This window comes from Stappia sp., assembly GCF_048268045.1.
Taxonomy (GTDB): domain Bacteria; phylum Pseudomonadota; class Alphaproteobacteria; order Rhizobiales; family Stappiaceae; genus Stappia.
The window spans coordinates 280,775-326,176 of sequence record NZ_JBLWWG010000006.1; the positions used below are offsets into that span (position 1 = coordinate 280,775).

37 protein-coding genes, 1 tRNA gene and 1 pseudogene (1 of these 39 running past the window's edge) are annotated in these 45,402 nt (G+C 65.4%); 25 read left to right on the forward strand and 14 right to left on the reverse strand.

Translation table 11 applies throughout. From position 1 onward, the window contains the following. The 10 genes from acuI to ACN0WF_RS12225 all read left to right on the forward strand — a co-directional run. Positions 1 to 467 carry the final stretch of an acryloyl-CoA reductase gene (gene acuI / locus ACN0WF_RS12180; RefSeq protein WP_417773085.1) on the forward strand. The gene continues 526 nt to the left of window position 1, outside the view, so the window shows 467 of its 993 coding nt (coding positions 527-993); its start codon lies beyond the left edge, outside the window; it ends in the stop codon at positions 465 to 467. A 139-nt stretch (positions 468 to 606) separates the two neighbouring features. Beyond that, entirely contained in the window at positions 607 to 2,244 is a 1,638-nt protein-coding gene (aepX, locus tag ACN0WF_RS12185; RefSeq protein ID WP_417773086.1) for a phosphoenolpyruvate mutase, read from the forward strand. A gap of 10 nt (positions 2,245 to 2,254) precedes the next feature. Next, complete coding sequence (aepY, locus tag ACN0WF_RS12190) at positions 2,255 to 3,403, forward strand: phosphonopyruvate decarboxylase (protein WP_417773087.1); 1,149 nt, start codon at positions 2,255 to 2,257, stop codon at positions 3,401 to 3,403. Continuing rightward, positions 3,400 to 4,509: a 2-aminoethylphosphonate--pyruvate transaminase gene (locus tag ACN0WF_RS12195; RefSeq protein ID WP_417773088.1), complete on the forward strand. Its 1,110-nt coding sequence runs from the start codon at positions 3,400 to 3,402 to the stop codon at positions 4,507 to 4,509. The genes aepY and ACN0WF_RS12195 overlap by 4 nt, the downstream gene beginning before the upstream one ends. Positions 4,510 to 4,711: 202 nt before the next feature. Further along, entirely contained in the window at positions 4,712 to 4,915 is a 204-nt protein-coding gene (locus ACN0WF_RS12200; RefSeq protein WP_417773089.1) for a hypothetical protein, read from the forward strand. Next, positions 4,905 to 6,143 (forward strand): aminotransferase class I/II-fold pyridoxal phosphate-dependent enzyme, encoded by a 1,239-nt coding sequence (locus ACN0WF_RS12205; RefSeq protein WP_417773090.1) that lies wholly within the window; start codon positions 4,905 to 4,907, stop codon positions 6,141 to 6,143. Before ACN0WF_RS12200 ends, ACN0WF_RS12205 begins: the two co-directional genes overlap by 11 nt. Positions 6,144 to 6,193: 50 nt before the next feature. Continuing rightward, a complete protein-coding gene (locus ACN0WF_RS12210; RefSeq protein WP_417773091.1) occupies positions 6,194 to 6,874 on the forward strand; it encodes a DUF4833 domain-containing protein in 681 nt (226 codons plus the stop codon). 135 nt (positions 6,875 to 7,009) lie between these two features. Further along, positions 7,010 to 8,125 (forward strand): inositol-3-phosphate synthase, encoded by a 1,116-nt coding sequence (locus tag ACN0WF_RS12215; protein WP_417773092.1) that lies wholly within the window; start codon positions 7,010 to 7,012, stop codon positions 8,123 to 8,125. 2 nt (positions 8,126 to 8,127) lie between these two features. After that, positions 8,128 to 8,970, forward strand: coding sequence for an SDR family oxidoreductase (locus ACN0WF_RS12220; RefSeq protein WP_417773093.1), 843 nt, complete (start codon positions 8,128 to 8,130; stop codon positions 8,968 to 8,970). Between the two features lie 5 nt (positions 8,971 to 8,975). Beyond that, on the forward strand, positions 8,976 to 9,914 hold the full coding sequence (locus ACN0WF_RS12225) for a phosphatidate cytidylyltransferase (protein ID WP_417773094.1): 939 nt from the start codon (positions 8,976 to 8,978) through the stop codon (positions 9,912 to 9,914). Here ACN0WF_RS12225 and ACN0WF_RS12230 read toward each other — a convergent pair. Beyond that, positions 9,905 to 10,378 carry a phosphatidylglycerophosphatase A gene (locus tag ACN0WF_RS12230; protein ID WP_417773095.1) on the reverse strand — a complete coding sequence of 158 codons (474 nt, stop codon included), beginning with the start codon at positions 10,376 to 10,378 and terminating at the stop codon, positions 9,905 to 9,907. The two genes, ACN0WF_RS12225 and ACN0WF_RS12230, sit on opposite strands and share 10 nt — an antisense overlap. 147 nt (positions 10,379 to 10,525) lie before the next feature. Here ACN0WF_RS12230 and ACN0WF_RS12235 point away from each other — a divergent pair, with 147 nt between their 5' ends. Together ACN0WF_RS12235 and ACN0WF_RS12240 are read left to right on the forward strand one after the other, a co-directional pair. After that, positions 10,526 to 11,737 carry an LptF/LptG family permease gene (locus tag ACN0WF_RS12235; protein ID WP_417773096.1) on the forward strand — a complete coding sequence of 404 codons (1,212 nt, stop codon included), beginning with the start codon at positions 10,526 to 10,528 and terminating at the stop codon, positions 11,735 to 11,737. Continuing rightward, a complete protein-coding gene (locus ACN0WF_RS12240) occupies positions 11,734 to 12,966 on the forward strand; it encodes an LptF/LptG family permease (protein WP_417773097.1) in 1,233 nt (410 codons plus the stop codon). Before ACN0WF_RS12235 ends, ACN0WF_RS12240 begins: the two co-directional genes overlap by 4 nt. Before the next feature lie 20 nt (positions 12,967 to 12,986). Here the strand turns inward: ACN0WF_RS12240 and ACN0WF_RS12245 are convergent, their stop codons facing one another. Beyond that, the gene (locus ACN0WF_RS12245) at positions 12,987 to 13,751 is read right to left on the reverse strand and encodes an NTP transferase domain-containing protein (protein WP_417773098.1); all 765 of its coding nucleotides are present in this window, start codon (positions 13,749 to 13,751) and stop codon (positions 12,987 to 12,989) included. 85 nt (positions 13,752 to 13,836) lie between these two features. Here ACN0WF_RS12245 and ACN0WF_RS12250 point away from each other — a divergent pair, with 85 nt between their 5' ends. Together ACN0WF_RS12250 and ACN0WF_RS12255 are read left to right on the forward strand one after the other, a co-directional pair. Further along, the gene (locus tag ACN0WF_RS12250; RefSeq protein WP_417773099.1) at positions 13,837 to 14,580 is read left to right on the forward strand and encodes a CDP-alcohol phosphatidyltransferase family protein; all 744 of its coding nucleotides are present in this window, start codon (positions 13,837 to 13,839) and stop codon (positions 14,578 to 14,580) included. Continuing rightward, complete coding sequence (locus ACN0WF_RS12255; RefSeq protein WP_417773100.1) at positions 14,577 to 15,713, forward strand: glycosyltransferase family 4 protein; 1,137 nt, start codon at positions 14,577 to 14,579, stop codon at positions 15,711 to 15,713. The genes ACN0WF_RS12250 and ACN0WF_RS12255 overlap by 4 nt, the downstream gene beginning before the upstream one ends. Here ACN0WF_RS12255 and ACN0WF_RS12260 read toward each other — a convergent pair. Further along, positions 15,710 to 16,684 carry a hypothetical protein gene (locus ACN0WF_RS12260; RefSeq protein ID WP_417773101.1) on the reverse strand — a complete coding sequence of 325 codons (975 nt, stop codon included), beginning with the start codon at positions 16,682 to 16,684 and terminating at the stop codon, positions 15,710 to 15,712. The two genes, ACN0WF_RS12255 and ACN0WF_RS12260, sit on opposite strands and share 4 nt — an antisense overlap. A 161-nt stretch (positions 16,685 to 16,845) precedes the next feature. On the opposite strand from ACN0WF_RS12260, the gene ACN0WF_RS12265 reads away from it, so the two are divergent. Together ACN0WF_RS12265 and ACN0WF_RS12270 are read left to right on the forward strand one after the other, a co-directional pair. After that, positions 16,846 to 18,441: a xylulokinase gene (locus tag ACN0WF_RS12265; RefSeq protein WP_417773102.1), complete on the forward strand. Its 1,596-nt coding sequence runs from the start codon at positions 16,846 to 16,848 to the stop codon at positions 18,439 to 18,441. A gap of 30 nt (positions 18,442 to 18,471) precedes the next feature. Continuing rightward, a complete protein-coding gene (locus tag ACN0WF_RS12270; RefSeq protein WP_417773103.1) occupies positions 18,472 to 19,116 on the forward strand; it encodes a CDP-alcohol phosphatidyltransferase family protein in 645 nt (214 codons plus the stop codon). Between the two features lie 49 nt (positions 19,117 to 19,165). On the opposite strand, the gene ACN0WF_RS12275 is transcribed toward ACN0WF_RS12270, so the two are convergent. After that, positions 19,166 to 19,576: an FKBP-type peptidyl-prolyl cis-trans isomerase gene (locus tag ACN0WF_RS12275; protein WP_417773104.1), complete on the reverse strand. Its 411-nt coding sequence runs from the start codon at positions 19,574 to 19,576 to the stop codon at positions 19,166 to 19,168. Between the two features lie 257 nt (positions 19,577 to 19,833). On the opposite strand from ACN0WF_RS12275, the gene ACN0WF_RS12280 reads away from it, so the two are divergent. The 3 genes from ACN0WF_RS12280 to ACN0WF_RS12290 all read left to right on the forward strand — a co-directional run bounded on the left by ACN0WF_RS12280 (position 19,834) and on the right by ACN0WF_RS12290 (position 24,304). Beyond that, a complete protein-coding gene (locus tag ACN0WF_RS12280; protein WP_417773105.1) occupies positions 19,834 to 20,673 on the forward strand; it encodes a 2-keto-4-pentenoate hydratase in 840 nt (279 codons plus the stop codon). 138 nt (positions 20,674 to 20,811) lie between these two features. Continuing rightward, a complete protein-coding gene (locus ACN0WF_RS12285) occupies positions 20,812 to 22,935 on the forward strand; it encodes an FAD-dependent oxidoreductase (RefSeq protein ID WP_417773106.1) in 2,124 nt (707 codons plus the stop codon). Between the two features lie 121 nt (positions 22,936 to 23,056). Continuing rightward, on the forward strand, positions 23,057 to 24,304 hold the full coding sequence (locus ACN0WF_RS12290) for an MFS transporter (RefSeq protein WP_417773107.1): 1,248 nt from the start codon (positions 23,057 to 23,059) through the stop codon (positions 24,302 to 24,304). A gap of 6 nt (positions 24,305 to 24,310) precedes the next feature. Here the strand turns inward: ACN0WF_RS12290 and ACN0WF_RS12295 are convergent, their stop codons facing one another. Genes ACN0WF_RS12295 through ACN0WF_RS12305 form a run of 3 tightly spaced genes read right to left on the reverse strand, consistent with a single transcriptional unit; the run spans position 24,311 to position 29,239 of the window. Continuing rightward, on the reverse strand, positions 24,311 to 25,063 hold the full coding sequence (locus ACN0WF_RS12295; protein WP_417773108.1) for a hypothetical protein: 753 nt from the start codon (positions 25,061 to 25,063) through the stop codon (positions 24,311 to 24,313). Positions 25,064 to 25,103: 40 nt separating this feature from the next. Further along, positions 25,104 to 27,068 (reverse strand): CHASE2 domain-containing protein, encoded by a 1,965-nt coding sequence (locus ACN0WF_RS12300; protein WP_417773109.1) that lies wholly within the window; start codon positions 27,066 to 27,068, stop codon positions 25,104 to 25,106. After that, on the reverse strand, positions 27,065 to 29,239 hold the full coding sequence (locus tag ACN0WF_RS12305) for a caspase family protein (protein ID WP_417773110.1): 2,175 nt from the start codon (positions 29,237 to 29,239) through the stop codon (positions 27,065 to 27,067). Before ACN0WF_RS12305 ends, ACN0WF_RS12300 begins: the two co-directional genes overlap by 4 nt. 193 nt (positions 29,240 to 29,432) lie before the next feature. Here ACN0WF_RS12305 and ACN0WF_RS12310 point away from each other — a divergent pair, with 193 nt between their 5' ends. From ACN0WF_RS12310 to htpG, 3 genes are all read left to right on the forward strand, one after another. Continuing rightward, entirely contained in the window at positions 29,433 to 30,479 is a 1,047-nt protein-coding gene (locus ACN0WF_RS12310) for a Gfo/Idh/MocA family oxidoreductase (protein ID WP_417773111.1), read from the forward strand. 3 nt (positions 30,480 to 30,482) lie between these two features. Further along, positions 30,483 to 31,244, forward strand: a complete 762-nt coding sequence (locus ACN0WF_RS12315) for a glycerophosphodiester phosphodiesterase family protein (protein WP_417773112.1) — start codon at positions 30,483 to 30,485, stop codon at positions 31,242 to 31,244. A gap of 125 nt (positions 31,245 to 31,369) precedes the next feature. Continuing rightward, positions 31,370 to 33,304 (forward strand): molecular chaperone HtpG, encoded by a 1,935-nt coding sequence (gene htpG, locus ACN0WF_RS12320; protein WP_417773113.1) that lies wholly within the window; start codon positions 31,370 to 31,372, stop codon positions 33,302 to 33,304. A gap of 57 nt (positions 33,305 to 33,361) precedes the next feature. Here htpG and ACN0WF_RS12325 read toward each other — a convergent pair whose 3' ends face one another. The 3 genes from ACN0WF_RS12325 to ACN0WF_RS12335 all read right to left on the reverse strand — a co-directional run bounded on the left by ACN0WF_RS12325 (position 33,362) and on the right by ACN0WF_RS12335 (position 36,139). Further along, complete coding sequence (locus ACN0WF_RS12325; RefSeq protein WP_417773134.1) at positions 33,362 to 33,976, reverse strand: LysE family translocator; 615 nt, start codon at positions 33,974 to 33,976, stop codon at positions 33,362 to 33,364. 242 nt (positions 33,977 to 34,218) lie between these two features. Continuing rightward, entirely contained in the window at positions 34,219 to 35,508 is a 1,290-nt protein-coding gene (locus ACN0WF_RS12330; RefSeq protein ID WP_417773114.1) for a DUF6421 family protein, read from the reverse strand. After that, positions 35,486 to 36,139 (reverse strand): prephenate dehydratase, encoded by a 654-nt coding sequence (locus ACN0WF_RS12335; RefSeq protein WP_417773115.1) that lies wholly within the window; start codon positions 36,137 to 36,139, stop codon positions 35,486 to 35,488. Before ACN0WF_RS12335 ends, ACN0WF_RS12330 begins: the two co-directional genes overlap by 23 nt. Positions 36,140 to 36,416: 277 nt before the next feature. Between ACN0WF_RS12335 and ACN0WF_RS12340 the strand changes: the two genes are divergently transcribed. Further along, positions 36,417 to 37,694, forward strand: a complete 1,278-nt coding sequence (locus ACN0WF_RS12340) for an amidase (RefSeq protein WP_417773116.1) — start codon at positions 36,417 to 36,419, stop codon at positions 37,692 to 37,694. Here the strand turns inward: ACN0WF_RS12340 and ACN0WF_RS12345 are convergent. From ACN0WF_RS12345 to ACN0WF_RS12355, 3 genes are all read right to left on the reverse strand, one after another. Beyond that, entirely contained in the window at positions 37,684 to 38,922 is a 1,239-nt protein-coding gene (locus ACN0WF_RS12345) for a mandelate racemase/muconate lactonizing enzyme family protein (RefSeq protein WP_417773117.1), read from the reverse strand. The genes ACN0WF_RS12340 and ACN0WF_RS12345 overlap by 11 nt on opposite strands. Positions 38,923 to 39,092: 170 nt before the next feature. Further along, the gene (locus ACN0WF_RS12350) at positions 39,093 to 40,379 is read right to left on the reverse strand and encodes a UDP-N-acetylglucosamine 1-carboxyvinyltransferase (protein ID WP_417773118.1); all 1,287 of its coding nucleotides are present in this window, start codon (positions 40,377 to 40,379) and stop codon (positions 39,093 to 39,095) included. A gap of 115 nt (positions 40,380 to 40,494) precedes the next feature. Next, positions 40,495 to 42,204, reverse strand: a complete 1,710-nt coding sequence (locus ACN0WF_RS12355; RefSeq protein WP_417773119.1) for a cyclic peptide export ABC transporter — start codon at positions 42,202 to 42,204, stop codon at positions 40,495 to 40,497. A gap of 364 nt (positions 42,205 to 42,568) precedes the next feature. Here ACN0WF_RS12355 and ACN0WF_RS12360 point away from each other — a divergent pair. After that, positions 42,569 to 42,645 (forward strand) — tRNA-Met (locus tag ACN0WF_RS12360). A 126-nt stretch (positions 42,646 to 42,771) separates the two neighbouring features. Here ACN0WF_RS12360 and ACN0WF_RS12365 read toward each other — a convergent pair. Next, positions 42,772 to 43,182: a hypothetical protein gene (locus tag ACN0WF_RS12365; protein WP_417773120.1), complete on the reverse strand. Its 411-nt coding sequence runs from the start codon at positions 43,180 to 43,182 to the stop codon at positions 42,772 to 42,774. Between the two features lie 148 nt (positions 43,183 to 43,330). Between ACN0WF_RS12365 and ACN0WF_RS12370 the strand changes: the two are divergent. Beyond that, a pseudogene (locus tag ACN0WF_RS12370) lies at positions 43,331 to 43,405 on the forward strand (SEC-C metal-binding domain-containing protein); the annotation flags it as partial. Positions 43,406 to 45,402 lie beyond the last annotated feature (1,997 nt).

The following is a 45,402-nucleotide window of genomic DNA, read 5'->3' on the forward strand; positions in this document are numbered from 1 at the left end:
AGGTCGCCGCGGTGACCGGTCGGCCGGAGGCGGCGGAATATCTTGCTGGGCTCGGTGCGTCGCGCATCGTTGCACGTGAGGACATCGCGGAAACGGTGAAGCGGCCGCTCGAGAGCGAGAACTGGGCCGGCTGCGTCGATGCTGTGGGCGGTGCGATGCTGGCGCGCGTTCTCGGGCAGATGAAATACGGCGGGTCGGTCGCGGCTGTCGGGCTTGCCGGCGGTGCCGGTCTGCCGGCAACCGTCATTCCCTTCCTGCTGCGTGGGGTCAATCTGCTCGGTATCGATTCCGTCATGCGGCCCTATGAGGACCGTGTGAGGGCGTGGGCGCGCATCGCCACGGACCTGCCGATGGACAAGCTTTCCGACATGATCCGGCCGGCAACGCTTGCCGAACTGCCGGAGCTTGGCGCCGCGATCCTCAAGGGTGCGGTGCGCGGGCGGGTCGTGGTCGACGTCAACGCCTGACAGGCGGGACAGGCAGGCGAACGTCGCTTTCCAACGGCAGCCGTCTTCGCTACCTATATGCTCCGTTTCGGGCGGGAGAATTTGCTCCCGCCGGCTTTCATTCCCGGTCGCGGCGACGCGCCGACCAAGAGGATCGACCTTGCATTCCGACGGATCCATCGACGAGCGGGCCGCGCGCCCGAGCAAGTTCACTCGCCTGCGCGACATGCTGGCCAGACCGGAACTCGCCTTCCTGATGGAGGCGCACAGCGGTCTTTCGGCGAAGATTGTCGAGGAGGCCGGTTTCGAGGGGATCTGGGCGTCGGGGTTGTCGATGTCGGCGAGCCTCGGGGTGCGCGACAACAACGAACTCTCTTTCAGCCAGGTGCTGGACATGCTGGAATACATGTCCGACGCGGCCGACCTGCCGATCCTGGTCGACGGCGACACGGGGTACGGAAACTTCAACAATTTCCGCCGCTTCGTGCGCAAGCTCTGCCAGCGCGACATCGCCGGCGTGTGCATCGAGGACAAGATCTTCCCGAAGACCAACTCGTTCCTCGGTGAGAACCAGCCCCTCGCCGACATCGAGGAGTTCTGCGGAAAGATCAAGGCAGGCAAGGACACCCAGACCCACCCGGACTTCCAGGTGGTGGCGCGCATCGAGGCGCTGATCGCGGGCCGTGGCGTCGACGAGGCGCTGAAGCGCGCGCATGCCTATGCGGAGGCCGGGGCGGACGCGATCGTCATCCACTCCAAGAAGAGTACGGCCGACGAGATCCTCGATTTCTGCCGGCAGTGGGACAACCGCGCGCCGGTCATCCTCATTCCGACGAAATACTACCGCACGCCGACCGATCGCTTCCGCGAGGCCGGTGCCTCCATGGTGATCTGGGCGAACCACAATCTGCGCGCCTCGATCAAGGCCATGCGCGAAACCTGCGCCACCTTGAAGCGCGACGAGACGCTGATCGAGGTCGAGGACGAGGTCGCGGTGCTCGGAGATGTCTTCGCGCTCGCGGGCTCGGAGGAGCTGGAGCGGGCCGAGAAGCGCTATCTCTCGGCCGGTTCGCCGTCGTCGGCGGTGATCCTGGCGGCGACCAGGGGAGCACGGCTCGGCGAGCTGACCGCTGAGCAGCCGAAATGTATGGTGCCCATCCGTGGCAAGTCGCTGCTCGGGCGTCAGGTCGAGGCGCTGTCGCAGCATGGCGTGGGCGATGTTCGCGTCGTTGTCGGCTATCGCGGCGATGCGGTGGCGGCCCCCGGCATCGTCAAGCTGGAAAACGCCGCCTATGAGACCACCGGCGAGGCGCGCTCGCTGGCCATCGGTCTGGATGGGGTCGCGGGCGATGCCGTCGTCTCCTTCGGCGACATCGTCTACCGGCCGTTCTTCCTGTCGCTGATGGAGGGACGCGACGAGGATATCGTGCTGCTGGTCGACGCGAAGGGGGCGGGCGACAACGGACGCGACGCGGTTCTTGCCTCGCACCCGGACGGCGACGAGGTGGAGATCGACGGAGTGGAGCCGACGCTGCAGCGGTTCCTTGCGGACGGCGACGTCGCGCAGGGGCACGGCGAATGGATCGGTCTGCTGCGCGCCAGCGCGGCTGGAACGGACAAGCTGCGCAATGCGCTGGCCGAAATGGCGACCGAGGGCAGCCTTGACACCGCCGACGTCGGCTCCGTGCTGACCCGGCTTGCGAGCGCCGGCGAGCGGATCGCGGTTGTCTACGTGCGCGGCTACTGGCGCAACGTCAACGACCTGATGGACCTCGCCCAGGCGCGCGATCAGGTGTGAGGCAGCGACAATGATCGAGGCAACGGATTTTCTCGCCGAAGCCAAGCGGCAGGGGCTCGACTTCTTCACCGGGGTGCCCTGCAGTTTCCTGACCCCGCTGATGAACGCGGTCATCTCCGACCGGGAAGCACGCTATGTCGGTGCGACCAGCGAAGGCGAGGCGGTGGCGATTGCCGCCGGCGCCTGGCTGGCGGGGCGCGAGACGGCGGTCATGTTCCAGAATTCCGGGCTCGGAAATGCAGTCAACCCGCTGACCTCGCTCAACCATCCCTTCGAGATCCCGACACTGGTGATCGTCACCTGGCGCGGGCAGCCCGGCATCAAGGACGAGCCGCAGCATACGCTGATGGGCGAGATCACCGGCGGGCTGGTCGACCTGCTCGGCGCGCGGCGGGCGGATTTCCCCGAGAGGCGGGAGGCAATTGCGCCAGCTCTTTGCGAGGCGCTCGCTCACATGCGCGAGAGCGGTCGGCCCGCCGCCTTCGTCCTGCCGAAGGGCGTCATCGCCGATGGTCCACTCGACGAGCCACCCGTCGCAGTCGCCCCGCGCCCGCGGGTCCAGGACTTCGACACGGACGCGGCCCCGGCGCTGCGCTTCGACGTGCTGCGGGCGATGAGCGGACTTCTGCCGAAAGGGGCGGGCGTGATCGCCACGACCGGCCATACCGGGCGGGAGCTTTTCACGCTTGAGGATCATTCGCGCAATCTCTACTGCGTCGGCTCGATGGGCGGGGCGAGCGCCATAGGCCTTGGCGCGGCGCTCAACACGGACCGCGAGATCGTGGTTCTCGACGGCGATGGCGCGGCTTTGATGAAGCTTGGCAACATGGCGACCATCGGGGCCCAGGCGCCGGAGAACCTTACCCACGTCGTGCTCGACAACGGCCGGCATCTTTCCACCGGCGGGCAGTCCACGGTTTCGGCGAATGTCGATTTCGCGGCGATTGCGGCCGCCTGCGGCTACCGTTTCGCGGCCAGGGCAAGCGGCATCGCTGGGGCGGCTGAAGCGCTTGGCGAGGCGCTGCGCCAGTCCGGCCCGCGGCTCCTGCACGTCACGGTCGCGCCGGAAACGGTCTCCGGCCTTGGGCGGCCGAGCGTTGCGCCGCGCGATGTCGCACGGCGGTTCCGCGCCTATCTGGCGGGCGAGGCAGGAGCATGAGCGAGGCGCCGATCCTTCTCACGCCCGGTCCGCTTACGACGAGCGCGCGCGTCAAGGCTGCGATGCAGCGCGACTGGGGCTCGCGCGATCCGGGTTTCGTTGCGTTGTCGACACGCACCGTCGAGCGCCTGCGCACGCTCGCTGGCGCGGACGAGAGCTGCGTCTGCGTCCCGCTGCAGGGGAGTGGAACCTTCGCCGTGGAGGCGATGCTCGGCAGCCTGACGCGCCCCGACGAGCGCATTCTGGTGCTCGCCAACGGCGCCTACGGGCGGCGCATCGTCGAGATCTGTCGCAGGATCGGGCGTCAGGTCGAGGTCTATGAGGTGGCGGAGACCCAGACCCATGATCCGGCCGAGATCGCGCGGCGGCTGGAGCTGGACCCAGGGCTTGCCGCCGTCGCCGCGGTTCATTGCGAGACCACGTCGGGGCTGCTGAACCCGGTGCCCGAGATCGCCGCGGTTGTGGCGCGGGCCGGCCGGCGGCTGCTTCTCGACAGCATGAGTGGTTTCGGCGCGTTGCCCGTGGATATGAGCGGCATGGATATAGCCGCCGTCGCCGCGTCTTCCAACAAGTGCCTGCAGGGCGTGCCCGGCCTCTCCTTCGTGATCTGCCGGCGCGCCGATCTCGGCACGCGCAAAGGGGTTGCTCCCTCGCTTGTTCTCGACCTCGAGGCGCAAGCGCAGGGCATCGAGGCGGACGGCCAGTGGCGCTTCACCCCGCCGACCCATGTCGTTGCAGCGCTGTCCGAGGCGCTGGACGAGCTCGACGAGGAAGGCGGACCAGAGGCCCGGCTGGCGCGCTATTCGCGAAACTGCCGGACACTCGTCGACGGCATGGCGGCGCTTGGCTTCGAGACCGCCCTCGATCCCGCCCGCCAGGCTCCGGTCATCGTCTCCTTCCGCGAGCCGGGGGAGGCGTGGTTCGATTTCACCACTTTCTATGATGCCTTGTGCGCGCGCGGTTTTGCGATCTACGCGGGCAAGATGCGCGACGTCGGAACGTTTCGCGTGGGGACCATTGGAGCGATAGATTCTATCGTCATCGAGCGTTTTCTGGATTGCGCCCGGGCTGTTGTGACAGAGATGAAACAGAAATTGATCCGGTGACGCTCAAGGTCGCCGAGCGCCTTACTTTCGCAAGGTTTGCCGCAAAAATCCCGATGCGGAGAAGGATAGCCGGCGCTATCGTCCGGCAGGGCACGTCGGGTTTTCGCATTCTGGCGCTGTCCGATGGGCAGGGTCTTCGACGGCTTACTCGACACGACCAGACCTTTCGGCTATTTAGCGAAATCCGCCAGTTTGAGGACGCATGGCTGTCGGCGACGCTTTCTGGGAAACGCTTCCTGCCTTGAAGGAGCAACTGGAAACCATGTCGCGTCATGGATTCTGGCGGGCGGAAGCGAGAGGCGGCGCCGTGCTGCGCAGCATGAATTCTGTATTGGCAATATTTACGGGATTGTATTGCGAATTAATGCCGCTCGGGTTTTGGGAGATTAAAACGAATGAAGCCTGAACGGCCGAGCTTTGCAGTGGTTGCTGAACGCCGCTTTCGCCTTGCTGGAAAGGCGATCATCGAACGACACAATCCCTACTTCCTGCCCGTCGACGAGCACCGCGAAAAGTGCGAGCGCAGTGGCATCCCCTTCATCAGCTTTGCCCATTACGACTATCTTGGCTTGAGCCGCAACGACGCGGTCGTCGAGCGTGCGGTCGAAGGCCTGCACACCCTCGGCAGCGGCGTCGGAGCCTCACGCCTGGTGGGTGGCGAGCGCGCCGGGCATCGCTCGTTCGAGCGCGATATGGCGGAGTTCCTTGGCGTCGGCGACGTGATGACGCTGGTCAGCGGCTATCTGGTCAATGTCTCGCTCATCAACTTCCTGATGGGGCCGCGCGATCTCGTCCTGATCGACGAACTGGCCCACAATTCGATCTTCGTTGGCGCCAAGAACGGGCGCTACGATCACAAGGTCTTCGCCCACAACGATTTCGACGATCTGGAGCGACTGCTCGAGGAGCATCGCGGCGAGTACCGGAACGTGCTGGTGGTCGTCGAAGGCCTCTATTCGATGGATGGCGACATTCCCGATCTTCCGCGCCTTGTGGAACTGAAGGAGACGCATGACGCCTGGCTTCTCGTGGACGAGGCGCATTCCTACGGCGTGCTCGGCGAGACGGGGCGCGGTCTTTGCGAGCATTTCGGCATCGATCCGCGTCGCATCGAGCTGACGGTGGGAACTCTGTCCAAGTCCTTCGTGTCCTCCGGCGGTTTCATCTGCGCCGAGGCGAGCGTGATCGACTGGATGCGCTTCACGTTGCCGGGCTTCGTCTACAGCGTCGGCCTGTCGCCGGCGACGCTGGGCAGCGCCCATGGCGCGCTTGAGCGGCTGGTGGCCGAGCCGGAGAGGGTCAAGCGCCTTCACCACAATTCCGAGTACTTCCGCGACCGCGCGCGGGCCGTCGGGCTCGACACGGGGCCGGCAATCGGTCGTGGCGTGGTTCCGGTCCTCTTCGCCGATCCGATGCAGACCATGGTCGCGTCGCAGGCGTTGCTCGATGCTGGTATCTATGCTCCTCCTATCGTCCAGATCGGCGTTCCCAAGGATCAACCAAGGATTCGTTTCTTCATCTCCGCCGACCACACCGAGGCGGAAATGGACAAGGCGATCGATATCGTCCTGGCGGTGATCGGTGGGACGGTCGCAGCCGACACACAGCCCCAGCCGGCGGTCGCCGGCGTCTGACCGGCCGTCGCCACTCGGGTTCCCGAACGACAATCACGGACTTTCCAACCATGGCGGCGAGCGCAATCTCCTGCGGCACAAGACGCGATGCGAACGCATGGCGCAAGCGAATGGCCGTCGTTGCCGCGCTTCTCGCGGTTGCGGTCGCAGCGACGCTTGCGCCGATGTCGGCACATGCCCAGGAAGGTACGCGCATCGAGACGCGCTCAAGCCAGCGGGCGCAGGCGTCTGTCGTCGAGCCCGTTGATCGGGCTCCCGTCATTCGGCCCGATTTCCCGGTTCCCGAAGAGCCGGGTATGCTCTTCTATCTGCAGCGCTCCACCAATTCGAACACGATCATCTACGCGGCGAACTTTCGCGCAGATGGCAGCCTCGATCCGCGCGAGCCGGTGTTGGCCTACTGGCGGCGCTACAACACGACCGGCGAGAGACTGCCGCTGAAGATGATCGAGGACAGTTTCGCTTTCGGCGTGCGCGCACGACAAACAGAAGATCCGAACGTCTTCAGCCTTTACGTCGTCTCGTATCCCGAGCGGATGGCGACACTCAGGCTCATCGAACCGGGAAAGGCGCAGCTCACGCTGCGCGCCGGCGGCTACGAGATGAAGCCGACCTATGCCTATGTCGACGTCGACGAAAGCGGCCTGATGCCGAGCGTGAGCCGGGTTGTCGTCGTCGGGCAGGATGTGGGAACCGGCAAGCCGCTGGTGGAACGGATCGAGATCGAGTAACGCTCATCGCGGATCGGGTCGCCCGACCGCAGCCAAAAGCCGCAAGGACATTCCCTCGCGCGGCCAGAAACAACGACAGTTCCCGGAAGGCCGCTTTCCAGGCCGATGGGCATGGGTAGGGGCTAGACACTGATCATGACAGCGACTTCCGCCAGGACGATCCGGACAGCGATCGTCGGAGCCGGCAATTGCGCCAGCTCGCTTGTGCAGGGCGTGGCCTATTGCCGCGCGTTCGGGGACGAGGCGATCGGCGTGCCGTTCCCGGTTCTCGGCGGCTACCGGCCGCAGGACGTGGACATCGTGCTTGCCTTCGAGGTTGATGCGCGCAAGGTCGGCCGTACGGTCGGCGAGGCCGCCGTGGCGCTGCCGAACTGCACGGAGATCTTCCACAAGGATCTTGGTGGCATGAGCGCGCCTGTGCTGCGCGGCCCCGATCTCGATGGCGTTTCCGCCTTCATGCGCAACCAGGCGCCCGATCGCAGCTTCGTTGTCTCCAGCGAGCCGGCACTCGGCAAGGACGCCATCGTTGCGGCCCTGAAGGAGGCCAAGGCCGAGGTTGTCATCAACTTCCTGCCGGTCGGTTCCATCGAGGCATCGCACTTCTACGCCCAATGCGCTCTCGAGGCCGGATGCGCCTTCGTCAACGGCATTCCGGTGTTCATCGCTTCCGACCAGGCGTGGGCGGAGAAGTTCCGCCAGGCGAAGCTGCCGATCCTGGGCGATGACTTCAAGGCGCAGTTCGGCGCGACCATCACCCACCGCGCCCTGGCGCGGCTTGCCGACATGCGTGGCGTCAAGGTTGATCGCACCTATCAGCTCAATGTGGGCGGCAACACCGACTTCCTGAACATGATGGACATGGACAGGCTGGCGATGAAGCGCGAGTCCAAGACCGAGGCGGTGCAGACAGCGATGAACGCGCGTCTCTCCGACACCGAGATCCGCATCGGCCCGTCCGACTACGTGCCGTGGCTCGAGGATCGCAAGGTCGCCTATGTGCGTCTCGAGGGACGCCTCTTCGGCGGTGTGCGCACTCATGTCGAGATGCGTCTCGAGGTCGAGGACAGCCCCAATGCGGCGGCGATGGCGCTGATTGCCATCCGTTCGGCGGCGATTGCCCGCGACCGCGGCATGGTCGGTCCGATCGAGGACGCAAGCGCCTTCCTGTTCAAGCATCCGCCGCTGCAGATCGAGGATGCGGAAGGTTACAACCGTCTTCTCGCTTTCGCCGGCGACGCAACGGACGTCTGACGATGGGGAACGCGGACGCCAGCGATGCCGACCGTCCTGTCGCCTTCATCTCCGGCGGCAGCAGCGGCATCGGGCGGGCGCTTGCGTTCACTCTCGCCCGCAAGGGGTTCGACCTCGGGCTGATGGCGCGGGGCGAGGTGCGGCTGGCCGAGACGGCAGCCGAGATCCTGCTGGCGGTGCCTGCGGCCCGCGTCGAATGGGCGTCGGCCGACGTCGGTGACGAGGCGGCCTCGCGAGAGGCGCTGCGTTCGCTCGTGCGCAGGCTCGGCGTGCCGGCGTGGGCGGTCTTCAATGCCGGGATTGCCCAGCCCGGGCATTTTCTTGAGCAGCCGCTGCACGAGCATGTCGACCAGATGCGCACGAACTACTTCGGCGCGCTCAATCTGGCCCACGAGCTTGCTCCCAAGATGGCCGCGAAGGGGACCGGGAGGATGGTCTTCGTTTCCTCCGGTGCCGCCTTCTTCGGTATCTACGGCTATGGCGCCTACGCGCCGTCGAAGTTCGCCCTGCGCGGACTTGCCGAGGTGCTCCGGGTGGAGCTGGCGCTGGTCGACATTTCCGTGACCCTGGCCTATCCGCCCGACACCGACACGCCGCAGCTTGCCGCTGAGGCGCTGACCAAGCCGACGGCCACCAAGGAGATCACCTCCGGGGGCGGTCTCTGGAGCGCCGAGCGGGTGGCCGAGCATATCGTGCGCGGCGCCGAGCGCGGGCGGTTCCTGGTCGCGCCCGGCACGCAGATGGGCTTGCTTGCCTACGGTCACAGCCTGCTTGCCCCGGCCCTGCGGCGCTGGCAGACGCGCATCGCCCGCCGCCACGCCGCGACGATGTTCCGCAAGGGATGAGCGGAATGGGCCTGCAGGCAGTGGCGCTTCCCACGGTCGCGCTGGCCATTCTCGTTGGCCTCGCCATCGGTTTCGTGCTGCTCGCTCTCGGCAGCCTGGTCCCGGCGACGGCTGGCAAGACACGGCCGCTCTGGCCTATCTACGGCACGGAGCTTGTTATCGTCGCCGGTGGCCTGCTGCCGTTCCTGGCCGGGGGCGTCTGGCGCGATCTCGCGCTGGCGGTGCTCGGTCTACGGGTCGGCTATGAGGCCGCCGGGGTCGCGCTGTTGCGCGTCCTACCCGATGGTGGTGGGCGCCCTGCATTACGGTTTGCGTCTCTTTTCTTCGGTGGTCTCGTCGCGGTTCTAGGGTTTTGCGCCGGTCTGCTGGACTTCGGCCTCGCGGTAGGGATCGGTCTTGCCGTCGCACTTGTCGCAACCTGCCTGTGGCGTCTGCTGGCGCGGCCGGCGGCGGTGACCAGGGTTCTGGCGGAGCTTGTCGTCTTCCCGATGGTGCCGGCGGTTCTCTTCATCGCCGCTGCCCGCAACGACGGGCAGGCAGGCATGCTGCTCCTCGCCTTCCTGCTGGTCGAGACCTACGACAGCTATGCGCTCTTCGGCGGCAAGCTGTTCGGCCGGCGGCCAGCGTTTCCGGTGCTGAGCCCGCGCAAGACCGTCGAGGGGCTGGCCGTCGGGGGAGCCATGCTGGCGCTGACGGCGGTGGTCGCCGGGCCTCTGGCTTTCGGCTGGCAGCCGGGACCGGCCCTGCTTGCGGCCCTTGTCATCGCGCTTGCCGCCGTCGCCGGCGACCTCGCCGGATCGCGCCTCAAGCGTGCTTCCGGCGTCAAGGATTATCCGCAGGTGCTGCCGCGCCAGGGCGGGCTGCTCGACATTGTCGATGCCTGGCTGATTGCCGGGCCGGCGCTTGTCTTTCTTGCCGGGCTTGCGAACACCGCTCAACCGTAGGCACCGAGGCTCCAGGCGAGCGGTACAAGAACCAGAAGGGCGTAGAGAGCGGCTCCGGCGTCGTCCAGCATGATGCCGAGCCCGCCCTTGACCGTGTCTTGCAGCCAGTCGACCGGCCAGACCTTGCGGATATCGAAGAAGCGAAAGGCGAGAAACCCGGCGAGCCACCAGACGGGATCGACCGGCAGGAACAGTACAACCGCCGCTGCTCCGAACGTCTCGTCGACCACCACCACCTGAGGATCCTCTTCCCCCCGGTCGCGGGCGACGCATGCGGATGCCCAGGTGCCGACGGCGAAGAGGAGTGCGAGTGCGATTGCCTGTTGGGCGACACCGGTACCCGCGAGCGGCCACGCGACGAGCAGGCCGACAGCGGCGCCGACCGTTCCCGGCCAGACCGGCGACAGGCCGGCGCCGAAGGAATACGCCAGACAATCGGCAAGGATCTGCTGAAGACGTCGCATCGGCGGTGACCTATGATAGCGTTCAGGAATCGAGGATTTTCAGGCTTGCGCGCGAGGGTGCGCGCAGGCCCGATCTAGCATGAAGTGGACAGAACAGGCGATGGCGCCGGCGCAGTTTTCGGACCCTTTGGGAGCATCGCTGCCGTGATGCCGGTCTTTTCGATCGCGACGCGGTCGCTGCTCATGCGTGTGCTGGCCAGGGTCGCCGTCGTCGTGGTGACCATCGAGATCGTGTTTCTCGCCGAAAAGCTCACCGGAGTTCTGGAAGAAGTTCTCGGCCACGGCGGTTCGCTCCTCTCTGCGCTGTCGATACTGGCGATGACCACGCCGGAGATTTTCGACTTCGCGCTGGCGCTTGCCTGTGTGATCGGCGGCTATTTTGCCTTCGTCGCGGCGCGCGAGGAACGGGAACTCGTGGCGCTTTCGGCGGCCGGTGTGTCCTGGCGGGTGGCGTTGCGGGTGGCGCTTCTCACGGGCCTTGCGGCCTTCGCGCTCAGTCTCTCGGTGTCGGGCTTCGTGGACCCGCTCGCCAAACATGCGAACCGGGCGCTGGTCTTTCAGCTCAAGAGCGAACTTCTGTTTCGCCGCATCACCGAGCCGAGCGAGGGAACACTGATCGAGACGATCCGGGGGCGCACCTTCGCCGCGCTGAGCGACACCAGCGTCTCGCCCCCGCATGAAAGCCTTTTCGTTCATCAGCCGGGGGCGGCGGGCGCCTGGCGTGTGACCCAGGCCGGGAACTGGAAGCTGATCGGCCCGAACGAAAAAGGGGCCTACGATCTCGGTCTCGGCCGGGTGATCGCCTATGATTTCATTCCTCTCGACGGGGACGGACAGAAAAGCGTGCTCAGCGCGGGGCGCGGCCCCAACCTCCGCGCGCTCAGCGACGAGGACATGTTGGCGGTGCCGATGCTGCCAAGGGTCAAGGTGGAAAACGTCTCCATGCCCGTCAGTCTCGACAATATCCTTCAGTTCGCCGCACGAAGCGACGTGGCGAAGGAATGGACGCTGCTGGAGGCTCTGGAAAGCGGTGCGGCCAGCACCGGGGCGCTCGAAATCGCCGGCCAGCGGTTCGCGCGGTCCGTAGCCGCCTTTGTCGCGCCTCTTCTGGCGCTGGTGGCTTGCGCACTGGCCGGCAGCGGTGTTGCCGGCTATCTGGCGCTGCCCGCGGCCTGCGCAACGCTTCTTGTTTTCGATGTGGCCTTGCGCGCCTTTCTCGGCGGGATCGCCGTCACGACGGGCGGCGGGGTGATGGTGGCTATGGGGCTCGGTATTGGTCTTGTGGCGGCCTTTGTCCTGGCGCTTGGCCTTGGTCGGCGCGCCCCGGCGCTGCTTCGTCCCGTCAACGAGCGGGCATGAGCATGGGACCGGACAGGCGGGACGCGATGGCGGATGCTTCGGCGGGGCTTGCGCCCCTCCCGGTGCGCGGCGTTGGTCGAACGCCGATTTTCGGTATCGCCGCGCGCCGTGCGCTCGGGCTTTATTTGCGCGCCGCATTGCTCGTCATGTCGATGTTCCTGATCATCGCCTGGGCCATCGACCTGGCGCAGACCCTTGATGATGTGCTCGCGCGCGCCGACGCGCTGGATCGGAGCCGGATGGAGCTTCTTGCTCTCTACCTTGGCTTTCGCGGTGTCGACATCGCGACACGTCTGTTCCCGGTCGCCTGTTTCATCGGCATTTTCGCGGCCGAACTCTTCCGACTGTTCAATCGCGAGACAACCATCCTCGCAGCGGCGGGCTGGTCGCCGCGCCAGACCCTGCTGGTGGTTTGTCTTTTTGCCGCGCTGACGGGTTCGCTGCAGTTCGCGCTCGAGCGTTGGCTCAGGCCGGCGGCCGTCTTTGCCCAGGCGGAGCTCGAGCTGGGGGGCTACGGTCGCCGTTTCGCGGCCGGCGAGATCGAGGGACATCGCTGGTTCGTCGTTGACGGCAATGTGCTGCGCGCCCGCATCACCCGGCAGGAGAAGCCGCGCCTCGCCGATCTTGAGCTCTATCGGGGCGTCGTGGCCGGGGACCTGCAGGATGTATTGGTCGCCGGGCGGGCGGAGCCGGCCAAGCGTCCCGGGTTCTGGCGGTTTAGCGACGTGGCGCTGTGGTCGCGCCTGCCGGGCGAGGAGGGGGAGACGGAAACGGCGACCTATGCCCAGACCTCGCTCTATCTCATCAGCCGCTATCCGACGCTGGAGGTGCGCCTGTCGCTGCTGCCGGAAACGCTGGCCTATTATGATGTGCCGGCCTTCTATCTGCCGCAGGCGCCGCTCGAGCGGCTCGCCCGGTCGGACAACCCGCTAAAGGGGCCGGACGTCGACGCCGCGCTGTGGAGGCGTTGGGCGGCTTTCTTCCTGCCGGGAGCCTATGCGCTGCTGGGAGCGAGCCTTGCCCCCATCGCCGGGTCTGGCCGGATCGTCGCGCCTGGGCGGATCGTCGTCCTGGCGATGTGCGGTTATTTCGCGCTCGTCGCGACGAAGGTTTCCTGGGCGATGGGCGAAATCGGGGCGTTGTCCGGGTTCACCAGCAGCTGGCTTTCCATCGCGCTCGCGATGATCGGGACGGCTATCGCGCAGCGGATGCTCTCCCGCCCGCACTGACGGGGCGGGGAGGGTAAGGCTCAGTCGGACGGAGCCTGACGCCGTGCCTCGACAATGCGCGGGTAAACGAGGCGGGCGGCGCGGGCCAGCATTTCCTCGTTGTCGACTTCCGCCCAGGCCAGATCCTCGACCTTGGGACAGGTGATGTCATGGGTCCGCGCCAGGGCCACGAGACCGCTCTCGTAGTCGGCCATGGGTGTTTCTTCGACCAGGCCCGGGCCGATCCGCTTGAGCCTGCGCACGGCCTCGGCGGCAAGGTAGGTGAGGCCGACGAGTTCGCCGTGGTGAGGGGCGTCGCGGTGGCCGACCTGCTTCGACATGTCGACGAGGCAGGGGCGGTCGCCCTGTGTCTCCGCCCAGACATAGACCTCGTCGCCCGCTCCGGTCGGCCCGGATACGAGCAGGGCCGAAGACCCCGGCTCCGCCAGCACGGCGGCAACGGCGCGAGGTTCGAACACAAGGTCGGACTCAAGCAGAAGGACGGGTCCGTCGACGTCTTCGAGACCGACGAGAAGGCTGTTCAGGGAGCCTTTCTCGGCGAAGTCGGGATTGTGGCAAAGAGTGGCGTCCGGCAGCCGGCGGGCAACGAGATCGCCGTATTGCTCGGCAAGGTGGCCGGTGACGATGCGCACCTGGCCAAGGCCGTGCGCCGCGAGTGTCTCGACGGCGTCCTCGCAGAACGTCTTCTCGCCCAGGGAGAGAAGACCCTTGGGCGTCATGCGGCCGCGTTCGCCCATGCGCACGCCCCGTCCCGCCGCCAGAAAAATCGATGTGATATCGCGCATGAACCCGCCGCAATGTGGTAAGGGCTCCACCTATAGAAGAGGCTCCCTCAGGGGGCAAGCAATGCCGGAACGGATGACGTGGGGAATGACGGACGGACCGACACTTGGTGAACTCGTGGCGGAATATCGCCGCGCCAGATTTGCCCGCGAGATGCGCAGCGACTGGGCGGTCGCGTTATTCTACCGCTTGCCAAGCCTGCCGATCATCCGTGTGTTGTCGCGCACCCCGGTCTCGCCGACCATGGTGACGCTTGCCGGCATCCCGGTGGTCGTTGCGATGCCTCTTGCGGCGCTTTTCATGTCGGTGGATCGCGCCGTGCTGATGGTCGGATTGCTGGCCATCCTCTTTCAGGTTCTCGACTGCGTGGACGGCGGGCTTGCGCGGGCCACCGGCCGCAGTTCGCGGCTTGGCGGTACCGTCGATTATCTGGTCGATATGGCGCAATGGGGTTTCCTCTACGCCAGCATCGGCATTCTGGCGGACCGCGCCGGGGGTTCTGATGCGGCGATGGCGGGCGGGGAGCAGCTCACCTGGACCTTTGTGGGCGTGGTCGCCGCATGGATCCGCCTTTTCGCGCGTGTGGTGCGTGACGCGAGCCCGCCGCCGCTCACCAAGGTTGCGGGCAGTCCGCTTCCTCCCCTGTCGGCGACGGGCGCGGTGCTTGCCTTCTTCGCCGGCCTCAGTGGCACCATCGCGCCGCTGGTGCTTCTCGCCGGGATGACCGGAACGCTCGTTCCCTTGCTGGTTTTCCTTGTCGTCTATGCGGTTGCCGACGTGGTCGAGGGGCTCTTCGGGACGCTGCGGGCGGACGCGAGCGGCGACGCATGAGGATCATCCAGGTCTGCCCCTATGACCTCGCCCGTCCTGGCGGCGTGCAGGCGCATGTGCGCGACCTGTCCGCCTGGCTGACGCGGCAGGGCCACGAGACGCGGATCGTCGCGCCCTATCCCGTCACCGGGCAGCCGCTTGCCGGCGTCGACCATTGCGGCCGGGCGCGTCTTGTCTCGCTCTTTTCCACGCGATTCGAGATCAGCCTTGCGAGGCGGGCGGAAGTGCGCGCGCTGGCGGGCGAACTCGGCGAAGGCTGGAAGGCCGACCTCGTTCACCTGCACACGCCATGGACACCGCTGATGGCCTGGCAGGTCTGGCGTGGCCTCCGCCTGCCAAGCGTCGCCACGTTTCATGCGACGTTGCCGGACCCTGGTGACCGTGGGATTTCGGCGCGTCTGTTGAGGCAAGCGGCCAACCACTTCCTCGACCGTTCTCGGGCGCTTATCGTGCCTTCGGCGACACCGCTTGCCCATCTCCGGCCGGAGGCGCGCGGCATTGCCGCCCATGTGCTGCCGCCCTCGGTCGATCTCTCGGCCTGGCGAATGGCCGGTCAGACGCGCGGGCCCAAAGGCGCGGGTTGCCATATCGTCTTTCTGGGGCGCTTCGAGGAGCGCAAGGGGCTTGATGTGCTGCTCGCCGCCTGGCCCGACGTGGCGCGCCAGGGGGATGACATCCGTCTGACGGTCGCCGGCGGCGGGACGCTGGAGCCGCTCGTTCATGCGGCGATGGCAGGTCCGTTCGGCGGGCGCATCGCCCATCTGCCGACGCCGGATGACGCGGCCGCCCGTGCCTTGGTGGCGAGCGCCGATGTTCTGGCCGCGCCCTCCCGCTTCGGCGAAAGCTTCGGCATTGTGCTGATTGAGGCGATGGCGGCGGGAGCGGTTCCCGTGGCGGCCGCCAATCCTGGTTACGCCTCGGTGATGACCGGCGAGCTCGCGGGGCTGCTGGTGCCGCCCGGCGATGCGCGGGCGCTTGCCGAAAGGCTTCTGGAGCTGTGTCGCGCACAGGATCAGCGCGCGCGCTTCGCGGAGCTGGCCAGGGCCCGCGCCGCAGGCTTCGACATTGCCGCGACCGGGCCGGAGTTTCTTGCGGTCTACGAACGCGCGCTGCGGGAGACGGCGAAACGCTAGGCGGGCTTTTCGAAGCGCGAAGGGGTCGGGAACCAGCGTTCGAGCGTCTTCTTGACGAGCGCGACGACGCGCGGATTGGGCCTGTCCCCGAAGCTGTCGTTGAGGGTGATCGTCGCCGGATGCTGCCATTCCAGGCGTCGCAGCTGCAGCCATGTCCAGGGCAGGATGTTTTCCAGCGAGACATAGCCCGTGAGCCGTTTCACCTCGGCGGGCGGTGCGGCTTCGCCTGCGCCGGTGAGAACCGCGTGGTGCGGATAGACATATTCGGGCGGCACGGTGCCGTTGCCGCGAAACCGCGCTCGGCGCGTCGCCAGGATTTCCTCTGGATAGGCGGAGAGCATGGCCTCGAAGCCCTCGCGGTCGATGGCGAGCGGGCCATGGGCGAGGTAACGGCGCGGCGCCGCGCCATGCACGCGGTCGAGCATGGCGTTGGCGGTGGCCAGAGCCAGGTTCCACGGGCTTGCGATGGCCGGCGAGAGATCTGCCTCGATCGGGGTACGCTTGCTCTCGAAAAGCACCCTCGGTCGTCCCTCCGGCGTGAAGAAATCGGACAGGGACAGCGGCGCGAAAGCCAGCATGTCGTCCTCGAAGTAGAGGAAGCGTTCCGACAGGCCTGGCAACCGCGCCAGGTGGCTGACAATAGAAAATGAGCTGAAGGTGGGCAGGAAGCGCTCCTCGATGACCTCGTCATGATGGACGATGCGAATGTCGGGACGCGACGTGTCGAGCCAGTCGGGAACCTGTGGCCGGCAGCTCAGAATATAAACGTTTCGCACGAAGGGGGCGAAACGCTCGAGCGAGCGCAGGCTGTAGCGCAACGTCTCGAGGTTGTCCCTGGTGCGGTTCGGGTTGGCGTCCCGGTTGTCCTGCGCGTGGGCCATCAGGCTGTCGCTGTAGCCGTCGAAACTGTCGTCGACCCAGGTGTAGACGACGTCGAGGGGCAAGGCAGGCGGCTGTTCCGAAGCGGGCATCTGGGCTCCCGGGAGCGGGGTTTGGCGCGTCCGGCCATGCGATGGCGTTTCTCGCTGCACAGCGACAAGGACGGTTCTCATTTCGCGCGGACCTCTATAAACCCGGTCGTGAATATCGACAATCGGGCATCCGGCCCGGAGCGTGGAACAGGGGACGAAGCGTGGCCGCACAGGCACAGGGATCGTCGGTAGAGAATGCAGGGACGAACGGGAGAGAACGCGATCTGGTGATCGCGGCCGATTTCGGCACCTCCGGGGTCAAGCTTGCCGCCTTGGGCGCTGACCTTGCCCCTCTCGCCAACGCAACCGCGTCCTATCCACTCTCGCTGCCGGGAGACGACGGGGCCGAGCAAGCGCCGCAGGACTGGTGGTCGGCACTGGCCCGAGGCATCGCCGATCTCGCCACGCAGGTTCCGGACCTGTCGCAACGTGCAGCGGCGCTGGTCTTCTGCGCGCAGATGTGCGGCGTGGTGGCGATCGACAAGAACGGCGCCCTGCTGCGTCCGGCGATGATCTGGCTCGACAAGCGCGCCGGCACCTTGTCGCGCAACATGAACGGTGGTTTTCCCTCGATCGCGGGCTATCGGGTCGACAAGCTTCTGGCCTGGACGCGGATCGCCAATGGGGCACCCTCCCACAATGGCATGGATCCTCCTGCGAAGATGCTGTGGATCCGGCAGAACGAACCGGACGTCTGGAACGCCGCCGCCAAGTTTCTCGACGTCAAGGACTGGTTGATCCTGAAGGCGACCGGTGCCTGCGTGACGACGGCCGACAGCGCCAACCTCACCTGGATGATGGACACCCGGCCGGGCCGCGAAGGTTGGTCGCCGGCGTTGGCCGCTCGGCTCGGCATCCCGCTCGACAAGCTTCCAGAGATTGTTGACGGAACGGCCATCGTCGGGGGACTTCTTCCCGCATCGGCAGCCGGTCTCGGCCTGCCTGAGGGCCTGCCGGTGATCGCCGGCGCCGGTGATGTCGGCGCCACCGCCATCGGGTCCGGCGCCATGGCCGACGGTGAGCTTCACGCCTATGCCGGCACCAGCGCCTGGCTCAGCGGCTTCTTCCCTTCGCGGCGGATCGACATCTTCCATTCCTTCGCCACCATTTCCAGCTGCGTCGGTTTCCGCCCGTTGCTGATCGCGACACAGGAAAGCGCCGGCACCGCCTTTGCCTGGGCCGCGCGTCTTGTGAGCGAAAGCGCCGGCGACAGCGATCAGGCGCTCGGCAGGCTTTACGACGGCCTCGGTCCCTCGCGCGACGACGACCCGCTTTTCGTACCCTGGCTTGCCGGCGAACGCGTCCCTGTCGACGATGACAGGTTGCGCGGTGTGTTCATGGGGCTCGGAGTGCGCCATGACCGCGGCGCGGTGTTGCGCTCGGCGCTCGAGGGGGTTGCGCTGAACCTGCGCTGGGCGCTTTCGGTGGTGGCCAAGCAGAAGGGCGTGCGCCACGATCTGCCATTGCCCCTGGTCGGTGGGGCGGCGGTCAATCCGCATTTCGCCCAGCTTCTGGCCGACGCCCTGAAGCGGCGGATCGAGGTGCGCGAGCCGCGTCTTGCCGGCGTGCGCGGAGCAGCGGCCATCGCCGGTGTGGCGCTTGGCTGGTTCGACAAGGTGGAGGCGGCCGCGTCCGTGCTCTGCGCCGGGCCGGCCGAGGCCTATGAGCCGCGCGCCGAGGGCATGGCGCGATGTGACCGGCGCGCCGCCCGCCTCGAAAAGTCGCGCAAGCACCTGCTTGCGCTCTATCGCAACTGAGGCCCTTTGGGGTCAGGGGACCGCACTGCCATGATCGACGGATTGTTCAAGCGTCACATCGACCCGCTGTGGGAGGCGATGGCCACCCCGCTCATCCGGCTGCGCATGACACCGAACCAGGTAACGGCGACCGGCCTGCTGCTGGTTGGCGCGAGTGCGGCCGCTTTTCTCTGGCACCGCAGCCCGGTGGTCTTCGGGCTGACGCTGGCGCTTGCCTTCGCCTTCGACGCGCTCGACGGTGCGGTGGCGCGCCGGCGCGGCATGTGCACGAAGTCCGGCGGTTACTTCGATGCCATGGTCGACCGCTATCAGGAACTCGCGGTGCTTGCCGCCATCGGGGCGGTGTCCGGACACTGGGGGCTGGCGCTGCTTGCCTTTTCCGGTGGCGTGCTGACGAGCTACGCCAAGGCGCGCACGGCGATCGAGATCCCGATCAGCAACGAGGCGTGGCCGGATTTCTTCGAGCGGCTGGAGCGGGTCATCTTCCTTTGCGTCATGCTGATTGCCGCGGGGCTGCTGCCGCTTGCGGGAGTTTCGCAGGCAACGGTGTTGGCGGTGGGCCTTGCGATCTACGCGGCGCTGTCGCATGCGACGGCCGTGCAGCGGATGCGCCGCGCCGTCGCCCTGCTGCGCAAAGCCGATGGCGAGGCTGCGGACAGCGCGCCTCGATCATGAAAAAAGGCCGGGCGATGCCCGGCCTTTCCGACGGTTGAAATGCTGCTTGTCAGGGCTTGTCGACGGCGAGGAGTTCCACCTCGAAGCGCAGTGTCGCGTTCGGCGGAATGACACCGCCGGCACCGCGCGAGCCGTAGGCGAGCTCCGGCGGGATGACGAGTTCCCGCTTGCCGCCAACCTTCATGCCCTGCACGCCCTGATCCCAGCCGCGGATCACACGGCCGGCACCGAGCGGGAAGGAGAACGGGTCGCCGCGGTCGCGACTTGAATCGAACTTCTGGCCGTTCATCAGATAGCCGTCATAGTGCACGGTCACCTTGGACCCGGGAACGGCTTCAGCACCGGAGCCGACGACGACGTCCGTCATCTTCAGGCTCTGGGCGGCCGCGAGGCCGGAAAAGATGGCAGCCGACGCGGCTGCGAGAACAATCGCGAAAACGGCGATAAGGGGTTTCGGCATCAGATCCTCGAAACGGAGGTGAGACTTGGGAGAGTTGCGTGGCGAAATTCTATCGCATCTACGTCAAGCTGCGAACCGCGCGATACGTCGCAGCGGTTGCTTGAGATCGCGCACATAAGAACGCTAAGCCGCGGAATGCGTCAACCCGTTTCGCGCACCGCATCGTCAATCCCGTCACTTGCCAGAGCCGTCCGCGCCAGCCATCGTGCGGAAAAGATGGCGGTCAGCCGCCGTCCCTGGGATGGGAGGTTCACACCATGATGTATGCACCGGTTCCTGACGCCGACGATGAAGCGGAAGCCCGGCGGCTGCTCGATATCGCGGCCGCCACCGGATCATGCGCGCCGTTCACGGATCAAGACGAGGACTTCGATCTCGGTCGCGCTTACCGGGTGCAGGCGGCGATCCGCGCGGTGCGGGTCGCGCGCGGTGAGCGTCCTTCTGGCTGGAAGATCGGTTTCACAAACCGGACAATCTGGCGTGAATACAACGTCCATGCGCCGATCTGGGGACCGGTTTTCGACACGACGGTGGGCGAGGTGCCCGAAGACGAGGCCGCGACATTCGATGCGGGCGTACTTATGGAGCCGCGCATCGAGCCGGAGATCGTCTTTCGCATCGGCGCGCCGCTCCGTGCCGGAATGGACGAGGAGATGCTTCTCGATGCGATCGACGGCGTCGCGCTCGGTTTCGAGCTGGTCCAGTCTCCCTATCCTGACTGGCGTTTCAAGGCGCCGGATACGGTCGCGGCCTTCGCGCTGCATGGCCGGCTCTTCCACCGTCCCTTCGCGAAGATCGAGGACGGCAACCGGTCGATGTGGCTCGACAAGCTCTCCGATTTCGCCCTGGCTCTTCACCGAGACGGCAAGAAGATGGATGACGGCCGCTCGCGGAATGTGCTGGGGGGACCGCTGAGCGCGTTGAAGGCGATGGTGGAGGGGTTGCCGGCGACGGCGCTTGCCGTGGAAATCGGTCCGGGCGAGGTGGTGACGACGGGCACGCTGACACGCGCCCTGCCTGTTTCTTCCGGGGAAAGCTGGGAGACCCGTGTCGCCGGGCTTCCACTCGCCGACATGGCCCTTCGTCTCGCCGATTGAGGTGGTGTTCCGCGCTTCTGGAAACGGTACTTCAGGATTGAAACACTTCGCGCGGTGCCTAGAATGCGCCGCACGCAAACAAGGCCCCATGCGCGCGGGAAAAGCCAGTGCCGCAGGGGATCAGGAGGAGTTTTGCCCGTGTCCGATGTCGCGACCGATCTCGTCAGCGAGCCAGTTTCCTATTCCCTCGCCGATGGCATTGCCCTGATCGCCGTCGACAATCCGCCCGTCAATGCACTCTCGCAGGCCGTGCGAGCGGGGTTGGTCGCGGCGATGGACCGGTTCGAGGCCGACGAGGATGCTCGGGTCGCCGTGGTGTATGGCCGTGGGCGGACCTTTATCGCCGGGGCCGACATCCGCGAGTTCGGCAAGCCGATGGTCGAACCGCTGCTGCCAGGGGTGATCGACCGCATCGAGCGCTCCGAAAAGCCGGTGATCGCGGCTCTGCATGGTACGGCGCTGGGTGGCGGGCTGGAGGTGGCGCTTGGTTGCCACGCGCGCGTCATGCTTTCCAGCGGCAAGGTCGGCCTTCCGGAGGTGACCCTTGGCATCCTGCCGGGTGCCGGCGGCACGCAGCGTCTGCCGCGCCTTGCAGGTGCGGAGGCCGCGCTTGACCTCATCACCTCCGGTCGCCATGCCGATGCGGCGGAGGCGCTGAAGCTTGGCATCGTCGACGAGATTGGCGATGGCGACGATGTGGCTGCGGCAGGCATCGCCTTCGCCCGGCGCGTGATGTCGGGCGAGATCGCGACGCGGCGAAGCGGAGACATCGCGACCGGCGAGAAGCCGGCGGAGGTTTTCGCCAGCGTGCGCGCGGCGACAAGCAAGCGCGCGCGCGGGCAGATCTCGCCGATGGTAGCCATCGACGCGGTCGAGGCCGCCTATGATCTGCCGCTTGCCGAGGGGCTCGTTCGCGAGCGCGCACTTTTCACCGAACTGATGCAGTCGGAGCAGCGGTCCGGTCTCATTCATGCCTTCTTCGCCGAACGGGCCGTTGCGAGGATCCCCGAGCAGGGCAGCGCCCGGGCTCGCGATATCGCCGCGCTCGGTGTGATCGGCGGCGGCACGATGGGGTCCGGCATCGCGGTGGCGGCGCTGTCGAGCGGTCTCGAGGTGACGCTGGTCGAGCGCGATGAGGCCGCCGCCGAAAAAGCGCGCGCGACGGTCGGAAAGCTTCTTGAGGACGGCGTTCGACGCGGCAAGATGAGCGCCGAGCGGCGTGAAGACCTGCTTGCCTCCTCGTTCCGCACCGCGACGGATTATGCGGCCCTCGCCGAGGCCGATCTGGTCATCGAGGCTGTGTTCGAGGATATGGACGTGAAGAAGGAGGTCTTCGCGAAACTCGACGCCGTGCTGAAGCCGGGCGCGATCCTTGCCACCAACACTTCCTATCTCGACGTCAACGAGATCGCCTCATCCGTATCGCGGCCGCAGGACGTGATCGGCTTCCACTTCTTCTCGCCCGCCCATGTCATGCGGCTTCTCGAAGTCGTCGTCGCGGAGATGACCGCGCCTGATGTGGTGGTGACCGGCTTCGCACTGGCGAAGCGGATGAAGAAGGTTGCCGTGCGCGCCGGGGTTTGCGACGGTTTCATTGGCAATCGGCTGCTCAACGCCTACCGCAGGGCGGGCGACTATATGGTTGAGGACGGCGCGAGCCCGTATGAGGTCGATGAGGCGGTTGTCGCCTTTGGCTTCCCAATGGGGCCTTTCGCGGTGAGCGATCTGGCCGGGCTCGACATCGCCTGGGCCGGACGCAAGCGCCGCGCGGCGACGCGCGACCCGCATGAGCGGGTCGTCGGCTTTGCCGACCGGCTGTGCGAGCGAAGCTGGTTCGGCCAGAAGACCGGACGCGGCTTCTATCTCTACGAGCCCGGCGCGAGGCGCGGCACGCACGATCCCGAGGTGCTGGAGATCATTGCTGAGGAGCGTGCGCAAAAGGGCATCGTTGCGCGCAGCTTCTGCCAGGAGGAGATCATCCGGCGCTACATGGCCGCGATGATCAACGAGGCGGCCAGGATCGTCGACGAGGGGATCGCGCTGCGTCCGCTCGATGTCGACGTCACGCTCTTGTTCGGTTACGCTTTTCCGCGCTGGCGGGGAGGGCCGATGCACTATGCCGACCAGGTCGGGCTGGCGAAGGTGCTTGCCGACATCCATGAGTTCGCGAAGGACGATGACTTCTTCTGGGCTCCGTCGCCTCTTCTCGAGCGGCTGGTCGCGGACGGCAAGACCTTCGCCTCGTTGAACGACAGGAGCTGAGCAAGGGGGCTGTCGTCCCGCTCCGCCGTACGGTTTCTTGCGGGCGGCTGCTGCTGCCCGCATTTCAAGACAACAAGGAAGCGGCGAGGGATATCGCACGCTTTGCGGGGGGGACACCGCCATGGATTCGACCGAGATCCGCAACACCGGGCGCTCCGGTGGTGTCGACAGCACCTATGCGTGGCTGCGGCTCGTGCTGTCGATGGGGCTCGCCACCATCGGCGGCGCCGGCATGTGGTCGGTGATCGTCGTGCTTCCGGCGGTGCAATACGACTTCGCCGTCGATCGTGCGGACGCATCGCTCCCCTATACGGCGACGATGGTGGGTTTTGCCTTCGGCAACCTGCTGATTGGCCGCTTCGTCGACCGCTTCGGCATCTCACTTCCGCTGGCGCTCGCCTCCGTCGGGCTCGGCGGCGGCTTTCTGCTGGCCTCGCAATCGGGTTCTCTGCTCACCTTCACGATCATCCAGGGCGTGCTGATCGGCTTCGGCGCGGCGGCCAGTTTCGGACCGTTGCTGGCCGATGTTTCGCACTGGTTCGTGAAGCGCCGCGGTCTTGCGGTCTCGGCGACGGCGGCGGGGAACTATGTCGCCGGCGCTATCTGGCCGCTCATCATCGGCGAGTTGATGGAAGGGCACGGCTGGCGCGGTGCGTATCTCTTCATCGGCGTCGTATGCCTCGTCGTTCTGGTGCCTGCGTCCTTTCTGCTCCGCCGCCCCGCCCCGCACACGCTGCATCTCGCCGACGGCAGCCTTCCGGTCGACCCGCCGCCGATGCGGCGTACATCGCTCACGCCGGGCCAGTTGCAGGCGCTGCTGATCGTTGCCGGCATTGGCTGCTGCGTCGCCATGGCGATGCCGCAGGTGCATATCGTCGCCTATTGCGTCGACCTTGGCTTCGGGATGGCGCGGGGGGCGGAGATGCTGTCGCTGATGCTCTTTGGCGGCATCGCCAGCCGCATCCTCTCCGGTATGCTCGCCGACCGGATCGGCGGCATCTACACGCTGCTTCTCGGCGCGGTCCTGCAATGCCTGGCGCTGCTGCTCTACCTGCCCTACGACGGGCTCGCCTCGCTCTACGTGGTGTCTCTGATCTTCGGCCTGTCGCAGGGGGGCATCGTGTCGAGCTATGCCATCGTGGTTCGCGAGTACCTGCCGGCGCGCGAGGCCGGCCGGCGGGTGGGCGCTGTGATCACTGCCACCATCGTCGGCATGGCGCTCGGCGGCTGGATGTCGGGCTGGATCTACGATCTGACGTCGTCCTATCAGGCGGCCTTCCTGAATGGCATCGCCTGGAACTTGCTCAATATCGCGATGATTTCCCTCATCATCATGAAGAGCGGGCGGTCGCGGCTCGCGATCGCCTGAGGGGCGTTATTCCGGGCTGCCGCCCGTGTGCAGACGCGCGATCAGCGCCAGCGCCTGGCGGCGGCAGTCGCGTCCGACAAGCCAGCCGAGAACGGCGCCGGGCCCCTGTGCCGCGATGGCTTCCGGCATCACTGACACCTCGAATTCGCGCATGTCCTTGCCCACCGAAATAGCGACGCGACCGTCCTCCCGGGAGAAAGCGGAGCCAGCGGGAAGCATATGCTCGCCCGCCGACCAGACGAGCCCGGTCTGGCGGGCGCCGGCGTTGCGCAGGCTCACGTCCTGGGTTTGCGAGGCATCGCGACGCCACAGGATGAACTGCCCGGCAGGCGTGCAGCGCGGTCCGGAACTGTCGGTGGTCATGTGCCAGGGGTCCGCGGGGGCGGGAATGTCGCCGGCGCCTGCCCGGGCCGCGCCCAGAACGGTGGAGCGCGCCTGCGTTGACCCGACAAGCCGCTTGAGCAGGGTCCAGTCGGAGCTGCTGTCGCTGCCGTTTGCCGCGGTGTTGGCTGGCGCGACCGGGCCATGCCTGGCGCCTTCGATGTTGAAGACAAGGCCGCTCTTGCCGATCAGCGTCAGCCGTGCGCCCGCCGGAAGGTCGACCGGATCTTCTGCCTCGATTTCCCGGCCGGGGGCGAACTCTTCCGGTGCGGCGGTCGCGGCGATGACGACATAGGCCGGCGCTGCCTCGGCGCTGGGCGTGACAAGTCCGGCGCAGAGCGCGGCAAGACAGGCAAGCAGGGGCGCGGAATATCGCATGCGGTGTCCTTTTGCAGGAGGTCGTGCCGACAAGCCGGGATCACTTCCCCGCCAGCACGAGCGTCGCGCCTGTCTCCCCCGCCTGCAACCGCGACAGATGCAAGGTGGCGACGGGGTCGCCCGGGGTCAAGTCCAGGAAGCGTGTGAGCGCCTGTTCGGCGCCTTGGTCATGTCGTTCGAGAATATCGTAGGTGCTCGCCCAGGCGTCGCGCAGGGTGGTGCTGTCCGGACCGTCCACGGCATGGGGAGTGAAGACGGCGAGCGGCGCGGCCCGCCCCTTCAGGACAAGGCTTGCCACCGGGCGCAGGGCGCTATCCGGGCAGTCCCGGGCGACCGCGTCGCTGAGCAGGATGCGGGTGCCGACGAAGCGGTTGGCGCCCTCGAGACGGGCGGCCGTGTTCACCGTATCGCCGATGCCGGTGTAGTCGAAGAAGCGGCTGCCGCCGAAGTTGCCGACGACGGCCGGTCCCTTGTGAAGCCCGATGCGGGTGATGCCGAGTTGGATGCCCTTTTCGCGCAGCCGAGACCGGTATTCTTCGGCGAAAGCATCGAGAGCGCAGGCAAGATCCACCGCATGGCGCGCCTGGTGCGGATCGTCGTCGGGGGCGCCGAAGAAGCCGACGACCGCGTCACCGATGATCTTGTCGATGGTCGCCCCGTGCGCGGTCATCAGTTGGCACATCTCGTCGAGATAGGGATTGAGGATATCGGCGAGAGCGGAGGGTTCCAGCGTTTCGGACAGCGTGGTGAAGCCCTCGAGATCCGTGAAGACGTAGGTAACGCACCGCTTCTCCCCCCCGAGCGCCAGAGCCAGCCGGCCGCTGGCGATCCGCTCGACCACTGCAGGGCTGACATAGCGGGAGAAGGCAAGCCGGAGAAAACTGCGTTGCGCGCGTTCCGCCTGCCAGCGTTGCAGGGATGCAAGGCCGGCGGCGGCAAGGGCGGCAACCGGCGGCGCGATCAGCGGGGGCAGCAGCTTGCCGGCGGCAATCGACCAGAGGCACAGGCCGAGATAGGCGAGGATGCCGAGACCGAGCGCCCCGGCAAGGCGGGCTGGTGGCAGGCGAAGGCGGAAGGCCATGGCGGCAAGGAGCGCGGCGGCAAGGGTGGCAGCGACACGCATTGCGGGTTCTGCGACGGGCAGCGAGAGGCCGGCAAGGCGCTGGGCGAGCACGTGGGCATGGATGACAACGCCGGGGATCGTGCCGGCGGCGCTGCCGAGGCCCGCGACCATCGGTGTCGGGTGGCGGTCGATGGTCGGCAGGTCGGTGCCGATCAGGACGGTCTTGCCGGAAAACCAGTCGTCGGGCAGCAGCGCGACATGCTGTGCCGGATAGAGGGCAAAGGGCGTGGGCAGGCCGGCGTCCACGGGCCGGCTGTAAAGAATGCGGCCCGGGCGCACTTCTGCGCTGGAGGAGGCCAGGGACGCTGGCTGGGGATCAGGCAGGAGCGCCTCGGTCAACGTCGCAAGCCGGGTACCGTCCTCAAGGCGGGATTGCGGCAGGTGGCGCACGACGCCGTCGATCTCGTCGCGGTCGAGCGCGATCAGCCCATGGCGACGCACGAGGACATGCTCGCGGACAAAGCCGTACTGGCGTTCCGTCAGGCCGTCCTTGCGGGTCGCGAGTGCGAGGACGACTGGAATGCCTGCTCCGTCGATGGCGTCGAAGAAGGCCCGGTCTTTTGCCGGATCGCTGGGCTGGTCAACGAGAATGTCGATCCCCACGGCGCGCGCGCCGGCTGCATCGAGATGGCTGACAAGGCCAGCGAGGAACGCTCGGTCGATCGGCGAGCGATAGGGAAAGTCCGCGAGCGTATCCTCGGTGATCGCAACCACGACGATGTCCCCGGCGATTGCGGGCGAGGGGCGCGGTGCGGCGGCAAGCGCGAGATCGCCGACGAGTGGTTCGAGACGGACGGCGGCGGCCAGGCCGATCAGGCAGGCGGCGAACGCGACCAGAAAGCTGGCCCGCCAGCGCAGGCGGGGCGCCGTGGCGGTGCTCACTTCGGCACGTCGAACCGCTTGACCTCGGATCGGGTGCCGTCCCGATAGAGGAGTTGGACGGTCACATGGTTTGTCGCCTTGGGGATGGCCTCATAGACCTCCGAGCCCGGACCGCTTTGCGGGATCGCGTGCGGGTCCGCCTCATTGCAGGGACCAAGTTCGAAGGTGCGGTCGGGCGTATCGCCGTCGAGTGCGTAGCGAACCTCGGCGATGGCGCAACGGTAGCTGATCAGATGAGTGAAATAAGCCAGCCTGCGGCCGTCCCAGTCGCGAAAGCTGAGCCAGGCGGAGGACAGGCGCTCGAGGATCTCCTTCTGCCCGGCGACAAGCGCGGTGGCAGGCGTGAAACGCACCTCGAACGGGCCTTGGGTCTCGCCGTGGACATCGCGGTAGCTGACCCGGACGGTCGTGTCGCCGGCGTTCGCGGGCAGCTCGAAGGCGGGATAGGGCATGGGCTGGCCGGTCGAGGGATCGACGGCGCCGCTGACAAAACCGGTCGAGCGCATGTCCTGGCCGGGCAACCCGACGAAGATCTCCTGCGTCCGGTCGGCGATGGCGAGCGTCAGCATCCAGCCCTGGTTGGAGCGCATGGCATTAAGCCGCACAGGCTGGGCAACCGCGGTCTGATTGAGGCCCGAAAGCGCTGCGAGCCTCGATTTCGCGTCCTCGATCTGCTCGGCCGCAAGCTGCTGGTCGAGGTAGTAACGCAGAAACCGGCCATCCTCGACCCCTTCCATGAAGCGGGTGAGCAACTCGCGCTCGCGCGCCTTGTCAGGCATGGACTGCTGCCCGAGCCGTGCGCGCGAATAGTCCTGGCTGAGCGCATAGAACGCCGGGGTGAAATCCGGGTTTGCATCGATGAAGGCAGCAAGGCGACGCATGCGCTCCTCACGCTCCTCCAGAAGGATCTCGGCGAAGAGTGTGGTCGGGTCGCTTCGTCCCTGCGACAGGGAGCGGTAGATCTCGCGGGCGCCGGCCCGCCCCTCCTGAACCTTCAGAACAGCCTGGAACCGCAGGTGCGGATCGACCTGCGGCATGCCGAAGGCGAAATACTTCAGGTAGTCCTGCCGGGCCTTGGGATAGTCGCCGCGCAATTCGTGCAGCCGGGCGTTGGAGTAGAACTCATGCGGCTGGCGCGGTGTCTCGACGATCAGGGAGCGGCTGGCGAGTTCGGCGAAGAGCTTCTCCACACCTTCCGTTCCTGTCGTGGCGGTGTCCAGCCGTGCCTTTGCGAGTGGAGCGAAAGCACCTGCCGGGAAGCGGTCGAGATAGGCTTGCAGCTCTTGCGCGGACCCGCTGTCCTTGACGTCGTTCCACATCCGCAGCTCGAGTTGCATGTCCGTGGCTGCGACCTGACCGGAAACGGAGGGTGTTTCCCGGGCGATGGGCGCCGCCTCGTCCGGCAGGAAAACGATATCGGCGGTGAGAGAGGAATGATCCCAGGGCACCTGCTCGCCATCCGTCTGGGAGACCACGCGCCGGCGCACCGCCTTGAAGACGCTTTCCACGCTGGCGCCCGGAGTGAGCATCTCGGCGGCGATGGCCGCGGTATAGGGGCTGTTGAGGCCGGTGCCGTCGGAGGCCGTGCTGCCGGGCGCGGTCGCAAAGGAGATGAAGCTGCCGCGTGGCGTCGACTGGAGCAGGGCGAGGCCGCTGCCGGTGCCGATGGAGCGCGTCAGGGCGGTGTTGCGGCAGGCGTCGAGAATGACGATGTTGGCGCCCTTGTGGGCGGCCTCGACGCTGGACAGCAGCCAGTCGACGGAAAGCGCCTCGAACTCCGCATCGACCTCGTCGCGCAGGTCCGCGCCGAGGGGCGCGAGGTAGTTGCGTCCGCCCGCCTGGAAGCCGTGGCCGGAATAATAGACGGCGGCCAGAGCGCCGTCGCCGGCCTTGCCGAGCTTGTCGGTGAAATCGCGGACGGCGAGTTTCATGCCGCGCAGGTCGGCGTCGAGCACGAGGTCGACGGAAAAGCCTGCCTTTTTCAGGGTGTCGGCGATCAGGGCGGCGTCGTTCGCCGGGTTCTTGAGCGGTGTCAGCGTGTCCCCGGCGTAGTCCGCGTTGCCGATCACCAGGGCGAGGCGCTCCGCAGCGCGGGCCATGTCCGCCGGAAGCAGCGCCGCGAGGCCCACGAGAAGGATGGAAAGGAACGTTCCCGCGCGCCGAAGGAACACGGGTTCGTTTTGCGTCTGTCTCGCCCGCATGAGTTTGCTCTCTGCTTTGGCACGCCTCGCCGGCGCGGATTCCATCCGATTGTCCCGCCGGCGTCAATGCCGGTGGCTGGAAGGAGCCGGGAAGCCAGCTTGCGTCGCCTCTGCCGATTGTCGAAGATCGCCTCGCAATCTGGAAACGGCGAGGGAGAGGCGGATGCGTTTGCGGGTCGGGTTTGCAGGCTTCGGCGCCGCCGGGCGATTTTTTCACGCCCCGTTCGTCGCGGCGGCTGGCATGGAGGTAGCCGCCATCGCTTCTTCGCGCAAGGCGGAGATTGCGGCCGTCTTTCCCGACGCAAGGGTGGTTGCCGACTTCGATGCGTTGCTGGCGGTTGCGGATCTCGACCTGGTCGTTATCGTCACGCCGAACGCCTGTCACGTCGACCAGGTTCGAGCCGCGCTCGAGGCGGGCCGGCACGTTGTGGTCGACAAGCCGGCGACACCGACGCGGGTCGAGGCCGAAGGACTTGCCGATCTCGCAGATGCCCGCGGGCTGAAGCTTGGCGTCCATCACAATCGCCGCTTCGACAGCGATTTCCTCACTGCAAGCCGGGTGCTTGGCGACGGCGTGCTCGGGGAGATCGTGGCGCTGCGCATGAACTGGGATCGCTATCGTCCCGAGGCGACGGGTCGCTGGCGCGACCGCGCCGCGCCGGCGTCGGGCAATCTCTACGATCTTGGCTCGCATATGATCGACCAGGTTCTGATGCTTGTGGGCATGCCCGACTGGGTGCAGGCCGATGTCTTCGCGCAGCGGCCGGGCGGCGAGACGGACGACGGCTTCGAGATCCTGATGGGGCAGGGGCAGCGGCGGATCACGCTTGGCGTCTCGCTGATCAGCACCGCCCCGCGCGACCGCTTCCGGCTCGAAGGACGCAACGGCCTCTTCCGCAAGGCCGGGCTCGATTGCCAGGAGGACCAGTTGCGTGCGGGACTGGACCCGCTTGCGGCGGGCTTCGGCGAAGAGCCGGAAGGACAGTGGGGCGAGATCGTCGCGCCGGACGGCTCCGTCTCGCGTGTGGTGCCCGAGACCGGGCGCTGGCTCACCTTCTACGAGCGGATGCGACAGGCGATCGAGGGGACTGGTGAGGTTCCCGTGACGATGCGTTCGGCCGGGCGTACGATTGGCCTCATCGAGGCCGCGCATGCCGCGGCGCGCGAAGGGCGACGCGTCCATCTCGACGCGGACGGTCGATGGAGCTGAGCAATGGCGTCTTCTTTCTCGCATCCCTACCTGGCTGATACCGGCTTTGCCGCGCTCGCGCATCGTGGCGGAGGGCTGGAAAACCCGGAAAACAGCCGCAAGGCTTTCGCGGCGGTCGCCGACCTCGGATACCGTTTCATCGAGATCGACGTGCAGGCGAGCCGCGACAACGAGGTGGTTGTCTTTCACGACGACCGGCTCGAACGTACGACGGATGGGCGAGGCGTCGTTTCGGAGCAGTCCATGGCGGATCTGCGGGGTGTCCTGATGGAGGGGGGAGAGCCGCTGCTGCCGTTGGCCGAAGCGCTTGAGAGCCATCCCGGCATGCGTTTCAACATCGACATCAAGACCGACCAGGCACTGGAGCCGACCATCGAACTGATCCGGCGCATGGGCTGCCTGGAGCGGATCTGCATTGCCTCCTTCTCGGATCGCCGTCTCGCGGCTGCGCGGGCGGCGCTGGGCCCGGGGCTCTGTCTCAGTTCGGGGCCACGCTCGGTCGCCGCGCTGCGCTTCGGTTCCTGGCGGCTTCCGCTCGCCGCTCCCGGCGTCGAATGCGCACAGATCCCGATCTCGCAATACGGCGTGACGCTGGCCACGCGCGGCTTCGTGCGTCACGCCAACCAGAACGGAATTGCCGTGCATGTGTGGACGATTGACGAGGCCGAGGAGATGCGGCGGCTGATCCGCCTCGGCGTCAACGGCATTGTCACCGACCGGCCGAGCCTGCTCAAGGCGGTGGCACGGGAAGAAGGCGTATGGTGAGGACGTTGCCGCCCGGGATTGTGCTCTTGCCGCTTGAAACAAGCCGGCGGCTCGCCGATATCTGAGCGGCTCGGGGCACGCGCCCCGCCAAAATCACGAAGACATTGCAAGGGCAGAGGAAAGCGATGACGCGCGAGACGACGCATGCGGCAGAGACGTCCACGCCGGAGAACCACACCTTCCAGGCAGAGGTTTCCCGACTGCTGCACCTGATGGTGCATTCCGTCTATTCCAACAAGGACATCTTCCTGCGAGAGCTGGTTTCCAACGCGGCCGATGCCTGCGAGCGGCTGCGCCACGCGGCGGTGACCGCGCCGGAACTGGTGCGCGACGATCCGGACTTCGAGATCCGGCTCGAGATCGACAAGGAGGCCGGAAGCCTCGTCGTTGCCGACAACGGTAGCGGCATGACACGCGATGAGCTGGTCTCCAATCTCGGTACCATCGCCCGTTCCGGCACCCGCGCCTTCATGGACAAGCTCGGGGAGGCGCGCGACGGCTCCGCCCTGATCGGCCAGTTCGGCGTCGGCTTCTACTCCGCCTTCATGGTCGCGGATCGCGTCGATGTGGTCAGCCGCGCCGCCGGCAGCGACGAGATCTGGCGCTGGACGTCCGACGGGCTTGGCACCTTCACGGTGGAGCCGGTTGCCGCCGACGATCCGCAGGTTCCTGCGCGCGGCTCGCGCGTGATCCTGACGCTCAAGGAGGATGCCGGCGACTACGCCCGGCCCGAGACCATCGAGCGGATCGTGCGCGCCTATTCCGCGCATGTGCCCGTTCCGATCACGCTGTCCGTGGTTGGTGAGGAGGCCGAGCCGCGGCGTCTCGCCGATGGCAACGCGCTGTGGGCGCGCCCGAAGTCGGAGATCGGCGAGGAGGAATACAAGGAATTCTATGGCCATGTTTCGGGCCAGTACGACGATCCGGCGCTGACGCTGCACTATCGCGCGGAGGGGCGGCACGAGTATTCCGTGCTTCTGTTCCTGCCGTCGATGAAGCCTTTCGACCTGTTCAATCCCGACCGCAAGGGGCGGGTGAAGCTCTACGTGCGCCGGGTGTTCATCGCCGATGACGTCGATCTTCTGCCGGCTTGGCTGAGGTTCGTCCGCGGGGTGATCGATTCCGCCGATCTGCCGCTCAACCTCTCGCGCGAGATGCTGCAGCACAATCCGGTTCTCGATGCGATCCGCAAGGGGGTGACCAACCGTATCGTCAGCGAGTTGCAGAAGCTCGCTGACAACGACAGGGAGGCTTACCTCACGGTCTGGGAAAACTTCGGGGCGGTGCTCAAGGAAGGGCTCTATGAGGACTTCGAGCGCCGCGAGAAGCTGATGGGTCTGGCCCGCTTCCGCTCCAGCACCGGTGGGGACGAGTGGCGGTCGCTCGCGGACTACGTCGCGGCGATGAAGGAGAACCAGACCCAGATCTTCTACGCCACCGGATCGAGCCGCGAGGCGATCGCCTCCAGTCCGCAGCTTGAGGGCTTCCGTGCCCGTGGCGTCGAGGTTCTCTATCTCGATGATCCGGTAGACGCCTTCTGGGTGCAGACCGCCGAAGGCTTCGAGGGCAAGCCTTTCCAGTCGGTGACACAGGGTTCCGCGGCGCTCGATGCCATGCCGCTTGCCGAAGAGCGGAAGGACGCGGGCGACGGCGACGCGGACGACAAGACAACGCAAAAGGCCGATATCGGCCTGGTGACGGCCTTCCTCAAGGAGACACTCGGCGACAAGGTTTCGGATGTGCGTGCCTCTTCGCGCCTGTCGGAAAGCCCTGTCTGTCTCGTCGCGCCGGAAGGCGGGCCAGACCGTCAGTTGGAGAAGCTGATGTCACGTCAGCAAGGCGCGCTGCCTGGCATGTTCGCGCCGGTGCTCGAGTTCAATCCGGGGCACGCGCTGCTGGTTGGGCTTTCTGCACGCCTTTCGGCCGCTGGCGACAAGGCAGAGCTTGAGGACTATGCGTGGCTTCTCCTCGACCAGGCCGCGATCCTCGACGGCGAACTGCCGGTTGATGCCGCATCCTTTGCCCGACGCATGGCCATGGTGATGCGCAAGGGGTTGTGAGCCCAGAGCGCCGAAGTCGGAAGAGCTGGCCCGGGTGGCTTCGCCGCCCGGGTCCCCTCATTCGAGGATGACGAGAACCATAGAGCCGATGAGCAGCAGCGCCATGACGATGTTGAAGGAGCGTGCGATCCTGGGGTCGCGCAGGTAGCGGCCGACGATGGCGCCGAAGGCGAGCCAGGGCAGGCAGCCCAGGATGGCGGCGCCAATGAAGACGCCTGAAAAGGTTGCTGCCTGGGTGAGAACCGGCGTTTCCGTATTCATGTAGACCGAGATGGCCACGGCCGCGATCAGCCAGGCCTTCGGGTTCATCCACTGAAACAGAGCCGCGCCGACAAAGCTGCCGCGACCACCGTGATCAGGCGTTCCGGCGGGTTTTTCCGGCGTGCCGACCGGTGCTGTCGCGATTTTCCAGGAAAGCCAGAGAAGCACGGCGAAGCCGGCGACCTGCATGCCCTGCATCACGTAGGGAATGGAGAACAGCGTCTTGCCGACACCAAGCCCGAGCAGGAAGAGCATGGTGGCGAAGCCGAAGACGATGCCCCACAGCACCGGCATGCCCTTGCGGATGCCGACCGAACCGCCGACCGCCGTCAGCAACACATTGTTCGGTCCTGGCGTGACGGAGGAGACGAAGGCGAAATTTGCGAAGGCGAATAGCTGCTCCGGCGTCATGACTGCCAAGTGTCCTCTCCCATGATCCGCGGGTTTCGCGCGGCACGTTTCGGTTCGCGGGTCCTCGGGCGCGGAGGTGCCTTCTTGGTCATCAGCCTGATGCGAGAACGGACCTTCTGTCGCGTCCGAAGGTCTTGCTAAGTGCAACCTCTGTTGGATCCAGCAAGACAGCAGGCACCAACCCACACGAGCTTGCAAGTCCGAATGAGCACGGTCCGGGTCCGAGCGATGATGATTTTTCATCACCTCGTGAGGTGAGCGAGGCTCGCCGTGAGGTCAGCACGCGAGAAGCCGCGCGGCGTGTCGGAAGCAAGGCCAGCGAGGACCGTGCCGACAAGTTCCGCCGGCCGGTCGAAGCGCGCGCCCGGGCGGTCGGTTTGCGGCAAATGGTGTCGCACGAGATCACGCGCGCCGGCGACATAGGCCGCGTCATCACGCTGTTCGAGAGCTTCCACCCGGGCGATGAAACGCTCCGCCGCCACGGCGACCTCATCGGTGCGCAAGACGATCCGGCCGTCGGGTTCGATGGTCACCGCCTGCTCCTGGTGCAGGACCGAGAGCAGGATCAGGCCGGTGCCGCTGTCGAAGTTGCGGTACCAGTCGGGCTCCAGCGGGTAGCGGAAGGCTCTGTCGAGCAGGATGAACTCCGCCACGGCGGTTCCGTCGACGATGTCGCCTTGGACGCAGGCGAGATAGGACTGGAGATCGACCTTGATCTCCTCCAGCAGGCCGGTGAACCAGCGTGTCTTGATCGCGACCTGCGTGTCGAAGGGACGGGCGCCCTGGTGATGAAAATAGTCGTGCAGATAGCCCCAGACGCAGCGCGCCTTGTAGCAGGCGCGCGGGTCTGTCCGGGTCGGGTTCGCCACGTCGAGGCCTCGGGTGGCGGCGGTGGCCGCCGGCCAGGTCACCTCGTTGAAGATGCGGTGAAACTTGTTGAAGAAGAAGATGGCGTAGCGCTGGCGCTCGATCTGTGTCGATGCGCGGATGTTCTCCGGGAAAAAGACGATGTTGTTGCCCCGGGTCAGGCCGCGGCTCCCGGCCAGCAGATGCGAGGACTGGCAGATGTTGGCGGGATGCGGAAAGCGCCGATAGAGCTCCAGATAGGCGGGATCGGACGGTTCCTCGCGCAAGGAGAGGAAGGTCTCGAACCTGAAGCCCGTGCGCGCGCCGTTGGCAAGGCGCAGAGGGCCGAGAAAGAAAAACGGCGTGCCGTCGGGAGGCGGCACGATGGCATCGCGGGAACAGGCAAAATCGGGTGCCGCCGACAGGTCGCCGTTGGCCCAGGACAACAGGTCTTGGAAAAGGGCGTCGGCGTAGGCTGTCTGCCCGCAGGCCTCGGCGACGGTCGGAGCGTCCGCCGCGAGACGGCGTACAAGCCGCCCCGCCCGTGCGTGGGCGGCGGCGGGAACGGAACCGTCTTCATCCTGGAGATCGGCAAGCTCTTCCACCACGGGAACGAGATGCTGAACCAGATCGGGGCAGATTGCGAGAACCGCGGGACTGCCTTCAGTGCGTGCCGGATCGGGCATGGGTGCTTCCTGCCTCTTCGTGCTCGGGGGAATCGACGTGTGGCAGTCCGGCGCCAGGATCGGTTGTCGGAACATGGATTGTGAAGCCCATGGGCACCGCGCCGTGGTCGGCGACGACCGACAACCCCTCCCGGCGCGCGGCTGCGAGCGTGGTGATGCAGCCGTCCATCTCACCCGAACGGCAGAGGCTGGCGGCCTCCGAGTTGCTGTTGGCCAGGTGGATGTCGCAACCAGGTGGCACCAGCGAGCTTGGCGCCGGGTGGCTGGCAACGCGGTGTATCCTGTCGCCGGAATTGCGGGCCGCGAGCACCATGTTGAACGTGTCGAACAGGAAGAGGTCGGCAAGCACCATCCGCCCGAGGAACGGGAAGACGAGCTTGTGCAGGTCCGGATAGACGACGCAGCCGAGGAGGGCGGCATCCGGTTCGTCGGCCACAAGCGCGATGGCCTCCTCCAGTGTCTGATGAAGATCCACCTCGATATCGAGGCCGCGCAACCCGGCATAGTGGCGGGCGGCGGCCTCGCAGTTGGTGCCGGCAGGCCCGAGGGTGCGGATGCGCCTGATCCGAGAGAGCGCCGGGGAGAGCAAATTGTCAGCCTGGCCGGTCGAAAGAGATGCGGTCATGGTCATGCGCCAAACCTCCCGTGTCGGTGATGTTGAGTATTGGTGTTTATTCAATTTATGCAACTCCTGATTTGCTAAATGCAGATCGTGTCAAGTTTGTGTTGGATTGGGGTGCGTGTAATTCTTCTTTCAAATCAATTATTTCTCACAGCGACTGACGACGTGCGGGCAGGGTGCTTGAACTGTCGGTCGCGATCCCAGAGGATGCCTCTCCCGCATGGCTCCGGATTGGCGGAAAACGGGGGCAGGGCGGCTCGATGCCGGCAAGGAGAGGAAGAGCGGAATGGGAGATGTGGTCGAGAAAGCGAGAGCGGCGATTGACCGGGTGGCGTGTCTGGGAGATGCCGCCAACCAGCTCTTTGTCTCCTTTTCGCCGCAGCGCGTCCTTGCGGATGCGGAAGCCGCCGAGGCGCGGATCGCCGCCGCCAGACGACCGCTTCCCCTCGCAGGGCTGCTCGTCTGCGTGAAGGATCTCTATGACGAGGCGGGAGAGCGGACGACGGCGGCATCGAAGCTGCTGCGCGACCGTGAGCCCGCACATGCCGATTGTCCGGTCATCGCGCGGATCAAGGAGGCTGGAGGCGTGCCGTTCGGCCGCACCGTGCTCAGCGAGTTCGCCTATTCCGGCGTCGGCCTCAACCCGCACTACGGAACGCCGGGCAACGTCTTCGATCCCGAGGGCATTCCGGGAGGATCTACCTCGGGCGGCGCCGTGGCGGTCGGCCTTGGGCTTTGCGATGTGGCGCTGGGCACAGACACGGGCGGTTCGGTGCGCATTCCGGCCGCGGTCAACGGGCTCTACGGACACAAGCCGAGCCAGGAAAAGGTTCCGCTTGCAGGAGTGCACCCGCTGGCGCCGTCCTTCGATTCCTGCGGCCCGCTCGCGCGCGACTTCGCGACGATGCTCGCCGCCTATCAGGTCATGAGCGGCGGTGATGCCGCCGGCGTCGAGGCAACGGGCGGAAAGCTGAGGTTCGCCGTTCCCCGGGGTGCCTTCACGACCGATCTGGACGACTGGGCGCAAGGCAACTTCGACCTCGTTCTGGAGCGGATTGCCGCCGCCGGCCACGACCTTGTCCCGGTCGACTTTTCGTTTTTGCAGGATGCCATTGGCCTCAACCGCATTCTTGTCTCGGCCGAAGCTTATGAGTTCTATTCCGGCGATCTTGATCGCCTATCGTCGATAGGTGATCCCAGGGTGTTGGCGCGCATCCGTTTCCGGGAGTCGCTGAGCGACGAGGACGTCGACAAGGCCTATGCCTCGCGGCGTGAGGTCGCCTCCCGGGCGAACGAGCTGCTCGCGGGATTCGACGCGCTGCTGGCGCCAACGCTTCAGATCCTGCCACCGACGATCGCCGAGGCGGAGATCGACTTCGACCGCGTCAACGCCGCCATGCTGCGCAACACCTCACTGCTCAATCTCGCCGACGCCTGCGCCATGTCCATGCCGACGCCCAGTGGAGCGCAGCGGCCGGGTGCCCTGATGATCGGCGGCGCGAAGGGGACGGATGCAAGGGTGCTGTCGGTCGGAGCCCGGCTCGACCGGGACCTTAACGACTGATCGTGGATCCGGCCGGGGCAAAGCGCGCATCGCGGGCGGGGTCGACGGGTGTCTGCGTCATCTCCAGATGCAACTCGTCTCCCTCGTAAGGGTGTGCCAGGGCGACAGCCTCGTCGAGTTCGACGCCAAGCCCCGGCGCCTTCGGAACGGTGACATAGCCATCCTCCCAGACAAGCGGGCGCTTCAGGATCCGGGCATGGAAGCCCTCGAACCTTCGGATCGATTCCAGGATCAGGAAGTTCGGCGAGCAGGCGGCGATCTGGATGTTCGCGGCGGCGACGATGGGGCCGCAATAGAGGTGAGGGGCGATCTGGGCATGCCAGGCCTCCGCCATGCCGGTGATCTTCTTCGCTTCCAGTATGCCGCCGACGCGCCCGAGGTTCATCTGCAGGATGCCGGCGGCCCCGGTTTTCAGAACCCGTGCGAACTCCCACTTGGTGCAAAGCCGCTCTCCGGTGGCGACGGGGATCGAGGTGCCGCGCGCGACTTTTGCCATTTCCTCGGGCATTTCGGGCGGGACGGGCTCCTCAAACCAGAGCGGATCGAAGCGCTCGAGCCTGCGGGCGAGGCGCAGGGCGCCCTCGGCGGAGAACTGTCCATGAGTCCCGAAAAGCAGGTCCGCCCGTGACCCGACCGCCTCGCGGACCTGCCGGCAGAAGGCTTCTGAGCGGTCGAGTGTCTCGAGATCGGGCAGATGCCCGCCGTGGACGGAGTAGGGACCAGCGGGATCGAACTTCACCGCCGTGAAGCCTTCCGCGACATAGGCGGCGGCCCGTTCGGCGGCGCGGTCCGGGTCGCCGTAAAAAGCGGCCGGGTCCTCGTGTTCCTCCGGGTAGAGATAGGTGTAGCTGCGCAGCCGTTCGTGAACCTTGCCGCCGAGAAGAGCGTGGACCGGGCGCTCGACTGCCTTGCCGACAATGTCCCACATGGCCATCTCGAGGCCGCTGGCGACGCCCATCATCGATGGATCGGGACGTTGGGAGAAGCCGGAGCCATGGGCGCGGCGGAAGAAGGTCTCCGTGGCGAAGGGGTCCGTGCCATCGAGATAGCGCGCGAAGACATCGTGCGCCATCGCCACGATGACCTTCGGTCCGAAAGCCGCGCCGTAGATTTCGCCGTAGCCGACGATGCCGCAATCCGTGACCAGCTTGACGAAGACGAAATAGCGTCCGCCGAAGCCCGGGGGCGGGTTGCCAACGATGAAGGTCTCGAGCGATTGCAGCTTCATGGGCTTGCCCTTCCACGGTCGTTGGCAGTCCCGCCTTTTTTCGCGCGGCGGCGTCCGGGCAGAGTCTGCCGTCAAGCCCGGCTGCCTGTCAGCGTCGCGGGTGCGACGTCTTTCGGTCTGTCTCCGTCATTGCCAGTTGCGTTGCCGGCGCCGTTCGGCGCCGATGCGTCCTATGACCAGCGGACCTTGGCGCCAAGCTCCGTGAGCTTTTCCACGAACCGCGGATGGGCGCGGCGGATCGGATCGGCATTGCGGATGATCGACTGGCCGTCGACCTGGATCGCGGCCAGGAAGAGGCCGAGCACGACGCGGATGATGTAGGGGGCCTCGACGATGGCCGGGCGCAGCGAATTGCCGCCGAAGACGATCAGCCTGTGGGGATCCGAGAGGTTTACCCGCGCGCCGAACTTGGCGAGCTCGGAACTCCAGCCGAGCGCGCCCTCGTAGATCTTGTTCCAGAACATGATCTCGCTGTGGCAACCGACGGCAACGCCAATCGCCTGCGGCAGCAGGTCGGCCGGGAAATACGGCCAGGGCGCGGCCTCGATCTTGGGCAGCATCTCGCGGGTGTAGGGTCTTGAGATCTCGCGGGTCCAGCCGGTGACGGTGATGGCGTCATCCTCGACCTCAAACGTCAGTCCGAGCTTTTCGAACTGGCGCAGGATCAGCGTCATGTGGGGGGTGATGTCTGTCTTTACCGTCAGGCGTCCGCCGGTGACGCCGCCGATGGCAAGGAAGGTGGCCACCTCGTGGTGATCATCAGGCACCCGGACGCGGGTGCCCGACAGCCGTTCGACGCCGGTGATGCGAAGCCGCGAGGTGCCCAGGCCGTCGATCTTGGCGCCCATGTCGCGCAACATGGCGCAAAGCGCCTGAACATGCGGCTCGGAGGCCGCGTTCATCAGCACGGAGGACCCTTCAGCCGTCGCCGCTATCATCGCGAAGGTCTCGGTCGCGGTGACGGAGGCGTAGTCGGCCCAGATCTCCTGTCCCGTCAACGCGCCCTCGCGGCGGATGTCATAGGGCTGGGTGGCGACGAAGCTGCATCCGAACTGCTGCAGGATCTCCAGGTGCGGATCGATCTCGCGCAGGCCGAGAGCGCAGCCCTTGGCGTCGGTGTCGAAGGTCAGCTTTCCGGTTCGCACGACGACGGGGGCAAGCAGCAGAACGGCCGAACGGATGCCCAGCGGGAGCTCCGCCTGGCCGGTGCGGAAAGCCTCGAAATCATGCCGGATCGTCAAGGTCGCACCGTCGTCGGCACGGGCCACGGTCGAGCCCATGCTCTCGAAATAGGCGAGGATCTTGGCGACATCGCTGATCTCGGGAACGTTCTCGAGCGTCACCGGTTCGTCGGTCAGCAGCGTCGCGCACAGCATCGGAAGCACGGCATTCTTGTTGCCGGAAGGGACAACGGTGCCCGAGATCGGGTGTCCGCCGTCGACATAGAGATCGGCCATCTGGGAGAGCCTCCAAAAAGCTGGCGCGGGGTCGTTTGCGTTTCCTAATGGAGTTTAGGAGCGACGGCAAACGGCAGTTCGGTGACGAGGAAATGGCGTTGGCGCGGCACGGCGGTCAGCCGGAGGCGCGCGCGCCGCCGTTCATGCGGATGTCGGAAACGATGCGGCCCTGTTCCATTCGGATCAGCCGGTCGCATTTGTCGAAACAGTGCTCGTCGTGGGTGACGGCGATGACGAGATGCCCATCGCGGGCCATCTGCGGCACCAGCACATCATAGTAGAGCGCCCGGTGAGCGGGGTCCTGATCGGCGGCGAATTCGTCGAGGACGATGATCGGCCGGCGCTCGGCCATGGTGATGGAAAGGGCGAGCCTGCGTTTCTGCCCGCTGGAAAGCGCCAGCGTCGAGAAGGCGCCGTCCTCCACCCGTACCCGGTGGCCAAGATCGAGGCGCGCGAGATTTGGTGACACGCGCTCGCACTCATCCTCGTCGAGGCCATAGAGGCGGGGGAACAGGTGGAACTCGCTGAAGACCGCGCTGAAGAGGCCGCGATAACCGTCGAGCGTCTCCGGCGTCACCGCGACACCGTCGAGCAGGATCTGGCCGCTGTCGGGCGCGCGCAGGCCGGTCAGAAGCGAGATGAATGTCGATTTACCCGCACCGTTGCCGCCGCAGACGAAGACCACTTCTCCCGGTTCGAGCACGAGATCCAGCGGACCGACGATGAAGCGCTCCGCGTCGCGGCTGCCGGGGGACGACAACGTCGTGGTCACGCCCTTGAGCTCGATGCGCGAGAAGCCCGCGTTGGCGCGCGCGCTGCTGTCGGAGGGACGGCGAAGCTCGGCGTCTGCTTCCAGCTCTCGTTCCAGGGCGCCGATCAGTCTGCGGGCGACGACGGCGCGGGAGAAGGAGGCGAGATTGCCCATCACCGTTTCGACCGGCCCATAGGTCAGCAGCACGACGGTCAGCACCTGCAGCACGGTTGCGGTCTCGACCGAAGCCAGCAGCGGCAGGCCGACGACGATCATGCACAGCAGGCCCATCATGACGCCCTGCGCGGCGACCTGGCCCAGGCTGAAGAAGCGCTCCGCCTTGATCTTGAGGGCGCGCTCGCGCGTTGCCAGATCGGCGATGTCGCCCTGCAGGTCGTCCTTGCGCCGGCTGCGCAGCCTGAGCTCCTTGAAGCCGCGCAGCACGTCGTTGATGCGGTCGAAGAACTGCCACTCGGCGCGCGACGCGGCCTCTGCGCTTACCTGCGCCGGCTTTTGCGCCAACACGTAGCCGGCACTGCCGAAGAGCACCGCGAGCAGTGTCGCCAGCCCGCTCGGCCAGGACAGATAGAAGAGATAGGGAATGCAGAAGGCGATCAGCAGCATCGCCTCGATGGACTGGATGAAATTCACCGAGGCATGCGAGATCTGGTTCACTTCATGCGTGACGATCGAATAGATCTTGCCCTGATCGTGACGCGCGAAGAAGTCGGCCCTGGTGTCGAGAAGCTGTTGGCTCAGGCGGATCCGCAAGCGGCGCTTCGTGGTCTCCACAAGCTGGAAGCTGGCGACGCGGGCGAAATGCGAGAAGATCAGCGTGGTCACGATGGAGACGGCGAGCAGGGCGACATTGCCGGCCGCGATGGCCGTGCTGGCCGCCAGCGCGTTGATCGCGAAAATCATGCCCGAGCGGGTGACGCTGGCGAGCACGGCATAGACGAGCACCGGCGAGCGAAGCAGGTTGCCGTCGCGCACCAGGAAGCCGAACAGGGAAAAGAGGCTGCCGGCACCGTTGTCCTGCCTGCCCCCGGCAGGCTCGTCTGCAGTCTCGCTCACGCCCCGTCACTCCCCGGCCGTTCCGGCGGCTCGGTCTCGTTACCGGCCAAACCTTGATATCGCCGGCCGCAGTCCGCCGGCACGCAGCGCAGTTTCAGGGCCGTGTTCAGGCTCCGGTCGCGCGTTGTGCTTCTCCTAAAGCAAATCCGGCAAAAGAGGAAATGCCCACGTCGCCGCAAGGGCGCGAATGGCCCAGGCGAGCGCCCGCAAGGCCGACAGCCGCGATAGCATGCCTGCGAGAACCGACGCCCATCCGCTCACGCGTGTGGAAATGCAGCCGACGCCGCATCGCTCTCTTGACAGCGCGCCGCGCCGCCGACTATATGCGGCTCATCCCGCGCGGGAGACAATCCTGCGGCCGGGCGGCGGAGTAGCTCAGTTGGTTAGAGCAGCGGAATCATAATCCGCGTGTCGGGGGTTCGAGTCCCTCCTCCGCTACCACTTTTCCCTTAAATTTCTGACAGTTATATCTCGCACACTACCAGTGCGTCTGCGCGTGGAACGCCCGGGATTGCATTCTGGGTTGCAGCAGGCGTGGGCTTGAATGCGATAGGGTGGGGCGGTTTATCACCTTGAAATCAGCTTCTCACATCCAATCCTCGACATTTGATTGGTCAGTGCGGCAAGACGTTCGTTTTCGCTGCTGTAAAGGGATCCTGCGTCCACGATCTTTTTATATGAGGTCATCATTTCTGCGCAGGCTGTTGCGATCTGTTGAAGTGCCTGACTATCATCCGATTGGATCGCGTGTTCTGGTACGCTGCCAGCACTTGACGTCTCTGGATGTGACGAAGTGCGTTCAATCTGGGTAGCGCCCGAGACGGAAACGCTAGTTAACGTGAACTGCGTCTCTAGAATTGAAACTCGTTTTTGAAAATCAATGACGTAGAACGCGCCCGCAGCTATAGCGGCGATACCCGCTCCAATTGCAGCAAAAACGATCCTGTCTAGATAGCTTTTATTCTGAACTTCGGTCATTTGATTTTATGTGATGTCCCCACATGTCCGAGTTGAAAACAGCCACCGCAGTTGAGGGCAATAGATGCTGATATCATGATATGAGCCAACTAGTGGATACCCAAGGCATCCTAGTTCGAATTTGGTGGAAATTGCGAGGCTTTACATGGGGAAAATTCGACGGAACGCACCGTGTCCCTGTGGGAGCGGGAAGAAATACAAAAGGTGTCACGGAGCCTTTGATCAAGGGGCGTCTCTTGCTGAACCTACGCCAATTTCACAGGCTGAGATTGAGGCGCTATGGAAGAAAAGGGAAGGCGAAGAAGCCCTTCGACTGGAACAACAGGGCAAGGGTCGTCCTGTAATATCGACTACGGTTGGCGAACAGCGAATTGTTGCTGTTGGCAACACGCTCTATCGCTCGAAGTCATGGAAGACATTTCCCGACTTCCTCCAGACATACGTTAAACTAAAGCTGGGGTCGGATTGGGGAAATGCAGAAATTGCCAAGCCCCTAGCTGAAAGGCACACGCTGCTCCAATGGTACGACGAACTTAGTCGCCAGCAGCTGGATCATGTTTCTTTTCCGGGGATAGTCCACAGCATGCCTATGACAGGTGCAGTGGTCTGTTACGTGGGCCTTGCCTACAATCTATACCTTCTTGAACACAACGTTGAATTGCAAGAACGTTATATCTCGAGGCTGAAAAATCCCGAGAATTTTCAAGGCGCTTATTACGAGTTGATGGTCGCGGGCATCCTCATCCGAGCTGGTTTTCGGCTTGAGCTTGAGGATGAAACCGATCAGCAGTCCAAGCATTGCGAGTTTTCTGCCGTCTCGCTCATAACTGGACGCAAATACTGGGTGGAGGCAAAAATGCGCTCGGTGGAGGGGCGCTTTGGCAAGAGTGTGGTTGATGGCGTGCCTAACACTGTGGCTGATCCGACGACCAGACTGACAAAACACATAAGCGATGCATTGAAAAAGCCTGCGACTGATGAACGCCTGATCTTTGTCGATTTGAATGCCGAAGTCGAAAACGAGGAAGACACACCAAAATGGCTTGAGCAGGCGGTCCGGCGACTTGATGCACGAGAGCGTGACTTAAGCGAAAGCCAAAGGGCCTATGTTTTCGTAACAAATTTGCCTTTTCACCTCTACCTCGCTGGCAACTCTCCCGGTAGACAGGCGCTTGGATATGGCTTGGGTATTTCTGACTTCAGCAAGCCCGGCAATAAAACGCTGATCCAGATGTATCGCGAAAAGCAAAAGCATTTGGATGCGCATGAGATCATGGATGCGATCAAAGTGTATCCGGTATTTCCAGACACATTTGATGGCTCTTTGATTTCAGATAGTTCTGATCGAAATATCAAAATAGGCGAGACCTACCAGTTCACCGATGTAGGTGATCCACCGGGAACGATAGGAACCGTGACCGACGCCATCGTGATGGAGGATCAAGAAATTGCACATGTCGTCATCCGTACTAAGGATGGGAAAAGTCTTATTCTCAAGCAGACACTTACTCGGCATCAGTTGGACGATTATCGTAAGCACAAGGATACCTTCTTTGGCGTAAAGAAGAACGCGGGCGGGCAGATCAACGATCCCTTTGAGTTTTTCGAATGGCTTCTCACAACCTACAAAAAATCATCTAAAGAAAAGCTTCTCGAGTTTTTGGCCAAGGCTCCCGATATAGAGTTGTTGAGATCGCTCTCTCAGGAGGACCTTGCTCTTATATATTGCGAGCGGATCGCTGTTCAATTTCTGCACGACACCAAAAAGACGGGCGACGGTAAGTGATTTGTCTTTTTTCCCATCTTCACTGAGTAGTGGGCAGGTTGGATGTCTCGTTTCTCAAATGCTAATAAGCTTCCCAATAACAAGGCAACGAAACCTCGCAGCGTTACCTGTGCCTATTGCGGGCGAGCGGAAACCACCGACGAACGACTAACTGACGACCATGTTGTCGGTCGAAAATTTGTACCGACTGGGTCATTTGCGACTGGCTGGTCATTGATTGTGAGAGCTTGCAGCGATTGCAACAATGTCAAATCTGATTTGGAGGACGACATTTCGGCGATCACTTTGCTTCCTGACTTGGGTGGCCTGCCCCTATCGGGTGGTCCGGTTTCAGTCTTAGTGCATGATGGGTCTCGGCGCCAAGGTAGATGCCTGGGGCGGGGGTGATCCGCCCTCTCGGGACGGCCAGTGAATGGCCTCCGGAACTGGTGGCC

Bases quoted from the DNA above. Each gene is read 5' to 3' on its own strand.
- aepY (WP_417773087.1), top strand. From the start codon at position 2,255: ATGATCGAGGCAACGGATTTTCTCGCCGAAGCCAAGCGGCAGGGGCTC.
- ACN0WF_RS12315 (WP_417773112.1), top strand. From the start codon at position 30,483: ATGGCGTCTTCTTTCTCGCATCCCTACCTGGCTGATACCGGCTTTGCC.
- ACN0WF_RS12240 (WP_417773097.1), top strand. From the start codon at position 11,734: ATGAGCATGGGACCGGACAGGCGGGACGCGATGGCGGATGCTTCGGCG.
- ACN0WF_RS12245 (WP_417773098.1), bottom strand. From the start codon at position 13,751: ATGCGCGATATCACATCGATTTTTCTGGCGGCGGGACGGGGCGTGCGC.
- ACN0WF_RS12230 (WP_417773095.1), bottom strand. From the start codon at position 10,378: ATGCGACGTCTTCAGCAGATCCTTGCCGATTGTCTGGCGTATTCCTTC.
- ACN0WF_RS12295 (WP_417773108.1), bottom strand. From the start codon at position 25,063: ATGCGATATTCCGCGCCCCTGCTTGCCTGTCTTGCCGCGCTCTGCGCC.
- ACN0WF_RS12310 (WP_417773111.1), top strand. From the start codon at position 29,433: ATGCGTTTGCGGGTCGGGTTTGCAGGCTTCGGCGCCGCCGGGCGATTT.
- ACN0WF_RS12280 (WP_417773105.1), top strand. From the start codon at position 19,834: ATGATGTATGCACCGGTTCCTGACGCCGACGATGAAGCGGAAGCCCGG.
- ACN0WF_RS12270 (WP_417773103.1), top strand. From the start codon at position 18,472: ATGATCGACGGATTGTTCAAGCGTCACATCGACCCGCTGTGGGAGGCG.
- htpG (WP_417773113.1), top strand. From the start codon at position 31,370: ATGACGCGCGAGACGACGCATGCGGCAGAGACGTCCACGCCGGAGAAC.
- ACN0WF_RS12220 (WP_417773093.1), top strand. From the start codon at position 8,128: ATGGGGAACGCGGACGCCAGCGATGCCGACCGTCCTGTCGCCTTCATC.
- ACN0WF_RS12345 (WP_417773117.1), bottom strand. From the start codon at position 38,922: ATGAAGCTGCAATCGCTCGAGACCTTCATCGTTGGCAACCCGCCCCCG.
- ACN0WF_RS12335 (WP_417773115.1), bottom strand. From the start codon at position 36,139: ATGACCATGACCGCATCTCTTTCGACCGGCCAGGCTGACAATTTGCTC.
- ACN0WF_RS12325 (WP_417773134.1), bottom strand. From the start codon at position 33,976: ATGACGCCGGAGCAGCTATTCGCCTTCGCAAATTTCGCCTTCGTCTCC.
- ACN0WF_RS12275 (WP_417773104.1), bottom strand. From the start codon at position 19,576: ATGCCGAAACCCCTTATCGCCGTTTTCGCGATTGTTCTCGCAGCCGCG.
- ACN0WF_RS12260 (WP_417773101.1), bottom strand. From the start codon at position 16,684: ATGCCCGCTTCGGAACAGCCGCCTGCCTTGCCCCTCGACGTCGTCTAC.
- ACN0WF_RS12250 (WP_417773099.1), top strand. From the start codon at position 13,837: ATGACGGACGGACCGACACTTGGTGAACTCGTGGCGGAATATCGCCGC.
- ACN0WF_RS12350 (WP_417773118.1), bottom strand. From the start codon at position 40,379: ATGGCCGATCTCTATGTCGACGGCGGACACCCGATCTCGGGCACCGTT.
- ACN0WF_RS12210 (WP_417773091.1), top strand. From the start codon at position 6,194: ATGGCGGCGAGCGCAATCTCCTGCGGCACAAGACGCGATGCGAACGCA.
- ACN0WF_RS12255 (WP_417773100.1), top strand. From the start codon at position 14,577: ATGAGGATCATCCAGGTCTGCCCCTATGACCTCGCCCGTCCTGGCGGC.
- ACN0WF_RS12330 (WP_417773114.1), bottom strand. From the start codon at position 35,508: ATGCCCGATCCGGCACGCACTGAAGGCAGTCCCGCGGTTCTCGCAATC.
- ACN0WF_RS12205 (WP_417773090.1), top strand. From the start codon at position 4,905: ATGAAGCCTGAACGGCCGAGCTTTGCAGTGGTTGCTGAACGCCGCTTT.
- ACN0WF_RS12200 (WP_417773089.1), top strand. From the start codon at position 4,712: ATGGCTGTCGGCGACGCTTTCTGGGAAACGCTTCCTGCCTTGAAGGAG.
- ACN0WF_RS12195 (WP_417773088.1), top strand. From the start codon at position 3,400: ATGAGCGAGGCGCCGATCCTTCTCACGCCCGGTCCGCTTACGACGAGC.
- ACN0WF_RS12340 (WP_417773116.1), top strand. From the start codon at position 36,417: ATGGGAGATGTGGTCGAGAAAGCGAGAGCGGCGATTGACCGGGTGGCG.
- ACN0WF_RS12235 (WP_417773096.1), top strand. From the start codon at position 10,526: ATGCCGGTCTTTTCGATCGCGACGCGGTCGCTGCTCATGCGTGTGCTG.
- ACN0WF_RS12290 (WP_417773107.1), top strand. From the start codon at position 23,057: ATGGATTCGACCGAGATCCGCAACACCGGGCGCTCCGGTGGTGTCGAC.
- ACN0WF_RS12365 (WP_417773120.1), bottom strand. From the start codon at position 43,182: ATGACCGAAGTTCAGAATAAAAGCTATCTAGACAGGATCGTTTTTGCT.
- ACN0WF_RS12215 (WP_417773092.1), top strand. From the start codon at position 7,010: ATGACAGCGACTTCCGCCAGGACGATCCGGACAGCGATCGTCGGAGCC.
- ACN0WF_RS12225 (WP_417773094.1), top strand. From the start codon at position 8,976: ATGGGCCTGCAGGCAGTGGCGCTTCCCACGGTCGCGCTGGCCATTCTC.